Annotated in this window: 48 protein-coding genes and 2 pseudogenes (2 of these 50 running past the window's edge); 22 read left to right on the top strand and 28 right to left on the bottom strand. The window is 71.7% G+C overall.

Features of this window, described 5'->3' with window-relative positions:
* Positions 1–371, bottom strand: the 5' portion of a protein-coding gene (locus ABZ192_RS07065; protein WP_356923495.1) for a DUF3093 domain-containing protein. The gene continues 88 nt to the left of window position 1, outside the view; the window shows 371 of its 459 coding nt (coding positions 1–371); it begins with the start codon at positions 369–371; its stop codon lies beyond the left edge, outside the window.
* A gap of 58 nt (positions 372–429) precedes the next feature.
* Here ABZ192_RS07065 and ABZ192_RS07060 point away from each other — a divergent pair, with 58 nt between their 5' ends.
* From ABZ192_RS07060 to ABZ192_RS07025, 8 genes and pseudogenes are all read left to right on the top strand, one after another.
* Positions 430–1014, top strand: coding sequence for a PaaI family thioesterase (locus ABZ192_RS07060; RefSeq protein WP_356923494.1), 585 nt, complete (start codon positions 430–432; stop codon positions 1012–1014).
* A gap of 41 nt (positions 1015–1055) precedes the next feature.
* A pseudogene (gene dut, locus ABZ192_RS07055) lies at positions 1056–1607 on the top strand (dUTP diphosphatase).
* A gap of 1 nt (position 1608) precedes the next feature.
* Entirely contained in the window at positions 1609–2364 is a 756-nt protein-coding gene (locus tag ABZ192_RS07050) for a DUF3710 domain-containing protein (protein ID WP_356923493.1), read from the top strand.
* A gap of 164 nt (positions 2365–2528) precedes the next feature.
* Positions 2529–3695 carry an alginate lyase family protein gene (locus ABZ192_RS07045; RefSeq protein WP_356923492.1) on the top strand — a complete coding sequence of 389 codons (1167 nt, stop codon included), beginning with the start codon at positions 2529–2531 and terminating at the stop codon, positions 3693–3695.
* 131 nt (positions 3696–3826) lie between these two features.
* Positions 3827–4030, top strand: a pseudogene (locus tag ABZ192_RS07040) (sensor histidine kinase KdpD); the annotation flags it as partial.
* 203 nt (positions 4031–4233) lie between these two features.
* Positions 4234–4917: a response regulator gene (locus tag ABZ192_RS07035; RefSeq protein ID WP_356923491.1), complete on the top strand. Its 684-nt coding sequence runs from the start codon at positions 4234–4236 to the stop codon at positions 4915–4917.
* A gap of 67 nt (positions 4918–4984) precedes the next feature.
* Positions 4985–5383, top strand: coding sequence for an OB-fold nucleic acid binding domain-containing protein (locus tag ABZ192_RS07030; protein ID WP_078602751.1), 399 nt, complete (start codon positions 4985–4987; stop codon positions 5381–5383).
* A gap of 3 nt (positions 5384–5386) precedes the next feature.
* Positions 5387–6118 carry a DUF3159 domain-containing protein gene (locus tag ABZ192_RS07025; RefSeq protein ID WP_356923490.1) on the top strand — a complete coding sequence of 244 codons (732 nt, stop codon included), beginning with the start codon at positions 5387–5389 and terminating at the stop codon, positions 6116–6118.
* A 155-nt stretch (positions 6119–6273) separates the two neighbouring features.
* Here ABZ192_RS07025 and ABZ192_RS07020 read toward each other — a convergent pair whose 3' ends face one another.
* A complete protein-coding gene (locus ABZ192_RS07020; RefSeq protein ID WP_010035052.1) occupies positions 6274–6951 on the bottom strand; it encodes a TrkA family potassium uptake protein in 678 nt (225 codons plus the stop codon).
* Positions 6951–7622, bottom strand: coding sequence for a TrkA family potassium uptake protein (locus ABZ192_RS07015; protein ID WP_356923489.1), 672 nt, complete (start codon positions 7620–7622; stop codon positions 6951–6953). The genes ABZ192_RS07020 and ABZ192_RS07015 overlap by 1 nt, the downstream gene beginning before the upstream one ends.
* 247 nt (positions 7623–7869) lie before the next feature.
* Between ABZ192_RS07015 and ABZ192_RS07010 the strand changes: the two genes are divergently transcribed.
* Positions 7870–8790: a PfkB family carbohydrate kinase gene (locus ABZ192_RS07010; protein WP_356923488.1), complete on the top strand. Its 921-nt coding sequence runs from the start codon at positions 7870–7872 to the stop codon at positions 8788–8790.
* Positions 8791–8792: 2 nt separating this feature from the next.
* Here ABZ192_RS07010 and ABZ192_RS07005 read toward each other — a convergent pair whose 3' ends face one another.
* Positions 8793–8930 carry a hypothetical protein gene (locus ABZ192_RS07005; RefSeq protein WP_356923487.1) on the bottom strand — a complete coding sequence of 46 codons (138 nt, stop codon included), beginning with the start codon at positions 8928–8930 and terminating at the stop codon, positions 8793–8795.
* Between the two features lie 183 nt (positions 8931–9113).
* Between ABZ192_RS07005 and ABZ192_RS07000 the strand changes: the two genes are divergently transcribed.
* On the top strand, positions 9114–11165 hold the full coding sequence (locus tag ABZ192_RS07000) for an APC family permease (protein WP_356923486.1): 2052 nt from the start codon (positions 9114–9116) through the stop codon (positions 11163–11165).
* 122 nt (positions 11166–11287) lie between these two features.
* On the top strand, positions 11288–12616 hold the full coding sequence (locus ABZ192_RS06995; RefSeq protein WP_356923485.1) for a class I SAM-dependent RNA methyltransferase: 1329 nt from the start codon (positions 11288–11290) through the stop codon (positions 12614–12616).
* A gap of 116 nt (positions 12617–12732) precedes the next feature.
* Here the strand turns inward: ABZ192_RS06995 and ABZ192_RS06990 are convergent, their stop codons facing one another.
* Positions 12733–15291 carry a GH32 C-terminal domain-containing protein gene (locus ABZ192_RS06990; protein ID WP_356923484.1) on the bottom strand — a complete coding sequence of 853 codons (2559 nt, stop codon included), beginning with the start codon at positions 15289–15291 and terminating at the stop codon, positions 12733–12735.
* Between the two features lie 571 nt (positions 15292–15862).
* The gene (locus ABZ192_RS06985) at positions 15863–18538 is read right to left on the bottom strand and encodes an AMP-binding protein (protein ID WP_356923483.1); all 2676 of its coding nucleotides are present in this window, start codon (positions 18536–18538) and stop codon (positions 15863–15865) included.
* Positions 18539–18719: 181 nt separating this feature from the next.
* Between ABZ192_RS06985 and ABZ192_RS06980 the strand changes: the two genes are divergently transcribed.
* The 4 genes from ABZ192_RS06980 (at position 18720) to ABZ192_RS06965 (ending at position 23197) form a co-directional block, all read left to right on the top strand.
* Positions 18720–19766, top strand: coding sequence for an iron ABC transporter substrate-binding protein (locus tag ABZ192_RS06980; RefSeq protein ID WP_356923482.1), 1047 nt, complete (start codon positions 18720–18722; stop codon positions 19764–19766).
* Positions 19767–19939: 173 nt separating this feature from the next.
* Positions 19940–21406, top strand: a complete 1467-nt coding sequence (locus ABZ192_RS06975) for an iron ABC transporter permease (RefSeq protein WP_356923481.1) — start codon at positions 19940–19942, stop codon at positions 21404–21406.
* Positions 21403–22476, top strand: coding sequence for an ABC transporter ATP-binding protein (locus ABZ192_RS06970; RefSeq protein ID WP_356923480.1), 1074 nt, complete (start codon positions 21403–21405; stop codon positions 22474–22476). The genes ABZ192_RS06975 and ABZ192_RS06970 overlap by 4 nt, the downstream gene beginning before the upstream one ends.
* 52 nt (positions 22477–22528) lie before the next feature.
* A complete protein-coding gene (locus ABZ192_RS06965; protein ID WP_356923479.1) occupies positions 22529–23197 on the top strand; it encodes a phosphatase PAP2 family protein in 669 nt (222 codons plus the stop codon).
* 7 nt (positions 23198–23204) lie between these two features.
* Here the strand turns inward: ABZ192_RS06965 and ABZ192_RS06960 are convergent, their stop codons facing one another.
* The 22 genes from ABZ192_RS06960 to ABZ192_RS06855 all read right to left on the bottom strand — a co-directional run bounded on the left by ABZ192_RS06960 (position 23205) and on the right by ABZ192_RS06855 (position 51990).
* On the bottom strand, positions 23205–24548 hold the full coding sequence (locus ABZ192_RS06960) for a glutamate-1-semialdehyde 2,1-aminomutase (RefSeq protein ID WP_356923478.1): 1344 nt from the start codon (positions 24546–24548) through the stop codon (positions 23205–23207).
* Positions 24549–24555: 7 nt separating this feature from the next.
* Entirely contained in the window at positions 24556–25107 is a 552-nt protein-coding gene (gene rfbC / locus ABZ192_RS06955) for a dTDP-4-dehydrorhamnose 3,5-epimerase (protein WP_356923477.1), read from the bottom strand.
* Positions 25104–26321, bottom strand: a complete 1218-nt coding sequence (locus tag ABZ192_RS06950; protein WP_356923603.1) for a polysaccharide pyruvyl transferase family protein — start codon at positions 26319–26321, stop codon at positions 25104–25106. Before ABZ192_RS06950 ends, rfbC begins: the two co-directional genes overlap by 4 nt.
* 11 nt (positions 26322–26332) lie before the next feature.
* Complete coding sequence (locus ABZ192_RS06945; RefSeq protein WP_356923476.1) at positions 26333–27280, bottom strand: glycosyltransferase family 2 protein; 948 nt, start codon at positions 27278–27280, stop codon at positions 26333–26335.
* Entirely contained in the window at positions 27277–28563 is a 1287-nt protein-coding gene (locus tag ABZ192_RS06940) for a hypothetical protein (RefSeq protein WP_356923602.1), read from the bottom strand. Before ABZ192_RS06940 ends, ABZ192_RS06945 begins: the two co-directional genes overlap by 4 nt.
* A 5-nt stretch (positions 28564–28568) precedes the next feature.
* Positions 28569–29843: a DUF4910 domain-containing protein gene (locus ABZ192_RS06935; protein ID WP_356923601.1), complete on the bottom strand. Its 1275-nt coding sequence runs from the start codon at positions 29841–29843 to the stop codon at positions 28569–28571.
* Between the two features lie 20 nt (positions 29844–29863).
* Positions 29864–30889, bottom strand: coding sequence for an SDR family oxidoreductase (locus ABZ192_RS06930; RefSeq protein WP_356923475.1), 1026 nt, complete (start codon positions 30887–30889; stop codon positions 29864–29866).
* A 3-nt stretch (positions 30890–30892) separates the two neighbouring features.
* The gene (locus tag ABZ192_RS06925) at positions 30893–31540 is read right to left on the bottom strand and encodes a PIG-L deacetylase family protein (protein ID WP_356923474.1); all 648 of its coding nucleotides are present in this window, start codon (positions 31538–31540) and stop codon (positions 30893–30895) included.
* Positions 31537–32331, bottom strand: a complete 795-nt coding sequence (locus ABZ192_RS06920; RefSeq protein ID WP_356923473.1) for a sugar phosphate nucleotidyltransferase — start codon at positions 32329–32331, stop codon at positions 31537–31539. The genes ABZ192_RS06925 and ABZ192_RS06920 overlap by 4 nt, the downstream gene beginning before the upstream one ends.
* Complete coding sequence (locus ABZ192_RS06915) at positions 32328–33590, bottom strand: class I SAM-dependent methyltransferase (protein WP_356923472.1); 1263 nt, start codon at positions 33588–33590, stop codon at positions 32328–32330. Before ABZ192_RS06915 ends, ABZ192_RS06920 begins: the two co-directional genes overlap by 4 nt.
* Positions 33591–34811: a glycosyltransferase gene (locus ABZ192_RS06910; protein ID WP_356923471.1), complete on the bottom strand. Its 1221-nt coding sequence runs from the start codon at positions 34809–34811 to the stop codon at positions 33591–33593.
* A 2-nt stretch (positions 34812–34813) separates the two neighbouring features.
* Positions 34814–36043, bottom strand: a complete 1230-nt coding sequence (locus tag ABZ192_RS06905) for an O-antigen ligase domain-containing protein (RefSeq protein ID WP_356923470.1) — start codon at positions 36041–36043, stop codon at positions 34814–34816.
* A gap of 1 nt (position 36044) precedes the next feature.
* Entirely contained in the window at positions 36045–37577 is a 1533-nt protein-coding gene (locus ABZ192_RS06900; protein WP_356923469.1) for a right-handed parallel beta-helix repeat-containing protein, read from the bottom strand.
* An 11-nt stretch (positions 37578–37588) separates the two neighbouring features.
* Positions 37589–39541 (bottom strand): alginate lyase family protein, encoded by a 1953-nt coding sequence (locus ABZ192_RS06895; RefSeq protein ID WP_356923468.1) that lies wholly within the window; start codon positions 39539–39541, stop codon positions 37589–37591.
* A complete protein-coding gene (locus ABZ192_RS06890; protein ID WP_356923467.1) occupies positions 39538–41721 on the bottom strand; it encodes a bi-domain-containing oxidoreductase in 2184 nt (727 codons plus the stop codon). The genes ABZ192_RS06895 and ABZ192_RS06890 overlap by 4 nt, the downstream gene beginning before the upstream one ends.
* Entirely contained in the window at positions 41718–43634 is a 1917-nt protein-coding gene (gene asnB, locus ABZ192_RS06885) for an asparagine synthase (glutamine-hydrolyzing) (RefSeq protein WP_356923466.1), read from the bottom strand. The genes ABZ192_RS06890 and asnB overlap by 4 nt, the downstream gene beginning before the upstream one ends.
* A gap of 3 nt (positions 43635–43637) precedes the next feature.
* Positions 43638–45200: a Wzz/FepE/Etk N-terminal domain-containing protein gene (locus tag ABZ192_RS06880; protein WP_356923465.1), complete on the bottom strand. Its 1563-nt coding sequence runs from the start codon at positions 45198–45200 to the stop codon at positions 43638–43640.
* On the bottom strand, positions 45197–46594 hold the full coding sequence (locus ABZ192_RS06875) for a Wzz/FepE/Etk N-terminal domain-containing protein (RefSeq protein WP_356923464.1): 1398 nt from the start codon (positions 46592–46594) through the stop codon (positions 45197–45199). Before ABZ192_RS06875 ends, ABZ192_RS06880 begins: the two co-directional genes overlap by 4 nt.
* Positions 46591–47871, bottom strand: a complete 1281-nt coding sequence (locus tag ABZ192_RS06870; RefSeq protein WP_356923463.1) for a glycosyltransferase family 4 protein — start codon at positions 47869–47871, stop codon at positions 46591–46593. Before ABZ192_RS06870 ends, ABZ192_RS06875 begins: the two co-directional genes overlap by 4 nt.
* A complete protein-coding gene (locus ABZ192_RS06865) occupies positions 47861–49177 on the bottom strand; it encodes a nucleotide sugar dehydrogenase (RefSeq protein ID WP_356923462.1) in 1317 nt (438 codons plus the stop codon). The genes ABZ192_RS06870 and ABZ192_RS06865 overlap by 11 nt, the downstream gene beginning before the upstream one ends.
* A gap of 105 nt (positions 49178–49282) precedes the next feature.
* On the bottom strand, positions 49283–50758 hold the full coding sequence (locus ABZ192_RS06860) for a sugar transferase (protein WP_356923461.1): 1476 nt from the start codon (positions 50756–50758) through the stop codon (positions 49283–49285).
* Positions 50759–51108: 350 nt separating this feature from the next.
* Positions 51109–51990 carry a helix-turn-helix transcriptional regulator gene (locus tag ABZ192_RS06855; RefSeq protein ID WP_356923460.1) on the bottom strand — a complete coding sequence of 294 codons (882 nt, stop codon included), beginning with the start codon at positions 51988–51990 and terminating at the stop codon, positions 51109–51111.
* Between the two features lie 169 nt (positions 51991–52159).
* On the opposite strand from ABZ192_RS06855, the gene ABZ192_RS06850 reads away from it, so the two are divergent.
* The 7 genes from ABZ192_RS06850 to ABZ192_RS06820 form a co-directional block, all read left to right on the top strand.
* Positions 52160–53176 (top strand): zinc-dependent alcohol dehydrogenase family protein, encoded by a 1017-nt coding sequence (locus ABZ192_RS06850; RefSeq protein WP_356923459.1) that lies wholly within the window; start codon positions 52160–52162, stop codon positions 53174–53176.
* 98 nt (positions 53177–53274) lie between these two features.
* Positions 53275–53940, top strand: a complete 666-nt coding sequence (locus ABZ192_RS06845) for an SDR family NAD(P)-dependent oxidoreductase (RefSeq protein ID WP_356923458.1) — start codon at positions 53275–53277, stop codon at positions 53938–53940.
* A 57-nt stretch (positions 53941–53997) separates the two neighbouring features.
* A complete protein-coding gene (locus tag ABZ192_RS06840) occupies positions 53998–54486 on the top strand; it encodes a cyclophilin-like fold protein (RefSeq protein WP_356923457.1) in 489 nt (162 codons plus the stop codon).
* 72 nt (positions 54487–54558) lie between these two features.
* The gene (locus tag ABZ192_RS06835) at positions 54559–55815 is read left to right on the top strand and encodes an MFS transporter (RefSeq protein ID WP_356923456.1); all 1257 of its coding nucleotides are present in this window, start codon (positions 54559–54561) and stop codon (positions 55813–55815) included.
* Between the two features lie 46 nt (positions 55816–55861).
* Entirely contained in the window at positions 55862–56629 is a 768-nt protein-coding gene (locus ABZ192_RS06830; RefSeq protein WP_356923455.1) for a glucose 1-dehydrogenase, read from the top strand.
* Between the two features lie 192 nt (positions 56630–56821).
* Positions 56822–57460: a (2Fe-2S)-binding protein gene (locus ABZ192_RS06825; protein WP_356923454.1), complete on the top strand. Its 639-nt coding sequence runs from the start codon at positions 56822–56824 to the stop codon at positions 57458–57460.
* A gap of 7 nt (positions 57461–57467) precedes the next feature.
* Positions 57468–57671: the 5' portion of a xanthine dehydrogenase family protein subunit M gene (locus ABZ192_RS06820; RefSeq protein WP_356923453.1), read on the top strand. The gene runs 777 nt beyond the window's last position; only the first 204 of its 981 coding nucleotides appear in the window; the start codon lies at positions 57468–57470; its stop codon lies beyond the right edge, outside the window.

The following is a 57671-nucleotide window of genomic DNA, read 5'->3' as shown; positions in this document are numbered from 1 at the left end:
TCCGTGACCTCCACGCGCAGGGCCCTGGGGATGTAGGCGCGCAGCAGCATGAAGGCGCGCGGGTCGGCCTTGTGGGTGCGCCAGGCGCGGGTCTCCTCCGGGTCCAGGACCTCCGCCTCGCCCAGCGCCGCCACCGGGATCTTCGCCTCGCCCGCGATCAGGGAATCGCCCACCACCCGGATGCGGACCGAGCCGTACGAACTGGCGGCGACGGCCGCGACCGCCGTGCCGCCGGCCAGGCCGCCGAGCATCGGCAGCGTGCCGAACGGGAACAGGACCAGGGCCATGGAGACCCCGACCAGGAACGAGATCAGCCACCAGGACCGGGGAGCGGTCAGGCGTTCTTCGTACGGGGCGGCGGAGAGCTGCATGGAGCCAAGCTTGACACGGTGTCGGGAAGGGGCCGACGCGCGGGTAAGGTCTCCGGCTGTGAGTCGTACTTCCACTGCTCTTCAGCCTCCGGCCGACGCCGTGCGACCGGTGCGGCATCCGGATGCCCCGGCGCCCGGTGAGCCCCTCGGCGCGCACTACGGCCAGTGTTTCGGCTGTGGCGGCGAGCAGCCGCACGGGCTGCACCTGGAGGCCACGGCCGGCGAGGGTGTGTCGCTCACGGCCGAGTTCACCGTGCAGCCCGCCCACCAGGGCGCCCCGGGCCTCGCCCACGGCGGTGTGCTCACCTCCGCCCTGGACGAGGCGCTCGGCTCGCTGAACTGGCTGTTGCGCACGATCGCCGTGACCGGACGGCTGGAGACCGACTTCGTGATGCCCGTGCCCGTCGGCACCACGCTGTATCTGGAGGCCGAGGTGACGGCGGTGGCCGGGCGGAAGATCTACTCGACCGCCACCGGACGCGTCGGCGGACCCGACGGGCCCGTCGCCGTGCGGGCCGACGCGCTCTTCATCGAGGTCAAGGTCGACCACTTCGTCGACCACGGCCGCCAGGAGGAGATCCAGGCGGCCATGAACGACCCGGACCAGATCCGGCGCGCCCGCGCCTTCGAGGTGAACCCGTGAGCCCGGAAAGCCCCCTCGTTCCCGTGAACCCCACGAGCTCCGTGAGTCGTGCGCCCGTGGACGTGCTGATCCGGCGCGTCGATCCGGACGTACCACTTCCGGCGTATGCGCATCCCGGGGACGCGGGAGCCGATCTGCGCACCACCGAGGCGTGCCGGCTGGCTCCGGGCGAGAGGGCCGTGCTGCCCACGGGAGTGTCTGTGGCGCTGCCGGAGGGGTACGCGGCCTTCGTGCACCCCCGGTCCGGCCTGGCGGCCCGCTGTGGCGTCGCCCTGGTGAATGCCCCGGGGACGGTTGATGCCGGGTACCGTGGGGAGATCAAGGTGATCGTGGTGAATCTCGACCCGCGCGAGGACGTGCGGTTCGAGCGCTTCGACCGGATTGCCCAACTGGTCGTCCAGCAGGTCGAGAGGGTCCGCTTCCATGAGGTGGCGTAGCTTCCCGGCTCCGCGCGGGCCGAGGGGGGCTTCGGGTCCACCGGAGGACACGCCGCGGTGGACGGGACGAGCGGCACAAGCGGTCAGGCCGCCCTGGGCGGTCGGGCGGGTGGGAATCGATACGCTTCGGTCGTATCCGACCGGGAAGGACAGTGACGTGTTCGGACGTCGCAAGAAGAGGGATGCCGCCGAGGACGCGGCCGGCGAGGCCGAGCAGGTCGTCGACGGTGTCGACAGTGAGGCGGGCGGCGAGGACGAGCGCCTGAGGCTCGAGCCGGCGCCGCGGCCAGACGGGCCCTGGGACAGCTCCGAGGTGCGTGACCCGGGCGAGGGCCGGGTCGACCTGGGCGGTCTGTTCGTGCCGGGCGTCGACGGCATGGAGCTGCGGGTCGAGGTCGCGGGTGACGCGATCGTGGCGGCGACGGTCGTGCTGCGGGACAGCGCCATCCAGTTGCAGGCCTTCGCCGCGCCCAAGCGCGAGGGCATCTGGGGCGAGGTGCGCGAGGAGATCGGCTCGGGCATCACCCAGCAGGGCGGCATCGTCGACGAGGTCGAGGGTCCGCTGGGCTGGGAGCTGCGGGCCCAGGTGCCGGTGCAGCTGCCGGACGGCACCGGCGGCTTCCAGGTCGTGCGGTTCGTCGGTGTGGACGGCCCCCGCTGGTTCCTGCGCGGGGTCATCTCGGGCCAGGGCGCGGTGCAGCCGCAGGCCGCCGGGCTGCTGGAGCAGATCTTCCGGGACACCGTCGTGGTCCGTGGCGAGGGCCCGATGGCGCCCCGCGACCCGATCGTCCTGAAGCTGCCCAACGACGCCCAGATGGTCCCCGAGGGCATCCAGCAGGAGGAGGAGGGCTCCCGTTTCGCCGGCGGAATGGGCCAGCTCCAGCGCGGACCAGAGATCACCGAGGTTCGCTGAGCACCACAGAGTCAACAGGGCCGCACCCCCAGGGGTGCGGCCCTTTCGCATGCTTCGTGCGGGGAGCCTTGACGGGGTATTGGTCTGTACCTACCGTCTCCGTCCAACGCGTCTGTTCATAAAGGCGCTTCACGTTCACATACGAGAACGGAAGGCCCCCGCGTATGCGCAGAACCGGACTCTTAGCGGCCGCGGCCGCCCTCGTCGCCGGCGTGCTCGCCTGGCCCGCCGACGCCGCTCCCAGTACCTTCGTCCACCCCGGAGTTACCGTCTCCAAGGGCCAGTTGGACTTCACCCGCTCCAAGGTCAACGCGGGCGCCCAGCCCTGGAAGGGCGCCTTCGACCGGATGATGGCGAGCAAGTACGCCGACCTGAACCGCACGCCCAAGCCCCGGGCGGTCGTCGAGTGCGGTTCGTACTCCAACCCCGACAACGGCTGCACCGACGAGCGCGAGGACGCGATCGCCGCCTACACCCAGGCCCTCGCCTGGTACGTCACCCGCGACGAACGGCACGCGCGCAAGGCGATCGAGCTGATGGACGCCTGGTCGGCCGTGATCCGGGACCACACCAACAGCAACGCGCCGCTCCAGACGGGCTGGGCCGGCTCCTCCTGGCCCAAGGCCGCCGAGATCATCAAGTACACGTACACCGGCACCTGGGCCGACTCCGGCCGCTTCGCCACCATGCTCCGGAACGTCTACCTCCCCGAGGTGATCAACGGCTCGAACTCCAACGGCAACTGGGAGCTGTCGATGATGGAGGCCGCCGTCGGCATCTCCGTCTTCCTGGAGGACAAGGCGTCGTACGACAAGGCCATGGCGAAGTTCCGCACGCGCACGGCCGCCTACGTCTACCTGGCCTCCGACGGCGACCTGCCGAAGACCGTGCCGAGCCAGAACCTGAACACCCGGGACAAGATCGTCAAGTACTGGCAGGGCCAGTCGACCTTCGTCGACGGTCTCAGCCAGGAGACCTGCCGGGACTTCACGCACGCCGGGTACGGCCTCTCGGCCATCTCGCACGTCGCCGAGACCAGCCGGATCCAGGGGCAGGACCTCTACGGCACCGACGTCGGCGAGCGGCTGCGGCACGGGCTGGGCTTCCACGCCAAGTACCAGCTCGGCGCCGCCGCCCCGGGCTGGCTGTGCGGCGGCTCCCTGAAGCTCGGGCTCGGGCCGGTTCCCGAGGTGGGCCACAACGCCCTGGCCAACCGGCTCGGACACGCCATGACCAACACCGAGACGCTGACCCTGCGCGGCCGCCCGGCAGGCAGCAACAACCTCTTCGTCGCCTGGGAGACCCTCACCCACGGCGACAACCCCGCGTGACCCGCTGAACGGCCGGGCGCGTCAGGGTTTCGTCAAAGACGGCCCCGTCGACGCGCCCGGCGCCGATGTGCCGCTCTTCCCGGTCGTAAGGTCGAGGCCGCGCAGGCAGCGGACCGGAAGACAATGGGGCCATGGCACGGGGCAAGCTTCGGATCCACCTCGGTGCGGCACCGGGCGTCGGCGAGACGTGCGCGATGCCCTCCGAGGGGCACCGCCGTATCGAGCGGGGCACCGACCGCGTGGCCGCCTTCGTCGAGCACCACGACAGGCCACGCACCGAGGTGCTGCTGCACGGCCTGGAGCAGGTGCCGCGCCGACGGCTGGAGTACCGCGGTGTGGACCCCGGGCCGCTGGAGCGGGCCATGGCCGACCTCGTCGAGAACGCCGTCGAGTACAGTCCGTCCGACCGGGGGCCGGGCGTCCCCGACGAGGCCCAGGAGCGCATCTTCGAGCCCTTGCAGCGCTACGGCGACGCCCCGCGCCCGGAGGGTGACGACGCGGCGGAACACCAGGCAGAACCGGAAAGGCAGGCCTCCTCATGACCCGTGTGCTGGTGGTCGACGACGAGCCGCAGATGGTGCGCGCCCTCGTGATCAACCTCAGGGCACGCACGTACGAGGTCGACGCCGCCCACGACGGCGCCACCGCCCTCCGGATCGCCGCCGCCCGCCACCCCGACGTGGTCGTCCTCGACCTCGGCCTGCCCGACATGGACGGCGTCGAGGTGATCAGGGGCCTGCGCGGCTGGACCCGCGTGCCGATCCTGGTGCTGTCCGCCCGGCACTCCTCCGACGAGAAGGTCCAGGCACTGGACGCGGGCGCCGACGACTACGTCACCAAGCCCTTCGGCATGGACGAACTGCTGGCCCGGCTGCGGGCCGCCGTGCGCCGGGCCGAACCGGCCGAGGACGGTGCGGACGACGTGATCGTGGAGACCGGCGGGTTCACCGTCGACCTGGCCGCGAAGAAGGTCGGCCGCGCCGGGAAGGACGTCCGGCTGACCCCCACGGAGTGGCACCTGCTGGAGGTCCTCGTCCGCAACAGGGGCCGCCTGGTCGGGCAGAAGGCGCTGCTCCAGGAGGTGTGGGGGCCGTCGTACGGGACGGAGACCAACTATCTGCGCGTGTACATGGCGCAGCTGCGGCGGAAGCTGGAGGCGGACCCCTCCCGTCCGAAGCACTTCATCACCGAGCCCGGGATGGGGTACCGGTTCGAGAAGTGAGGCCTCCGGGGGGTCCGCAGAGCCCCGGGACTACGTGGCTGTCAGCAGCCCCCGGTACGCTCTAGACATGAGTGCTGTTCCTCGTTCGCAGAAGCCTGCGGGCCGGTTCCGGCGCATGCTCGACCGGCTCTCCTCGTCGCAGGAGGACCTGGAGTCCGAGGAGCTGCGCGAGGACACCGAGACCACGGGCTGTATCAGGATCGGAGACTGCCAGGACCGGCAGATAGTGACGGTTACTGGTACCTTGCGCACGGTCACCCTGCGGCCGCGCGCCGGTGTCCCGGCCCTGGAGGCCGAGCTGTTCGACGGCTCCGCCGCGCTGGACGTGGTGTGGCTCGGCAGGCGCTCCATCGTGGGCATAGAACCGGGGCGCAAGCTGATCGCATCGGGCCGGATCTCGATGAGCCGGGGCCGCCGGGTGCTGTTCAATCCCAAGTACGAACTGAGACCCCTCGGACGGGAGTAGCCGGTGACGTCGCTCGACAAGCCGACCGAAGAGACATCTGCGGACGACGCCCGGGCGGTGACCGAGGCCGCCCTGTTCGAAGCGTTCGGCGGCGTGCGGGGCATGGTCGAGACGGTGGTGCCCGGCCTGCTGTTCGTCACCATCTACACGATCAACAAGGACCTGCACCTGTCGGCGATCGCGGCGCTGGCCGTGTCGCTGGTGCTGGTCGTCGTCCGGCTGGTGATGAAGGACACCGTCAAGCACGCCTTCAGCGGTGTCTTCGGCGTGGCCTTCGGTGTCGTCTTCGCGATGATGACCGGCAACGCCAAGGACTTCTACCTGCCCGGCATGCTCTACACGCTGGGCCTGGGACTCGCCTACATCATCACCACGCTGTGCGGCGTTCCGCTGATCGGGCTGATCCTCGGCCCGGTCTTCAAGGAGAACCTCTCCTGGCGCACGCGGAACCCCGGCCGCAAGAAGGCGTACGCGAAGGCCAGTTACGCGTGGGGCGCGATCCTGCTCGCCAAGTGCGCGATCCTCTTCCCGCTGTACTGGTGGGCCGACACCACACAGCTGGGCTGGGTGCTGGTCGCCCTGAAGATCCCGCCGTTCCTGCTCGCCGTGTGGCTGACGTGGGTCTTCCTGGCGAAGGCGCCCGCGCCGATCGACGTGTTCGCGGAGATGGAGGCGGAGGAGAAGGCCGCCGAGGAGAGGGAGCAGGAGGCTGCTGCTCGGTCCGTCGAGCAGTGACCGGCGTGTGTGCTGGACTCACTGGGGGCTCCGCCCCCAGACCCCCAGGGCCTATGCCCACCCGCCGCCCGACGCGGTCGGTCGAGAGGTGAAGCAAGCAGGAGGGGGCTCCCGGAGTTCCGGGAGCCCCCTCCTGCTTGTCCCCGCAGGGCCCCTCAGCTCGCCGCGCTGTCCCGGCGTACCGACAGCAGGTCCTCCAACTGCTCCTCACGGGCCTGCGCGGCCACGAAGAGGAGTTCGTCGCCCGCCTCCAGGGAGTCCTCCCGGGAGGGCGTCAGGACGCGCGTGCCGCGGATGATCGTGACCAGGGACGTGTCCTCGGGCCACTCGACGTCCCCGACCTGCGTGCCGGCCAGGGCCGACTCCTCCGGCAGGGTCAGCTCGACCAGGTTGGCGTCGCCGTGGCTGAAGCGGAGCAGGCGGACCAGGTCGCCCACGCTCACCGCCTCCTCGACCAGGGCCGACATCAGACGCGGTGTGGAGACGGCGACGTCCACGCCCCAGGACTCGTTGAACAGCCACTCGTTCTTCGGGTTGTTCACCCGGGCGACCACCCGCGGAACGCCGTACTCCGTCTTGGCGAGGAGCGAGACGACCAGGTTCACCTTGTCGTCGCCGGTCGCGGCGATGACGACGTTGCAGCGCTGGAGCGCCGCCTCGTCCAGGGACGTGATCTCGCAGGCGTCGGCCAGCAGCCACTCGGCCTGCGGGACGCGTTCGACCGAGATGGCGGTCGGCGCCTTGTCGATCAGCAGGACCTCGTGGCCGTTCTCCAGCAGCTCGCCCGCGATCGAGCGGCCGACCGCGCCGGCACCGGCAATGGCGACCCTCATCAGTGACCGCCCTCCTCTTCGGGACCCTTGGCGAACACAGCCTCGACCTTGTCGATCTCGTCGGTACGCATCATCACGTGCACCAGGTCGCCCTCCTGCAACACCGTCTGCGAGGTGGGCAGGACCGCCTCGCCGAGCCGGGTCAGGAACGCCACGCGCACGCCCGTCTCCTCCTGGATCCGGCTGATCTTGTGGCCGACCCAGGCGGGGGAGGTGTGCACCTCGGCCAGCTGGACGCCCCCGGTGGGGTCGCGCCACAGCGGCTCGGCGCCCGAGGGGAGCAGGCGGCGCAGCATCTGGTCGGCCGTCCAGCGGACGGTCGCGACGGTGGGGATGCCCAGGCGCTGGTAGACCTCGGCGCGGCGGGGGTCGTAGATGCGGGCGGCGACGTTCTCGATGCCGAACATCTCGCGGGCCACGCGCGCGGCGATGATGTTGGAGTTGTCGCCGCTGGAGACGGCGGCGAAGGCTCCGGCCTCCTCGATGCCCGCCTCGCGCAGGGTGTCCTGGTCGAAGCCGACCCCGGTGACCCGGCGGCCGCCGAAGGAGGACCCCAGGCGGCGGAAGGCGGTGGGGTCCTGGTCGACCACGGCGACCGTGTGGCCCTGTTGCTCCAGGTTCTGGGCCAAGGCGGAGCCCACCCTTCCGCAACCCATGATCACAATATGCATCGCGTCACACCGTGCTTCCTACGGGCCCTCTGACCGTCAACAATGTCCTGCTCATGTCTCTCTTTCGGCTCGCCAGGCACCAGTCGCGGCCTGAGTGCGGGCCGCCAGGCAACATCATGCCGGTGGAATCACGCCATGATGCCTTCCGGGGGCGGTGCCGCGTTCGACTGCCCGAGTCCAACGTATCGGCAAAGTCGAGGGGGTTGCCGAGGGCCCTGCCGGGCCCCGGCGGGGAGGGAACCGACATATGAGTACCGAGATCGACGTCCTCGTCCTGGGAGGGGCGGGCGTGGACACGATCGTGCACGTGCCCGAGCTGCCCGTGCCGTTCGCCGACAGCCACATGATCCGGCCCGGCATCGTGACGCGCGCGGGCCAGAGCGGGGACTTCGTGGCGCTGGCCGCGAGCGCGCTGGGGCTGCGCACGCACCACATCGACATGCTGGGCGACGACCCCGAGGGCGACCTGGTCCGAGCCCTGCACCGGGACCGTGGCATCGCGCTCACCGCCGTCCCCCAGCCGCTCGGCACCAAGCGCGCCGTCAACCTCGTCGGCCCCGACGGCAGACGGCTGTCGCTGTACGACGCCACGCGCTCGGCGGAGACGGACCGGCTGCCCGAGGCCGTGCTGCGGGAGCTGGCCGCGGCCAGCCGGCACGCCCATGTCGTCATCACCCAGCCGTGCGCCCACGCGCTGCCGGTCCTGCGCGAGGCCGGCATCACGATCTCGACCGACCTGCACGACTGGGACGGCTCCGACCCCTACCACGAGCCCTTCGCCCACCAGGCCGACCTGGTCTTCCTCTCCTGCACGGCACTGGCCGACCCGGAGCGGACCATGCGGCGGATCACCGAGCGGGGCCGGGCCCGGACCGTCGTCGCCACCGCCGGCTCGGAGGGCGCGTACCTGCTGGCCGACGGCGAGCTGACCCACGTACCCGCCGCCCCGCCCCCGGCACCGGTCGTCGACTCCAACGGCGCGGGCGACGCCTTCGCCGCCGCGTTTCTCCACGCCTGGCTGCAGGGTGCCCCGCCCCACCACTGCGCCCTGCACGGCACGGTGGCCGGGGCATACGCCTGCACGGTCCCGTCGACCCGGGCGGACAGCATCGGGCGGGAGGAACTGCTGGCCGGGGTGGCTGAACTGGAGCGGGCGCCGGGCTCGTAGCTCTAGGGGGTGTCCGGTCTCCAGGCCGTGTCCGGCGCCACGTTCTTGCGGCGGCTGATGCTCCGCACGCTCGCCGCGGTGAGGATTACGAGGACGAAGAGTGTGGCCGCTGCGCCGATCAGTTCTGCGGTGGGGTGCATGGGACCTCCAGGGGCGGCGACGGCCGGGCGTCGGACGGGGCTTAGTCATATAGGCATGGGAGCCGGGTGACCTGCCGAATCCGCAGCCGCAGCAGCCTCTGAATTCACTCGGAGAGCAGACGGAACGCCGATGAGGGGTGGCGGGTGGGCGAGCCCGCAATCGAACGCTTACGATCCACTGTTGTGTCCAAACTGACCGACGTGCCCAAACGGATCCTGATCGGGCGCGCACTGCGCAGTGACCGGCTGGGGGAAACACTCCTGCCGAAGCGCATCGCACTACCCGTCTTCGCCTCCGACCCGCTGTCCTCCGTCGCGTACGCGCCGGGGGAGGTGCTGCTGGTCCTGTCGATCGCGGGTGTGACGGCGTACCACTTCAGTCCGTGGATCGCGGTCGCGGTCGTGGTGCTGATGTTCACCGTGGTCGCGTCGTACCGGCAGAACGTGCACGCCTACCCCAGCGGTGGCGGCGACTACGAGGTGGCGAACACCAACCTCGGCCCCCGGGCCGGACTGACGGTCGCGAGCGCGCTGCTCGTCGACTACGTCCTCACCGTCGCCGTGTCGATCTCCTCCGGCATCGAGAACCTGGGCTCCGCGATCCCGTTCGTGGTCGAGCACAAGGTGCTCTGCGCGATCGGCGTGATCGTGCTGCTGACGCTGATGAACCTGCGCGGCGTGAAGGAGTCGGGCTCGCTGTTCGCCATCCCGACGTACGTCTTCGTCGCGGGCGTCTTCACGATGATCGCCTGGGGCGCCTTCCGCGGACTGGTCCTGGACGACACCATGCGGGCACCCACCGCGGACTACGTCATCAAGCCCGAGCACCAGGGCCTGGCCGGCTTCGCCCTGGTATTCCTGCTGCTGCGCGCCTTCTCCTCCGGCTGCGCCGCGCTCACCGGCGTCGAGGCGATCTCCAACGGCGTCCCGGCCTTCCGCAAGCCCAAGTCCAAGAACGCCGCGACCACCCTCGCAATGATGGGCCTGCTGGCCGTCACCATGTTCTGCGGCATCATCGCGCTGGCCGCCGCGACCAAGGTCCGCATGGCCGAGAACCCGGCCCGCGACCTCTTCCACAACGGCGTCCCGCTCGGCGGGGACTACGTGCAGAACCCGGTGATCTCCCAGGTCGCCGAGGCCGTCTTCGGCAAGGGCAGCTTCCTGTTCATCGTGCTGGCCGCGGCCACCGCGCTGGTGCTGTTCCTCGCCGCCAACACGGCCTACAACGGCTTCCCGCTGCTCGGCTCGATCCTCGCCCAGGACCGCTACCTGCCGCGCCAGCTGCACACCCGCGGCGACCGGCTGGCCTTCTCCAACGGCATCGTGCTCCTCGCGGGCGCCGCCGGACTGCTGGTGTGGATCTACGGCGCCGACTCCACCCGCCTGATCCAGCTGTACATCGTCGGTGTGTTCGTGTCGTTCACGCTCAGCCAGACCGGCATGGTCCGGCACTGGAACCGCCACCTGGCCACCGAGCAGGACCAGGCCAAGCGCCGCCGCATGATCCGCTCGCGCGCCATCAACGCCTTCGGCGCCTTCTTCACCGGCCTCGTGCTGGTCGTCGTCCTCGTCACCAAGTTCACGCACGGCGCGTGGGTCGCCCTGCTCGGCATGGTGATCTTCTACGCGACGATGACGGCGATCCGTAAGCACTACGACCGCGTCGCCGAGGAGATCGCCGCCCCCGAGGGCCCGAGCGACGACAGCGTACGGCCCTCCCGCGTCCACTCCGTCGTCCTGATCTCCAAGATCCACCGCCCCACGCTGCGCGCCCTGGCCTACGCCAAGCTGATGCGCTCGGACACGCTGGAGGCGGTCAGCGTCAACGTCGACCCGGCCGAGACCAAGGCGCTGCGCGAGGAGTGGGAGCGGCGCGGCATCGACGTACCCCTGAAGGTCCTGGACTCGCCCTACCGCGAGATCACGCGGCCGATCATCGAGTACGTCAAGGGACTGCGCAAGGAGTCGCCGCGGGACGCCGTGTCCGTGATCATCCCCGAGTACGTCGTCGGCCACTGGTACGAGCACCTGCTGCACAACCAGAGCGCCCTGCGGCTGAAGGGCCGGCTGCTGTTCACGCCGGGGATCATGGTGACCTCGGTGCCGTACCAGCTCCAGTCCTCGGAAGTGGCCAAGCGGCGGGCCCGCAGGCAGGCGGAGTGGAACGCGCCGGGTTCGGTGCGGCGGGGGCCCGCACAGGTACGGTCGAAGGAATCCAACGAGCACAAGTCGTGAGACGACGGCTCGTGTGACGGTTCGTGTGAAGCGGCCGGGCGGCACCCACGTAGACTGGTGGGCTGTTGTCCGGCCGTTTCCGTTCGGCCCTTGCCCCTCACGTGTTTTGGAGTCACCCCACCATGCAGGCAGAACCGAGGAAGTCGCTGGTGGGGGAGGAGTACGAGGTCGAGATCGGCCCCGTCGCCCACGGCGGCCACTGCATCGCCCGTACGTCCGAGGGCCAGGTGCTGTTCGTCCGGCACACCCTGCCCGGTGAACGGGTCGTGGCGCGGGTGACGGAGGGCGAGCAGGGCGCACGGTTCCTGCGTGCGGACGCGGTGAAGATCCTGGACGCCTCCAAGGACCGGATCGACGTCCCCTGCCCGTTCGCCGGCCCCGGCCGCTGCGGCGGCTGCGACTGGCAGCACGCCAAGCCGGGCGCGCAGCGGCGCCTGAAGGCCGACGTCATCGCCGAGCAGCTCCAGCACCTCGCCGGGCTCACCCCGGAGGAGGCCGGCTGGGACGGCACGGTGATGCCCGCCGAGGGTGACAAGGTGCCCGCGGGCCAGGTCCCGTCCTGGCGTACCCGCGTCCAGTACGCGGTCACGGCCGACGGCCGCGCGGGCCTGCGCCGGCACCGCTCCCACGAGGTGGAGCCGATCGACCACTGCATGATCGCCGCGGAGGGGGTCAGCGAGCTGGGCATCGAGAAGCGGGTGTGGACCGGCATGGACTCCGTCGAGGCGATCGCGGCGACGGGTTCGCAGGACCGCCAGGTGATCCTCACGCCGAAGCCGGGCGCGCGCCTCCCGCTGGTCGAGCTCGACCGCCCGGTGTCGGTGCTGCGCGTGGACGAGCGCTCCGGCGGTGTCCACCGCGTCCACGGCCGCCCCTTCGTCCGCGAGCGCGCGGACGGCCGGACCTACCGCGTCGGCAACGGCGGCTTCTGGCAGGTCCACCCGCAGGCGGCGGACACCCTGGTGACGGCCGTCATGCAGGGCCTCCTGCCGCGCAAGGGTGACATGGCCCTCGACCTGTACTGCGGCGTCGGCCTCTTCGCGGGTGCCCTCGCCGACCGGGTCGGCGAGCAGGGCGCGGTCCTCGGCATCGAGTCCGGCAAGCGGGCGGTGGAGGACGCGCGGCACAACCTCGCCGACTTCGACCGCGTCCGCATCGAGCAGGGCAAGGTCGAGAGCGTCCTGCCGCGCACGGGGATCACGGAGGTCGACCTGATCGTCCTGGATCCGCCGCGGGCCGGGGCGGGGCGGAAGACGGTGGAGCATCTGGCGTCGCTGGGGGCGCGGCGGATCGCGTATGTGGCTTGTGACCCGGCTGCGTTGGCTCGGGATCTGGGGTACTTCCGGGATGGGGGGTATCGGGTGCGGACGTTGCGGGCGTTCGATCTGTTTCCGATGACGCATCATGTGGAGTGCGTTGCGATCCTTGAGCCTGCGGCAAAGGGCTCCTGACCTGCAGGTTCGGGTGATGTGCGTTCTGTGCGTCGAGTAGCTGGGGAGCCCTGCTCATTTCTGAGCCCGTGCGCCGGAAGCCGCTCCTGGCCGGCCAGCGCACGGACCCGGGCTCGTCACCGCCAGATGGACTTCAGCTGCCACGCCCGCATGTCGTCGAGCGTGGCGGTGCCTCCCTCGGCGAAGACCTCGACGCCGGTGCTGGAGGGGTCGGGGAAGATCTGGTCGGTGATCACGGCCTCGCCGTTGCCGCCGAAGACCTCGACGGAGGACCAGTCGGCCAGGATCCGCAACTTGACCTTGCCGTTCTTGGGCTTCAGCGGTGCGGTCTGGATACCTGGGAAGGTGCTGTTGAAGTCCCCGGCTCCGGAGCGGGTGCGGTCGACGTACAACTCCTGAGTCGTGGTGTCGTAACCGATGACGGTCTCCTCGCCGCCCGCGCCGGTGCGCACCTTCAGGCCGAAGCGGTCGGCGTCCTTGAGGGAGAAGGTCGCCTCGATGTCGAGTGCCTTGCCCTTGGCCGTGGGGCGGATCAGGGGCTTGGAGGTGCTCTTGACGGTGATGTCGGACGCCGTCGCCGGGCGCTTCCCCCGGAGGGACTCCAGGCTGCCCACCGGCTTGCTGGTCAGCCGGATTCGGCCGTCCACGGTACGCAGGGCCATCTCCCTCGGAACGCTCTGCGCGCTGCGCCATGGGGAGGTGGGGATGGACTGGCCGTAGTCCCAGTTGTTCATCCAGCCGATCATGTAGCGCTTGCCGCCCGGCGCGTTCTCCCAGGAGACCGCCGCGTAGTAGTCCTTGCCGTAGTCGGCCCAGTCGGCGCGCTGTACGACGGACTTGGCGGGCTTTTCGGCCGTGGTGAACTGGTCGGCCAGGACGTGGCCCCAGCCGCCGGTGTTCATGTCGACGATCTGGATCCGCGCCTTCTTGCCGGCGTACGGGCGCATGTCGAAGGAGGCCCAGTCCAGGGTCTCGCTGTCGGCGCCGGTCGCGCTGCGGACGACTCGGCCGTCGACGATCAGGTTGACGGAGGTCTCCTGGGAGACGCGCTGGGCCGGGGCGTCGGACAGCATGATGTGGTCGACGTTGATATGGCCCCAGCCACCGGTGTTGTCGTCGACGATCCTGATCCGCGCCTGCTTGCCGGCGAGGTCGCTGACGTCCCAGGAGGCCCAGTTGAGTGCCTCGGCGTCCTTTCCGGTGGCGCTGCGGACGACCTGGCCGTCCACGAGGAGCTCGACGGCGGTCGGGTTGTCGGAACCTGCGGCGTGATTGCCCCCGCCGATGAGGAAGTTGATGTGTTTCTTGTCGATGGTGAACTCGGGTGACGTGAGGGTGCCGGTGGTGGAGTCGCCGTTCAGGAAGGTGTTGGCCAGACCGTCTCCCAGGAAACCGGAGAGCTGCTGCTGGCCGGGGAGGGTGCCGGTGGCCGGTGCGGTGCCGAAGGCGTCACCGGTCGCCGTCCAGTCGCCGTAGGTTCCGCCTTCGAAGTCGGCGAGGACCGTGCCCTCGGGCGGAGTGCTGTCCATGACGGTTCCGGCCTCGTGCGGATGCCGCCCGCCGCCGATCTTGAAGTTCAGGTAAGGGCTGTCGACGGTGAAGGAGGGGGAGCTGAGGATGCCGGTGGTGCCGTCACCTCCGTGGAAACTGTTGACGAGGCCCTTGCCGTCGAAGCCGTCGACGGTCCCCTGCCCGTCCACCGCCCCGGCTGCCGGTCCCTGGCCGAACGCGGTGCCCGTGTTCGTCCACGTACCGAAGCCGGTGCCCTCGAAGTCCTGTACCACCTTGCCCGTGGGCGGTGTGTAGGTGCCCTTGTCGTCCGCGGTGAACTTCTTGCCGTCGAAGTCTCCGACGAAGTACTGGGCGGCCGAACCGCCCGCGATACCCCCGGGGTTGATGTTGACGACCAGGACCCACTTGATCTTCTTCTTGTCCCCGTCGACCGCGAGGGGGAACAGGTCGGGGCACTCCCACACGCCGCCCGTCGCGCCGGCCGGGCCGAACTCGCTCTGCAGCTTCCAGTCCTTGAGGTTCTTGGACGAGTAGAACTGCACCTTGTGCTCGGCGGACAGTGACACCGTCATCAACCAGCTCTTGGACGGTGCGTACCACTGGACCTTGGGATCGCGGAAGTTGGTGGAACCGATGTCGATCACGGGATTGCCCTGGTACTTGGTCCAGGTGCGGCCGCGGTCCGTGCTGTAGGCGAGCGACTGGGCCTGCTTGCCCCCGTTCTTGTAGGCGCTGGTGTAGATGGCCACCATGGGAGGGTTCTTGTTCGTGCCGAATCCGGTGGTGTTGTTCCAGTCGACGACCGCGCTGCCGGAGAACACCATCTCCTCGTCGTCGTGCGACAGGGCGAGCGGCAACTCCTCCCAGTGCACGAGGTCCTTGCTCACCGCGTGCCCCCAGGACATGTCGCCCCAGGTGTTGCCGTTCGGGTTGTACTGGTAGAAGAGGTGATACTCGCCCTTGTAGTAGACCAGGCCGTTGGGGTCGTTCATCCAGTTCTTCTGCGGTGTGAAGTGGAACTGGGGTCTGTAGATCTCCGTGTACGGCGGGGCGTCGGCGGCGACGGCCTGCGGGGCGAGCGGTGCGGCGGACAGGGCGCAGACGGTCGCCACCGCCGCCATCATCCGTATGCGGGCATTTCGGGATACGCGTACAGAGCTCATGGTGTCTCCTTGTCCCGCGGCCGTCGGCGCAGCGGGGACTGCGGCTTCTGCGCGACGGACCGAAAAGTGCACCCGGGCCGGGGCCGACCATCCGGGTCGTCGGTTCGGGGTGTCATCGTTGACTTGTGTCATCGATGACAGCGAGTGCCCGATTATGAAGCCCAATACGGTCTCCGCGTCAACGGTCCGGGCGCGATTGCTCCGGTACGACCGGCAGTTCATCGGCTGTCGCCGGGCGCCGCGAACCGCGCCGACCCGTCGGCTGTGGCGGGCTCTTGGCGTAGGCGCTCATCCCGGGCCCTTCGGTGACGCCGAGCACGTCCGTGCCGGACAGTTCCGAAGTCGCCGCCCCCGGCGGAGACTCAGTCGACGCTCCAGTCCATCCGCTCCCGGTAGGTGAGGAGCTTGTCGATCGGCGCCCGCGAGGAGCAGATCAGCGTGACGCCGCGGGCCTTGAGCTGGGCCACATTGATTGACGCCGGAGGCGAGCGCGGCCAGCAGCTCGGCCGTGGTGCCGGCGGGCGCGGTCAGTCAGTGCCCGAGAGGTGAAGTGCGTGGCGGAGGGGCGTGATCACAGCCACCGGATCGTCCGCGCAGTCCGGTTCACGACCGTCGCGTAGCCCACGCCGATCACCAGAGAGGCGAACAGGGCGGTGATCGGGAAGTTCTCCTGGAGGTAGGGGTAGACCTGGTAGTGCGTCAGGTAGATGTACAGGGAACTGCTGGCCAGGACGCCCGCGAGTGTGCTGAGGGGGCCGAGGCTGGGCAGGGTCGGTACCCAGATCAGCAGCCCCAGACCGGCGATCACGAGGGCCGTGCGCAGGGGCTGGTCCTCGAACAGGCCGGGCACGGTGAGCAGCAGTGCCGCGGTCAGCAGGGCACGTTGCCGCACGGTGTCCGCCCGGGCGGCCGCCCACCCCAGTGCGAAGAGCCAGAAGACCACTGAGGGGCTCAGCTGGGGTCGGACGGACGCCAGGCCGAGCAGGTCGTAGCGGCCGGCCAGGCCGATGGCCATGAGGGCCAGCGGCACGCCGAACGCGTACCGTCGCTCCAGCCGGTCCAGCAGCGGTACGGCCATGAGGAGAGTCAGGGCGATCAGGAAGTAGACGAGGGCCTCCACGAACCAGTAGGCCCAGTCGAAGCGATCGTTCCCCTGGTCGATGAGGGTGTTGAGCAGCAGGGCGTTGGCGGGATCGTAGAAGTCGGTCAGGAGCACGGCGCCGGTGATCCACACCATGCTCGGCACGGCTATGCGGGCGATGCTGCGCCACAGGCGCCGTATGCGCTCGCGGCGTGTGGCGTCTGTCAGGAGGAAGCGGGCGAAGTTGTAGCCCGCCACGCCGAGGAGGATGTGGGCGAAGCCCTTGATGTCGAAGATCCGGACGTGTGAGCCGACGATGAGGACGATTCCGGCGGCGCGCAGGACGACGCCGGTCTCCAGGGTGCGGCGGGTGCGCCAGGAGTCCGGGCTGGTCCAGGTGCGCAGTGCGCTTCCGATTCCCCGCTCCCGCCGCGGCACCGATCCGTCCCGATCGTCCGGTGTCCGGGCCACGTGTGCGGTCTGGGGACGCAGCTCGCGGATGGTTCTCGTGTGCCAGTCGGCCGGCAGGTGGCCGAGCGACTCCTCCAGGCGCAGCGACATCTCGACGTAGGACAGGGAGTCGCCGCCCAGGCTGACGAAGCTGCTGTCCTCGGTGACGTCGACGCGGTCGAGGATCTCCGCGTAGAGGCGGACCAGATCCTCGGCGGGGTCGGGCGCTGTCTCCGCGGAGGGGCGCGTCAGTTGTCGTACGGCCTCGTAATCGGGCTTGCCCGACGCCAGGCGGGGGAGTTCGGCCAGGGCGCGGACCCGTAGGGCGTGCGGCGGGAGCCCGCACTCCTGCGCTATCAGCCGCCGGATGCGGCCTTCCGCGCTCGCGTCCCCGAGCGCGGTCACGGCCAGGGTCTCACCGTCCCCCGCGCAGTACGCGGCGACGCCGTGTGCCTCCAGCAGGGTCTCGATGCGCTGCGGGTCGATCCGCAGACCGAGGATCTTCACGAAGCGGCTGCGGCGGCCGATGATCTCATACAGCCCATCGGAAGCGCGGCGGGCGAGGTCCCCGGTGCGCAGGTCCTCGACGGTGCGGCCGAGGGAGAGGTCGGCCGGCCTCTCGGCGTAACCGAGCATCACGTTCGGCCCCGAGTAGACCAGTTCCCCGGCATCCGGACCGTGTCCGTCGACGGGGTCCAGCCGGAACGAGCCGCCGGGTATCGGCACACCGATGGCCTCCGGGCGCTCGGCGGCGAGCCGGGGCGGGAGGTAGGCCATGCGGGCCGTTGCCTCGGTCTGGCCGTACATCACGAACAGCTGCCAGCCCGCACGGCGGCCCGACTCGGCGTACCGGGCGACGCGTTCCGGCGCGAGGCGCCCCCCGGCCTGGGTGACGCGGCGCAGGTGCGGCAGGTGCATCCGTGCGAACCCGACCCGGTCGAGCAGGTCGAAGGTGTACGGCACTCCTGCCAGCGAGGTGCCGCGGGCGGTGCGGAACTCGTCCCAGAAGGCGGGGTCGGACACCGACCGTTCGGTGAGGACGAGCCCGGCGCCGCGCAGCAGGTGGCTGTGGATGACGGACAGGCCGTAGCAGTAGTGCATGGGCAGCGTGGTGGCGGCCCGGTCGGTGTCGTCGATGCCGAGGTAGGTGGCGATGGATTCGGCGTTGGCCTGGAGGTTGTCGTGGGAGAGCCGGACCAGCTTGGGTGAGCCGGTGGAGCCGGAGGTGCTCAGCAGCAGGGCCAGGTCCGGGTGGAGGGTGTGGGCGCTCGTGGGGTGCCGTTCGTCGAGGGTCCAGGTCCCGTCGGTGTGCGGGTGGGCCACGACGTCGGGGGCGTACGCCTCGGTCAAGGAGCGGATCGTGCTCTCGCTGTCGCCCGGGACGAGCAGGACGGGGTGGCCGGCGGACAGGGCGGCCAGGTGTGTGACGAGCGCGTCGGTGCGGTTGGCACCGGCCAGCAGTACCAGCCGCCGTACGGGCCCGAGGCGGTCGGCGGTGAGGGCCACCCGCTCGGCCAACTCGCGATACGACAACGTCCCCTCTGGTGTGATGAGCGCGATGCGGTCACCGTGTGCCGCGAGTTCGCATGCGAACGGCACCGCATTCGGCCGCGGGAGCGGCAGGGCGGGCGTGGCCGGGTGGACGGCGGCACCGGAGGGGCCGGTCGGACGGGGAACCGGGAGCGGCGCCGGGACGGGCACGGAGGAGTGGATCACGGGGCGCGCCCTTTCCGCGGCAACGTCCGCTTTAGCAACCCTTGACTGTTAGGCAAGCTTTACCTTATTCATAACGTGGTCGAAAACAAGCCACAGAAAAGTCACAGGATCGCTTCGCCCCTCGCTCTCCACCGACAGCACCGGCGGCGTGTCAGGCGAGCCCCGCAGGAAGGCACCCACCATGCGACGCCCCACGGCTCGTCAGATCACCGCGCTGGTCACGGCCGGTCTACTGCTTCCCGCCCTCGCCGCATGCGGCTCCGAGGACAAGGACACCGAAAGGAAGAACGGGGACTCCTCCCTCGTCATCTACTCCGGCCGCAACGAGAAGCTGGTCAAGCCACTTCTGGACAAGTTGGAGGAGGCTGTCGGTGCCAAGGTCGAGGTGCGCTACGGCGACAGCGCGGAACTCGCCGCCCAGATCCTGGAGGAGGGCGACCGCACCAAGGCCGGGCTGTTCTTCTCCCAGGACGCCGGCGCGCTGGGCGCCCTGTCCAAGGAAGGCATGCTGCAGAAGCTCCCGCAGGCGACTCTCGACGAGGTGGACGACGCCTACCGCGGCTCCGGCGGCGACTGGGTCGGCCTCTCTGGGCGTGTCCGCGTCATCGCGTACAATCCGGACAAGGTGACCGAGGGCGAGGTCCCGGACAGCGTCTTCGACGTCGTCAAGCCGGAGTGGAAGGGCAAGGTCGGCTTCGCGCCCACCAATGCCTCCTTCCAGGCGTTCGTCACCGGCATGCGGGTCCTGAAGGGCGACGACGTCACCCGCGAGTGGCTCGAGGACCTGAAGGCGAACGGTGCCAGGACGTACGCCCACAACCTGGCGACCCTGGACGCGGTCGAGGCCGGCGAGGTCGAACTCGGCCTGGTCAACCACTACTACTGGTACGAGCGGGTCGCCGAGAAGGGCGAGGACGAGGTCGACGCCGAGCTCAAGTTCCTGCCCGGCAAGGACCCCGGCGCGCTGATCAACGTCGCCGGCGCCGGCATCCTCAAGGACAGCGGGCAGAGCGCGACCGCCCAGAAGGCGGTGGACTACCTGCTGTCGAAGGAGGCACAGACCTACTTCGCCGACGAGACCAAGGAGTATCCGCTGGCCGCGGGGGTCACCAGCAAGGTCGAGGGCCTGCCGCCGTTCGATTCCCTGGAATCCCCCGACATCGACCTCGGCAAGCTGCAGTCCCTGCAGGAGACGCTGGCCATGCTCCAGGAAGTCGGACTGGTCTAGCTGTCGTGCCCACATCGCCGTCTTCCGCGCGCCCGACCGGAGCCCTCGCCGCCCCGGTCGGGCGCGAGTCCCAACACGGGCCGGGCAGGGGTCGCGGACGAGGGACGCGCCTGGCGGGACGATGGGTCACGGCCGGTCGCAGACCGCCCCTGATCCTGCTCGTCCCCGCCTGCGTGGCCGCCTTGTTCGCCCTGCTGCCACTCGGCTACCTCGCCGTCCGCGCCCTGGAACGCGGCCCCGCCTTCGCCTGGAACGTCGTCGCCGACCGACGCACCCTGGACCTCCTCGGACGCAGCCTCGGCCTGACCGCCGTGGTGGTGACCGCCTGTCTGGTCCTGGGTGTCTCACTGGCCTGGCTCACCGTCCGCACGCGACTGCCCGGCGGCCGCGCATGGTCGGTGCTGGCCACGCTGCCGCTCGCCGTGCCCAGTTATGTCGCCGCCTTCGCCTGGCTGTCGGCCGAACCGGACCTCGCCGGTTTCGGCGGCGCCGCCCTCGCGCTCACGCTGGTCAGCTTCCCGTACGTGTATCTGCCGGCAGCCGCGGCCCTGCGCGGCATCGACCCGGCGCAGGAGGAGGCCGCGCGCTCCCTCGGCCACGGCCCCCTCGGAACCTTCCTCCGCGTCACCCTGCCGCAGCTGCGACCGGCCGCGGCGGGCGGCGCCCTCCTCGTCGCGCTGTACGTGCTCTCCGACTTCGGCGCGGTCTCCCTGATGCGGTACGACACCTTCACCCGGGCCATCCACACCTCCTACCGCGCCTCCTTCGACCGCACTCCGGCCGCCGCGCTCAGCGTCGTCCTCGTGGCGATGACGATCGCGCTGGTCGCTGCCGAAGCCCGTACCCGCGGCCGGGCCGGCCACGCCAGGACCGGAACGGGCACCGCCCGCCCGGCCGTTCCGGTCGCCCTCGGCCGGTGGCGGCCCTTCGCCCTGCTGTGGTGCGGCACGGTGACGGCCGTCGCCGTCGCCTTCCCGCTGGGCACCCTCGGGTACTGGCTGGCCGTCGGCAGCTCGGCCACCTGGGACCTGGGCGGGCTCGCTCAGACCACGTGGGCCACGTTCGGGGTCGCGGCGGCGGGCGCGGGTCTCACCACGCTCCTCGCCCTGCCGGTCGGGGTGATCGCCGCCCGGCACCGGGGGCGCGGCGCAGGCCTGCTGGAACAGGCGGCCTACGCCGGCCATGCGCTGCCCGGCATCACGGTCGCCCTCGCGCTGGTCTTCTTCGCCGTGCGCTACGCCTACCCGCTCTACCAGCAACTCCCGCTGCTGGTCAGCGCGTATGCGGTCCTCTTCCTGCCGGTCGCGGTGGCTGCCACCCGGGCCGCCGTTCTCCAGGCGCCGCCCGTCCTGGAGGACGTGGCCCGCTCGCTCGGCCGGCGACCGTGGCAGGTGCTGCGCGAGGTCACCGTGCCGCTGGCCGCGCCCGGCGTGGCCGCCGGCGCCGCGCTCACCTTCGTGGTCTGCATGAAGGAACTCCCCGCGACCCTCCTGCTGCGCCCCACCGGCATGGACACCCTCGCCACCAGGCTGTGGACCGAGACCGGCGCGGGATCCTTCGCGGCCGCCGCCCCCTACGCCGCCGCGCTGATCCTGCTGGCCGCCGTCCCCTCGTACCTCCTAGGCAGGCACCGGACATGAACGAACTGCACGTCGAAGGGCTCACCAAGTCCTACGGAGCCGGGGAGCCGGTCCTGCGCGGGCTCGAACTCACCGTCCCCGCAGGCGCGTTGGCCGCCGTCCTCGGCCCCTCCGGCTGCGGCAAGACCACCCTGCTGCGGATCGTCGCCGGATTCCTGCACGCCGACGCGGGCACCGTCCGCCTCGGCGACCGCACCCTCGTCGGCCGCGGCGTCCACATGCCGCCGGAGCGCCGCCGCATCGGCATCGTGCCCCAGGAGGGCGCCCTCTTCCCGCACCTGAACGTCGCCCGCAACGTCGCCTTCGGGCTGGCCGGCACCGACCGGACCGAACGGCGACGACGCACCGAGGAGATGCTGGACCTGGTCGGCCTCGCCGGACACGGCGACCGCATGCCGCACGAACTCTCCGGCGGCCAGCAACAACGCGTCGCCCTCGCCCGCGCGCTCGCCCCTCGCCCCCGACTCGTGCTCCTGGACGAGCCGTTCAACGCCCTGGACAGCGCGCTGCGGACGGGAGTGCGGTCGGACGTACGGGCCGCGTTGCGGGCGACCGGCGCCACAGCGGTCCTCGTCACCCACGACCAGCAGGAGGCCCTGTCCACCGCTGACCTCGTCGCCGTCGTACGGGACGGCCGGGTCGTCCAGTGCGACACCCCGCAGAACCTCTACGGCCGCCCCGCGGACCCCTGGATCGCCGACTTCGTCGGCGACGCCGTCCTGCTGCCCGCCACGGTCGACACCGACGGCACAGCGAGGACCGCCCTGGGCCCCGTACCCCTCGCCGCCCCCCCTGCCGGTCTGCGCGCCGGCACGGTCCTGCTCCGGCCGGAACAACTCCTCCTGACCGACGCGGACTCCGAGGGCTCGGTCAGGGGCACGGTGACCGACGTCTCGTACCACGGCCACGACGCCATGGTCACCGTGACCGTCGAAGGCCACGACACCCCGGTCGGCATCCGGGTCGCGGGCCCCCTGACCGTTCGCCTGGGGGAGAGGACGGGTGTGCGCGTCGTGGGCGAAGGCGGCCTTCACCGTAACGACGGTTCACCGGAGCCCATTGCTGGTTAGGGTGACAAGCAGGGACTGGCGGGGGCGCGGCAGCGCGGTGGCGGCGGGGGACATGGGACTGCGACACGAACCACTGCCGCGGAAGACCGCGTTGCTGCCCCCGGCGCTGCGCATGCCGCTCGGGATCGTCGCGGCCCTCGCCGCGCTGGTGGTCCTCGTGCTCGGGGTCCTGGTCGCCGGAGACAGCGAGCCCGGCAGGGTGGACAGGTGGGTCGTCCGGCCGACGGCGGACAGTGTGGGACCGCCCTGGCGGCACGTCGCTCTGGGCACGGACTTCCTGGGGGAGCCCGTGGGAGCGGCGGCGCTGGTCCTGGCCGTCGTGGCAGGCTGTCTGCTGGTTCGGTGGCCCCGCGCGGCGGTGCTCGTCGTGGGCGGCGCCGGCATGAGCGTCGGGACGACTACGCTGCTCAAGCCTCTGGTGGGACGCACCATCCACGGCGACGGCAACCTGTCCTACCCGAGCGGGCACACCGCCTTCCTCACCGCGCTCGCCGTCACGGTGGCGCTGTGCGCGGCCGGCCGGCTCGGCCTCGGCAGGACGGCCGGCACGCTGCTCGTGCTCGCCGCGGCGCTGGTCGCCGGGGCCGCCATGGGCTGGGCGCAGGTCGCCCTGGGCGCGCACTACCCGACCGATGTCCTCGGCGGCTGGTGCACCGCGCTTGCGGTGGTACAGGCGACCGCGTGGCTGGTCGATCGGCCGGCCGACGCCCGGCGACGCTGACCTCACGTCACGCCAAGCGGCGGAACACGGGCTTCACCGGTCGTCTCCCCAGCCAGGGTGTGGGGTCGGCGGCGTCCAGTGCCTTGCGGTACACCGCGCATGCCTGGGCCACCACGTCGACGGTGTGGTCGATGTCGGCCTCGCTGAGCGCGCTGCTCACCACGAACGACGGGGCGAGCACCCCGCCCGCGAGGAGCCGGCGCAGGAACAGGGTGCGGTACTGCTGCGACGGCTGCCCGTTCTCGTCGAGGGTGGCGAAGACCAGGTTGCTGGCCCGGCCCCGGACCACGATCTGGTCGCCGACGCCCATGCCGGCCGCGGCGGCGCGGACCCCGGCGGCCAGCCGCTCGCCGAGGGCGTGCAGTCGAGCGGTGACGCCTTCCTCGGAGTAGGTGGTCTGCACGGCCATCGCGGCGGCCAGGGAGTGCGTTTCCGCGCCGTGCGTGGTGGACAGCAGGAACACCCGCTCGCCGGAGTGCCGCAGGCCGCCGCGTTCCATCAGGTCGCGGCGCCCGGCCAGCGCGGAGACGGCGAAGCCGTTGCCCAGCGCCTTGCCGAACGTGGACAGGTCGGGGACGACGCCGTACAGGCCCTGGGCGCCCGCCTCGGACCAGCGGAAGCCGGTGATCATCTCGTCGAAGATCAGTACGCAGCCGTGCCGGTCGGCCAGCTCGCGCAGGCCGGCGAGGTACCCGGGCGGCGGCTCGGTGTGGGTGGCGGGTTCGAGGATCAGGCAGGCGATCTCGTCCCGGTGGCGGGTGAGCAGCTCCTCCGTGGCGGCCAGGTCTCCGTACGGGAACGACACGGTGAGGTCGGTGGTCGACGCCGGGATGCCGGCGGACATCGGCGTGGTGCCGATGAACCAGTCGTCGACGGAGAAGAACGGATGGTCGGCGCAGAGGGCCACGCGCGGGCGGCCGGTCGCGGCGCGGGCGAGGCGTACGGCAGCGGTGGTGGCGTCGGAGCCGTTCTTCGCGAACTTCACCATCTCGGCGGTCGGCACCGTGGCCAGGAAGCGTTCCGCGGCCTCGACCTCGACGATGGACGGGCGGACGAAGTTGGAGCCGCGTTCGAGTTCCCGCCGCACCGCCTCGATCACGCGGGGGTGGGCGTGGCCGAGGCTGACCGAGCGCAGGCCGGAGCCGTACTCGATGTAGCGGTTGCCGTCGATGTCCCACACGTGGGCGCCGTGGCCGTGGCTGATGACCGGGGCCAGGTGCTCCGGGTACTGGTCGTCGCCCTTGGCGTAGGTGTGCGCGCCCCCGGGGATCATGGCGTGCAGGCGCTCGTTCGCCCTCCGCGACCGCGGCAGGACGAACTCCTCCGTCTCTACGGTGTGTTCGGTGTCCACGTGGACCTCAGCTTTCCAAGTGCTTCAGGACCTCGGCGAGGCTCGGCGCCTCCCGGTCCCGCTGGGACATCGAGGTGACCGGCAGCGGCCAGGGGATGGCGAGCTCCGGGTCGTCGTAGGCGATCGTCACGTCCTCGGCCGGATCGTGCGGGCGGTCGATCCGGTACGAGGTGTCGGCGGTTTCGGTCAGCGCCTGGAAGCCGTGCGCGCACCCCGCCGGGATGTAGAGCGTCGTCTGGGTGTCGCCGGACAGCTCGAAGAAGGCCCGGCCCAGGTAGGTCGGCGAGTCCGTCCGCAGGTCCACGACGACGTCGAAGACCTTGCCGTACGAGCACCGCACCAGCTTGGCCTCGCCGGCGCCGGAGCGCAGGTGCAGACCGCGCAGCACGCCCCGGACCGAGCGGGACAGGCTGTCCTGGACGAAGGCGCCCGGGTCGAGGCCGACGGAGCGGACCACGTCGGCGTCGAAGGTGCGGCAGAAGAAGCCGCGTTCGTCGGCGTACGGCGTCGGCTCGAACAGGTACGCGCCGGCGATCTGCGGGACTTCGGTCGCCTTCATCGAGCCTCCCGATACGTGGGGGTCTGGGTGGGGTCCGCCGCCGGGAACAGGGCCGTGGTCAGGGCGGTGAACTGGTCCTCGAGTTGCCGGGCGGTGACCCGGTTCCGCTCGGTGAGGGTCCGTCGCAGTTCCGCCGAACGCTTCTCCAGCGCCCGGAACTGTTCGAGCAGCCGGTCGGCGTCGACCTCGCGCGCCGGGTGGCAGAACGCGTCCAGCCCCATCCGGGCCATGAGCGCGTCGCTCTTCGCCGCGTAGCTGAGGGCGAGCGTCGGTGTGCCGGCCTTCAGGGCGCAGACCAGGTTGTGGTAGCGGGTCGCCACCACGGCCTCGGCAGCCGCCGTCTCCGTCATCAGGCCGGCCAGCGAGGCCGCCTCGGCAGCGGTGACCAGCGGCGAGTCCACCGCGTCGAGGATCGCCGCGACCACCGGCGCGTCGCACGCGTCGCCGGTGAGCAGCCGGACCGGCCTGCCGTCCTCGACCAGCGCGCGGACGAAGCGCGTCACCCCGTCGAGGTAGCGCCGGTGGATCTCCTCGGCCCGGGCGCGGTCGTCGTTGCCGCCGTGGAACGCCATGACGCCGACGCAGACCGGGCCCGGTGAGTCCGGGGGCCCCGGGGGCGCGCTCGTCCGCGGTGCCGGCAGGGCGAAGGCGAGGTCCGGGTAGACCTCGTCGCGCGACGTGTCCACGCCCATCGCCCGCATCGCGTCGCGGGACTGGTCGTCCCGGTACGAGCGGTACGCGGCCAGCCGCGCCGACCAGCGCACCAGGGCCCGGGTCGGCCGGTCGCGGATCGGGGCGGCGCCGACGCCGACCAGCGCGACCCGGGTGCGCAGCAGCCGGCCGGACGCGCAGAGCAGGAACAGCGAGTACGGGAAGCCCCACGGCCGCAGCGGCAGCGTGGCCTCCAGGACGCCCATGCCCGGCACGATCACCGCGTCGTGCCGCCGCACCCAGGCGGCGGTGCGGAACACGTCGACGAGTTTCCCCAGGCCCTTCGCCGCGATCGCGCCCGCACGCGAGGCGGTCCGGTACTCCCCGCGGTACCAGTGCAGCCGCGTCGCGGGGATGCCGTACCGGGCCGTGACGACCTCCGGGCCGCCGCAGAGGGCGTCCACGACCGCCTTCGGGTGCTCGGCGCGCAGGTATCCGAGCACGGCTTCGAGCGACCCGTCGTTGCCGAGGTTGCCGGAGCCCAGCAGGCCGAACACGCCGATGCGGGCAGGGGTCACGCCCGCCTCCCCTCTCGGCCGGCGACGAGGGCGTCGACGGAGACCGTGAGCCGGTCGGGGGCGACCGGGGCGCGGTCCTCGACCCGCTCGCCGGCGCCCGGCCGGACCCGGCTGGTCAGCCACGCGGCCAGGTGGCGGTAGCAGGTGCGCCGGTCCGCCGGGGACAACGGCGCCCGCCGGATCGCGGAGGCGAAGCCCCAGACGTACTCGGCGAGCAGCCGGGGCGTCGGGTGCAGCGGCCCGGCCCGGCGCGGGTCCAGGTTGACGCACCGGGAGCGCTTGGACGGGTTCGCCCGCTCGGCGCGGGTGGGGTGGTCGCGGCGGAAGTACAGCAGGTCCGGCACCTGGTGGAAGGGGCCGTGCAGGGTGATCTCGGCGACGAACGTCCGGTCCGCGTGGTGGTAGCTGTCGTGCGGTTTCACGCGGCGCAGCACGTCGGCCCGCATCACCCCGTAGAAGTCGTCGCCGCCGGGCTCGAACAGCAGGCTGCGGAAGCGCTCCGGCGCGTGCGGCGAGTCGGTGGCGAGCCCGTACGCGTAGGGGACCTTCACCTGGCCGTCACCGTCGATGACCGCCTGGCCGGAGTGCGCGAGGATCACGTCCGGCCGCTCGTCCAGCGCCTCCACACAGCGCCGCAGCAGGTCCCGGGCGTACAGGTCGTCGTGCGAGGCCCACTTGAACAGCTCGCCGCGGCACTCGGTGAACACGTAGTTGTGGTTCGGCGCGGCGCCGATGTTGCGCGAGAGGCGGATGTACCGGATGCGGGAGTCCTGCGCGGCGTACGTGCGGCAGATGTCCTGGGTGCCGTCGGTCGAGGCGTTGTCGGAGATGACCAGTTCGAAGTCCTCGTAGGTCTGGCCGAGCAGGGCGTCGAGCGCCTCGGCGAGGTACTCCTCGCCGTTGTAGACGGGCAGGCCGATACTCAGCCGGGGATGGGCGGTCATGGCGTCCTCACTTCACGGAAAAGGTCTTGGTGGCGCTCACGCAGGGCGGAGCGCAGGTGCAGCCACCACACGGCCGAGCTGCAGACGGTCGCGGCGGCGACGCCCCAGGCCGAGCCGACCGTGCCGGCCACGGCCGCCCCGCCGAGCCCGCCGATGACGTAACAGGCGGAGGCGAACAGCTGGCTGCGCAGGCTGCGCCGGGCCGCGCCGAGCGCGCGCAGTCCGGCCGCCGCGCCGGTGCCGAGGCCGGCGCCCGCGACGCCGAGCGTGGCCGGCACGATGAGCTCCGCGGCAGAGCTCCAGACGTCGCCTAGCACGAGTTCGCCGAGCCGGTCCGGCATCAGCAGCAGGGCCGTGCCCCACAGCAGTGCGGCGGCGGCCTGCCCGCCGCCGAGCAGGAGGCAGAACCCGGCCAGCCGGTGCGGGGCTCGCCGCAGCACCCGTGCCGCCTCCGCGACGGTGACCAGCGAAAGCCCCATCAGCACGGCGAGGAACGGGCCGAGCAGCAGCTCCGCGCCCCGGACCGCACCCACCGCGCCGACGCCGACGATCGCGCCGAGCCCATACGCCCGCAGCTGGCTCGCGCCGCTGACGCCGACGTTCTCGACCAGGTACCGGTAGCTGAGATCGCGCTGCTCGCGCAGCCACGCGCGCGCTCCGGTCAGCCGCGGCCGGATGCCGGCCTGGAAGCAGCCGTACACCGCGGCCACCGCGGCGGAGGCGCCCCAGGCGAGCACGAAGGCGGCCACGCTGCCGACGCGGGCGGCCACCACCATGGCCGGGACGAGCGCGACGCCCCACACGACGTCGTTGACGAACGCCTTCCGCCCCTTGCCGGCGGCGAAGAACGCGTACCGCCAGGCGTCCTGCAGCAGCAGCCCCGGCAGCATGACGCCGAGGCAGGCGAACGCGGAGCCCACGCTGCCGCCGAGCGCCGGCCCGGCCACCACACACGCCGCGCCGATGGCGGCACCGACACCGACGGCGGTTCCCGACGACCGGGCCACCGCCCCACGCCAGGAGGCGTCCGACACGCCGCTGAAGCGCACCACGAGCGGGTCGGTGGCCAGCCCGCGGGAGACGCTGAGCACCACGCCGTAGGTCACCCAGGCCAGGCCGAACACGCCGAACGCGGCCAGCCCGAGCGAGCGCGCCACGTAGATGCCCACCGCGAAGTTGGTCACGCTGGAGGCCGCCTGGTCGGCCAGTCCCCAGGACAGCCGGCCGACGAGGGCCCGCCGGGCGGACCCGGCCGGTGTCGTCGTCTCCCCGTCGGTGGTCATCGGCGTCATGCCTTGATCAGTCCGGCGCCGCGCAGGGCGTCGGCCGCGGCGGCGACGGTGCCGAACGGCAGCCCGGACCGCTCGGCGACGTCCAGCAGACTGTGCTCGCCGTCGGAGAGGTTGAGCACCCAGAGCATGGCCATCTGGGCCTGCTTGGTGTCACTGCGGCCGCCGAGCGCGTCGTACAGCCCACGGCGGCCCAGCTGCGGTTCGCCATAGGGGCTGAGGTTCAGGTACCTCCGGTTGCGGTCCAGGACGGCGAACGCCTCGCGGCAGACCGCCAGGGTGTCCGCCATCGCCTTGGGGGAGACGAAGTCCAGGTTGTCCGCCGAGGTGTGGTACTCGGGGTAGCCGGCGTACGGGGTCCGGGTGAGCGAGCCCACGCCCAGATCGAACCCTGGCGAGCAGAACTGCCGCTCGTCATAGCCGTACGGAGTGAACTCGGTGACGCGGTGCGGGCGTTCGGACGCGGCCAGCACGTGCCGCAGCACGCGGTCGATCTCGGCGTCGCCGCGCCTGCTCTGCTTGTACGTCAGGTCGCCCGGGTCGCCGGCGCAGGCCAGCACCAGCCCGTGCTTGACCCGCTCCACCCGCTCCGCGTTGCGGGCGAGCCAGGTGATCGCCCCGATGGTGCCGGGCGCGAAGAGGAACCGGTAGGTGTAGTACGGCGTCCGCTCCGCCAATTCCCGGGCCAGGAACGTCGCCACCGCGATGCCGGCCAGGTTGTCGTTGGCCAGCGACGGGTGGCAGACGTGGCAGGAGACGATCACCTCGTCGGGGACCTGTCCCGGGACCACGTGCTCGGCGTAGGTGAGGTGGCCGTCGGCGAGGGTGGAGTCGATGCACACCTCGTACTCGCCGTCCGGCATCGCGTCCAGGGTCTCCTGGGCCAGGCAGAACCCCCACTCCGGCTTGTAGTAGCTGGTGCGGTACGGCACCCAGCTCGGGTGCTCCGGCAGGGTGTGCAGGTGTTCCCGCAGCTCGGCCAGCGGCAGGGTCGCCGACACCGGCACGCTGTAGCCGAGGACGTGGAGGCTGGACGCGGCGAAGTCGACGACCCGGCGGCCGGTGGTGTCGGCGATGTACGCGTCGCGGATGTTCCACTCCTGCGGCACGGTCCAGTCGAGCACCTGGGTCCCGGTCGGCACCTCGTGCACCCGCAGCGGGATGTGCTCCCCGACGATGTCCAGGGTGGCGCGCACGCCGTCGCCGGTGATGCTCCGGCACAGCGGGTACAGCCGCTCCACCAGCGCGTACATCTCCTCGCCGGTCGCGGTCATCGGCTGTTCGCCGGCCGCGGTCACCGGCGCCACCGCAGGGTGTCGTCGACGGTGCCGGCGTCGGACGCGGCGCGCAGCACGGCGAGGCGGGTGAAGCGCCGGTCGAAGTCCCCCCGGGTCAGCCCGTGTTTCCGGTAGGCGTCGGCGAGTTCGAGCGCGCCCCGCTTCACCGTCCACTCGCAGTCGAAGCCGGGTATCGCCGCGCGGAACCGGGAGAAGTCCACCCGGTACGACCGCGGATCGGCCCCGGTCTCCCCGGTGATCACGACCTTCGAGCCGGGTACCGCCTCGGCGACCTGCCCGGCGATCTCGGCGACCGTGACGTTGTTGGTCTCGCTGCCGATGTTGAACGCCCGGTCGTGCACGGCTTCCCGCGGTGCCGTCAGCGCGGCCGTGAAGGCCCGGGCGATGTCGGCGGCGTGCACCAGCGGGCGCCACGGGGTGCCGTCGGAGAGCACCAGCACCTCGCCGGACAGGAGCGCGTGGCCCACCAGATTGTTGAGCACGATGTCGGCGCGCAGCCGGGGCGAGTAGCCGAAGGCGGTGGCGTTGCGCATGAACACGGGGGTGAAGTCGCCGTCGGCCAGCGCGTGCAGGTCGTCCTCCACCCGCACCTTGGACTCCGCGTACGGCGTCACCGGGCGCAGCGGGGCGTCCTCGCCCACCAGGTCGTCGCCGCCGGCGGCGCCGTAGACCGAGCAGGTGGACGCGTACAGGAAGCGCCGCACTCCGGCGTCGCGGGCCAGCCGGGCCAGCCGCACGGACGCGTGGTGGTTGATGTCGTAGGTGAGCTCGGGCGCCAGCGATCCCAGCGGGTCGTTGGAGAGGGCGGCCAGGTGGATCACGGCGTCGACGCCGGCCACGTGTTCCGCCGTGACGTCCCGCAGGTCGACCCGGTGCCCCTGCGGGTCGGCGGGCGTCGGGCCGAGGACGCAGTCGGCGAACAGGCCGGCGTCGAGGCCGACGACTTCGTGTCCGGCGGCCGCGAGGACCGGGGCCATCACGGTGCCCAGGTAGCCCTGGTGTCCGGTGAGCAGTACGCGCAAGGTTCAATCCCCCAGGTCGAGAACGAGTTTGGTGACGGCGAACGCCTCGGCGTAGCGCTCATGGCATTCGATGCCGCGGATCCGGGCGAGGCCCAGGAAGGCCTCCCGGTCGTACCAGGGCCGGTGGCGCTGCGAGGGGTAGTGCTCCTGCAGCAGCCGCACCTTCTCCTCGGCGATCTCCGGCGACAGCGGCTGGTACGCCGCCGGTCGGCCGAGATCGCCGTCCCACTTGACGATCTCGTAGCCGAGCACGAGGTGGTCGCGGAACGCGGTCGGTATCAGCTGCGCCAGGCCGCGGTGGTCCTGGTGGGCGTCATCGGTCCGCGGGGCCAGCACGAGGTCCGGCTCCGTCCGCGCGCGCAGTTCCTCGACCGCTGCCTTGGCCTCCTCCCAGTGCGCCGGCAGTCGGCCGTCCGGCAGCTTGTGCACCGTCAGCCGCAGGTCGGCGCCCGGGCAGAAGGCGGCGAGCGCGACCTGCTCCTCCTGCTCCCGCTCGCTGCCGCCGCCGGAGAGCACCAGCGCCTCGACGCGGACACCCGGCCGCGCCCGGCACAGCGTCAGCAGCGTGCCGCCGGCGCCGATGGCGATGTCGTCGCAGTGCGCGCCCACCGCGACGATCCGGTCCGGGCGCCCGGCCCCGAGCCGGATCACGCGCTCACCGCCGCGCTGTCCTTTTCCCACACGGCCCACGGGCGGTCCCCCCGGGCGTAGGCCTCGTCGAGCGCGGCCCGCTCCTTCACGGTGTCGGTCGGCTTCCAGAAGCCGCGGTGCTGGTGCGCCACCAGCCGGCCGCGCTTGGCCAGTTGGGCGCATCCGTCCGCGACCAGGTCCCCACCCTCCGGGATGTGGTCGAAGACCTCCTGGCGGAGCACGAAGTAGCCGCCGTTCTCCCACAGCGGCAGTTCGCTCACCGCGGTGATGCCCCCCACCAGGCCGTCCTCGCCCAGCTCCACGCAGTGGAACGACGACTGCGGCGGCACCACCATCATCGACGCACCGGCGTCCCGCTGCGCGAACCGGTCGATCATCTCCGGCAGCGGGGCGTCGGTGAGCACGTCGGCGTAGTTGGCGAGGAACATCTCGTCGCCGTCCAGGTGGTGCCGCACCCGGCGCAGCCGCTCGCCGATCGGCGACTCGATGCCGGTCTGCGCGAACGTGATCGTCCAGTCCGAGATGTCGGTGGACAGCAGCTCGGTCCGCCCGCCGCGCAGCACGAAGTCGTTGGACGTCGTCTCCTCGTAGTTGAGGAAGAAGTCCTTGATGTGGTGCGCCCCGTATCCGAGGCACAGGATGAACTCCGTGTGCCCGAAGTGCGCGTAGTAGCGCATGACATGCCAGATCAGCGGTCTGGGGCCGACCATCGCCATCGGCTTGGGCACGTCGTCGGAGGTTCCATTGCGCATCCGCATCCCGTAACCGCCGCAGAACAGAACGACCTTCATGCCTTGACCTCGACAATGCTCAGTTCCGGTATGGGAAAGACCAGCCGGCCGCCCCAGTCGTGCACGAAGGACAGCTGCTCGACCAGTTCGGCCCGCAGGTTCCACGGCAGGACGAGGACGTAGTCCGGCCTGTCGGCGGCGATCTGCTCGGGCGGCAGGACCGGGATGCGGGTGCCCGGGGTGAACCTGCCGTGCTTGTAGGGATTGCGGTCGACCGTGTACGGGAGCAGGTCGGGCCTGATGCCGCAGTGGTTGAGCAGGGTGTTGCCCTTGCCCGGGGCGCCGTAGCCGACGACCGTCTCGCCGCGCTCGGCCACCTCGATGAGGAAATTGAGCAGGTCCCGGCGCACCTTGGCCACCCGGGCGGAGAACTCGGTGTACCCGGACAGCTCCTGCAACCCGGCGGCCTTCTCCCGGTCCAGTACGTCGGCCACCCGCTGCGTCGGCTCGCCCGCCACCTCGGCCGGCCGGGCCCACAGCCGGATGGAGCCGCCGTGCGTGGGCAGCAACTCGACGTCCACGAGCGTGAGTCCGCCGCTCGCCAGGGCCCGGGTCGCGGACGCGACCGTGTAGTACTGGAAGTGCTCGTGGTAGATCGTGTCGTACTGGTTCTCCTCGATCAGGGTCAGCAGGTGCTGCACCTCGATGGAGACCCAGCCGTCGTCGGCGACCAGGGAGCGCAGGCCCTGGGTGAACCCGACCACGTCGGGGATGTGCGCGTACACGTTGTTGGCCACGACCAGGTCCGCCGGGCCGTGTTCGGCGCGGACGGCGGAGCCGGTGTCCGGGCTCAGGAACTCCGTGAGCGTGGGCACGCCCGCCTCGCGCGCCGCGGCCCCGACGTTGACCGACGGCTCGATGCCGAGACAGCGGATCCCCCGGTCCACCACGTGCTTCAGCAGGTACCCGTCGTTGCTCGCGACCTCGACCACGAAGGCGTCGGAACCGTCGGAGCCGTCGGAGCCGGCGGTGCCGAGTCCCACCCGCTGTACGGCGTCGGCGACGAACGTGCGCGCGTGCTCCACCCAGGAGGTCGAGTACGAGGAGAAGTACGCGTACTCCTTGAACGTCTCCTCCGGCGTGATCAGCGGCGGGATCTGCGCCAGCCAGCAGTCGGTGCACACCCGCAGGTGCAGCGGGTACGCGGGCTCCGGCCGGTCCAGTTGGTCCGCGGCGAGAAAGCTCTCGCACGGTGGTGTCGCGCCCAGGTCGACGACGCTCGCCAGCGCCGCCGAGCCGCAGAGTCGGCATCGTGTCATCTACTGCCCCCCATTGATTCCGTCCCCCATTGATTCCGACCGACCCGCGATCGCGGTGCGGTACTCCTCCACCAGGCGCTCCAGCCCGACGGCCGGGCTGAAGTCCTGCTCGTAACGGCGCCGGGCCGCCTCGCCCATCTCCCGGTTGCGGGCCGCCCCGGCCGTGATCCGGCGAATGCGGGACGCGAGCGAGGCGGACTCGCCCGGCCGGTGCAGCAGTCCGGTCACGCCGTCGTCGACGAGTTCGACGAAGGCGCCGTGACCGGCGGCGACGACCGGGACCCCGGCCGCCATCGCCTCCACGACCACCAGGCCGAACGCCTCCAGCCATGTGGAGGGAGCCACCACCGCGACCGACCGCGCGACGGCCTTCCGGCACTCCGCCGGGTCCAGCAGGCCGACGTAGCGCACGTCGTCCCGGCCCGCCGCCCAGGCGGTCACCTCCCGCTCCAGCGGCCCCGTGCCGGCGATCACCAGCGGCACCCCGACACCGCCGCCCGCGGCGATCTCGTCCCACGCGGCCATGAGCAGCCGCACACCTTTGGCCTGAGCGAGCCGGCCGAGGTAGAGCAGGTGCTCACCGGCGTCCGCCCGACGGACGTCCGGCTCGGGCACGAAGTTGTGCTTCACCGCCAGCCGCTCGGCCGGCATGCCGGCCCGCACCAGGACGTCGCGCTGCGCCGCGGAGATGCAGAAGAACCGCTCCACGCCGGACCACCACCGCCGCCGGTTGACCGACAGGCTGACCGCGAGCGGCACCGTCGCCAGCCGCGAGTTCCGGTAGCAGCCGTGCCGGACGGCGGGCAGCGGCGTCGCACCGACGCACTCGGCGCACGGCCGGCCGTCCCGCTGGAGCGTGCCGGGCGGGCAGACCTGGGTGTAGTTGTGCAGCGTCGCGACGGCGGGCACGCCGGCGTCGGCACAGGCGGCCAGCACCGCGGGCGACAGGAGCGGGAAGACGTTGTGGACGTGCACCACGTCCGGCCGCTCCGAGCGCAGCCGGGCGGCGAGTTCCGCGCGGACCGCCGGGTTCCACGGCACCAGCAGCGGCAGCGCGGCCTTGCCCAGCAGGGACCGGGCGGCGATGTCGTCGCTGCGCCGCTCGAACACCTCGACCCGGTGGCCGGCTCCGCGGAGCAGCGCCACCTCCTGGTCGACGACCTTGTTCTCCCCGCTCGGCTGCGCCGAGGCGTAGCGGTTGTGCACCACGAGAACGTGCATGCTCAGGTCACCTCCGTTCTCCGGGATCGCAGCGGGACGCGCCGTCGAGGGACTTCGGGCGCCGACGGGGGAGGGGCCGCGGACGCCGCCAGCAGTGAGGCGGCCACGGCCAGGTGCAGCAGGTACGGCGAGGCGTCGCCGAGCCCGGCCTCGGTGTACGACGCGATCGCGCAGTAGCTGATCAGGAAGATCGCACACGCCCTCGACAGCGACGGCGGCCGCAGCAACGCGACACCGCCCAGCACGACGACGACCGCCGCCACGAGCGCGACGCCGGTCATCCCCTGCTCCTGGTAGACGGCCAGCCAGCTGTTGTCGATCGGCAGCCCGCCGAACGACTTGTCGCCCAGGCCCGCGCCGAACAGGTGCTCCGAGGTCGTCCGGGGCGCTGCCAGCAGCGCGTCCCAGACCTTGGCCCGGCCGGTGAGGTTGGAGAAGTTCTCCTGGCTCTGCCCGCGCAGGAACCACGCCCGCAGCGCGGAGCTGAACGCCACCGCGGCCACCGTGGCGCACAGCACCGACCAGGCGAAGAACCGGCGGGCGGCGGCGCTGGTCAGGACGAGCGAGCCGATCGCCAGCGCCAGCCCGATGAGCAGGCCGAGCGTGGCCGTGCGGGTGTGGGTCAACGCCAGCAGGACGAGGGACGGCACGATGACCACGGCCGCGCTGCCCCGGTCGGTCCGGCGGCCCAGGACGAGCAGCACGGTGAGCCCGATGATCACCGCCGCGTACTGTCCGATCTGCGGCGGAGTGAGCGGCCACAACGCGCCGACCAGCCGCCCGCCATAGAGCTCGGGCAGGGCCGCGCCCGGTGAGATGGCCAGGCCGGCGGCCACCGACCCGAGCACCGCGAAGTACATCCGGATGTGGTGCCGGACGAAGGTCAGGCCACCGTCCCACCAGCGGCTGAGCAGCCACAGCGTGCCGACGAAGAGAGCCAGCCGGGCGCAGCGGAACAGCGCACCGAACCCGGACTCCAGGTCCGCGCTGGAGATCACACTCGGCACCAGCAGCAGGGTGAGCAGCAGCAGGAAGGCACTGGGCCGGATGCGCAGCCGGAGATTGAGTGCGAGCGCCAGCGCGAACGCGGCGACCAGCGCGCCCATGGTGACCATCTGGATGAGGGAGCGGGGCAGCGGGACGATGGTCTTCGCCCCGGCGGAGCCGAGCGTGTTGAGGACCAGCAGTCCCCAGACTGTCCCGACGATCTTCGGCGTGCGGTCCGCGGCCATCTCAACCACCGTCCCGTGCGCGGAAGGTGCTGCCCGCGTCCTGCCGGTACGGCATGCCCTGCCACTGCCCGGAGTCCAGCTCCCGGCTCGGGTCGTGGGCGACGAAGGTCCAGGGTCCGACGTAGACGTTGTCGTGCCAGCGGTTGTGCTGCTTGCGGGTGATCGCCTCGGCCACCCGTTCGCCCTGGTACGGCGACCAGTCCGGATAGGTGCCGTAGTTGGCCAGCACCGCCATGCGGCCGCACTTCACCGCGCACTTGACGACGGACGGGTCCAGTACGAAGCGGTTGTGGTGGATGTCCACCCGCTGGGTCTTCCAGCGGCAGTCGGCGTAGAGCGGCGCGGTGGCGATCGCGGGCCGCGCACAGCGGTCGGTGTCCCGCACCAGCAACGTGCAGTCGCCGGAGGAGGTGTTGGCCGGGCTGTTGCAGAACCGGTCGGCGTTCTCCCACAGGGTGATCCCGGACCAGTTGTCCTCCAGCAGGTTCTGCGCGATCTCGATCCTGTCCGTGCGGGCCCGGACCCGTGGTTCGCCGCCGGACTCGGACAGGTAGACCGTCGCGAACGGGAAGCTGTCGCCGCGGTCGGCCGCCTTGCGGCCCTCGACCCAGTTGTTCCGCCGGATCGTGTTCTTCCGGATGACCGCGTTGTAGCTGGTCTCGTAGATCAGCGCGGCGCCGTCGTTGGCCTCCAGCACGTTGTTCTCGATACGGAAGTCGTTGTTGTTGGTGTCCGCCCACAACCCGGCGCCGCGGTTGCCGTGCACCCGGTTGCCGCGTACGTCGGCACCGTCGACGGCCCAGAACTTGATGCCCCCGGTGCAGCCGCAGCCCGGCCGCCGCCGCTCCCAGTCGCCGGTGTTGTTGCCCGTGATCTCGTTGCCCTCGACCACCAGGCCGCTGATCCGGCCGTTGCCCTTGTACGCGTTCATGCCGTACTGGCCGTTGCCGCGCAGGCAGCTGGCGCGGACCCGCTGGCGGGCACCGGCCATCAGCCCGGCGCCGGAGTTGTGCTGGATCGTCGCGTGCTCGATCACCCACCCGTCGGCCGAGTCGTGGTTGACCACGCCCTCGTCATGCGGCGCGACGAAACGCTGCACGGTCAGGTGGCGGATGGTGACGTCGCGGGCGCTGCCGCCGAACGCGTACTGGTTCGTCTTCCCGCCGTCGAGTACCGCGCCCGGCGCGCCGAGGTAGCGGTTGCCCTCCTTGGGGATGACCTGGGCGTAGCGGTCCGGGTCGAGCCGGTGCGTGCCCGGCCGGAGCCAGAACGTGGTGTGCGGGGGACTGCTCTTGGTCTTCGCGGCCAGGTCACCGGCCTTCGCGGGGTCGACCGTCACCGCGCCCGCCGGCGCCTTCGCCGGCCCGGCCGCGGGCCTGGCGCACACCCGGGCCACGGCGACGGACCCGGACGCGGACGGCGCGACGGTCGGCTCCGCCCCGGCGCTCGGCGCGCTCGTACAGCCGGTCGCGGACAGCAGAGCCAGCGCCAGCGGCCCCGCCACCAACGCCCCGTGCCGTCTCCTGATCCCCACGCGCCGCCCCCCTAGCCGCAGAACCTGAGCAGGGTGGTGAAGTCCTCCGCGCCGTCGGCGAAACCCGTGCCGACCAGCGTGATGGCGGGTTCCTTGCGTCCGAAGCCGGGGGAGTACCAGCCCAGCGGCGGGCCCGTCTCGCCGCGATGCGCCCGCCAGGTCAGCTGCCCGGGCAGGTCGAGCACCGCGGAGCGGTCCTCGCCGTCCCGGCTCCAGGTGAGCTGTGCCCGGTTCCCCACCAGGTCCGCGGCGATCGCCGGGCCGAGGTGGAACGCCAGGCGTAGCTCCCGGCGCGGGCCGTGTGGGCCGCGGACCTCGTCGACCACCCGCAACTCCCGGCTCGCGGCCGTCAGCTCCACCCGGCGGCGGTGCACGGACGGCCGGTAACCGTCGTGCTCGGCGCACCAGCGGGCCACGCCCTCACCCGAGGGGTCCGCGACCAGGACGCGGGTCTTCGCATGCCGGGTCCACAGGAACGGACCGCCGGAGACGGACTGGTCACCGCCGTCCAGTTGCAGGGTGTTGTGGCCGAGGGTGGACCGGAAGTACTGCCGCCACTCGGGCTGCCCGTGGTAGCAGTACGTCCCCGGGTCGGCGAGCACGTCGACCCCGTCGTGCCGGACCTCCACGGACAGCGCGTCCGCGTGGGCGTGCGCGGCGATGGACAGGAACCCGTGCGGACCACCGTCGCAGCGGCACCAGATCTCTCCCGGACCGCGCAGGATGGTCATGCCGGCGTCCGCGAAGTGGGCCGGCCGGCTCGCCGGGCGGGTCACGGACGGTTCGGTGGGCTTGATGAGCGCGGCCAGCAGCGGGGTGCGCACATCGGTGCCGGTCACCTCCGGCCACCAGGCGAGCCGGCCGAACACCGCCTCCCCGGTGGCCAGCAGCGAGGCCCAGCGGTCGGTGCCCGCGCCGTCCACGACCAGGCCGTGCCCGTCGTCCGCGTCCCCCTGGCGCGGCGGCCGCAGCCGGCTGTCCACGACGGCGGCGAGCGCGTCGGTCATCCGCAGCAGCACCAGCCGGACCGACGCGGGGATCGGCACGCCCCGGGCATCCGCCTCGGCCACCGCGGCCAGGCCGAGCTCCAGCACCAGTCCGTGGTACTCGCTGGCCAGCTCGCGGTTGAGGCCGGAGCCGAAGGTGTTGGCGCGCAGGTGCCGCTCCAGCGTCCGCAGCGCGTCGGCCCGCCAGCGCGCCGAGGCGGGGAACCACCCGAACGCGCAGGCCGCTGCGAACTGCCCGGCGGCCTCGGCGATGACGTGGTTGTTCGCCGACGAGCCCCGGCTGGGGAAGGCGGCCAGCCAGCGCTGGTGGTGCCAGATCTGGTTCAGCGCCACCGGGTTGTCCTCGAACAGCCCGGCCGCGCCCGGCCAGCCGTCGAGCAGCCGGCGGATCCACACCCACGACAGCAGCCGGATCCCCAGCTCGATGCCGCTGGTCCAGTGCACTCCGCGCAGCGGCGCGTTGGCCGCCCACCACGACCGCAGGTGCTCGGCCACGCGCTCGGCGTACCGCTCGTCGCCGGTGACCGCGTAGGCGGCGGCGAGCCGGGTGAGGTACTGGTGCCGGGACAGCTCCCAGATCTGCTTGATGTCCCCGACCGTGTCCTCGTCCCGGTACGGCACGTCGAAGGCGTAACCCCACGGGGGCCGGAGCCCGGTCTTCGGGTCGTACCACCAGTCCGGGTGGACCAGGTCGTCGCGGACCACCCCGAAGAACTCGGCGTGCCCGGCCATCAGCCGGTCCGCCTCGGCGACGAGCCGTTTCGCGGCGTCCGCAGGGATCGCGGCGATCGCCGCGGCGGGCAGCACCGCGGTGAACCGGGCGCCGGTCACGCTCGGGCACGTCGGCCGCGCCGACCGCCACCGCCGCCTGCGCACCGCGTCGCCCACCCGGCCGCCGACCTCCCGCGGCCCCATCCGGGACAGCCGCCGCAGGTACCAGCCCGCGCTCATGGTCATCGCGAGCTCTCCAGCGTCACCGGCGCGCCGCCGGACAGGCCGGCCTGCACGGCGAGGGTGGCCGCCGTGGTGGCGACCAGCGACTGAAGCGGCACCGGCATCGGCCCGCCGGTCCGCACGGCCTTGACGAACGCGGCCAGTTCGGCGTTCTGGCCCTTGTCCCGGGCCTTGGGAAGGCGTGAACTGACCCACTTCTTGCGGCCCCCGTGGACCGAGGCCCGGACGAAGTCGTCGAGCCGCAGCACCTTGCCGTCCGCGACCAGGTCCAGCGTCTCCTTGGGGAAGCCGGGCGCGCCGGTGGTGACGTAGCTGATGGTGGCGGTGGACCCGCCCGGGTAGCGCAGCACGACCTGCAGATCCTCGTTGCCGGGCGTGCCGGTCGCGTACACGGAGACGGGGTCGGCATCGAGCAGCCAGCTCGCCGTGTCGATGAAGTGCCCGCCCTCACCGGCGAACCGCGAGCCCTCGGTGCCCTGCTGGAGGTACCAGCTGCCCTGGTCCAGCCGGCCCGCGTTGACCAGGTAGCGCAGGCTCGCCGGACCGGCCAGAGGACCGAACCGCTTCCTGGCCTCCTGCAGCAGCGGCGCGAACCGGCGGTTGAAGCCCACCTGCAGCCGGTCGTTGCCGGACTCCTCCACCGCCGCGAGCACGCCGGCCAGCTCGTCCTCGGTGAGGGCCAGGGGCTTCTCCACGAACACCGCCTTGCCGGCCAGCAGCGCTCTGCGGGTCAGTTCGGCGTGCGAGCTGTGCCGGGTGACGACGAACACCGCGTCGACGGACGTGTCGCCGAGCACGGCGTCGAGGTCGGTGGTCGCCCCCGCGAAGCCGAACTTCCGCTGCGCGTTGGCCCCGGACAGCGCCGTCGTGGTGACGACGGTCGACAACTCGACGCCGTCGCGCTGCGCCAGGTGCGGCAGCAGCATCGACGTCGCGTAGTTTCCCGCGCCGACGAACGCGAGGCGCACCGGCGTCCTGGTGGCCCGGGCCGGACTCGGCTTCACGCCTTCAGTGGACACCGCGGGCACGGTCACCGCGGGGGCCGGCGCCTCCGGCGCCTGGTCGGGGTACCGGAACAGGACCGCGACGGCCTTCAGTTCACCGTCCTTCAGGCTCCGGTACGTCTCGACGGCGTCGTCGAAGTCGGCGATGTGGGAGATCAGGGGCTCCACGTCGACGCGGCCGCGGGCGAGGAGATCGAGGAAGCACGCCAGGTTGCGGCGCTCGGTCCAGCGCACGTAGCCGATCGGGTAGTCGCGCCCCTCCAGCTCGTACGCCGGGTCGTAGCGCCCGGGGCCGTAAGAGCGGGAGAAGCGGACGTCGAGCTCCTTCTCGTAGTACGCGTTCCACGGCAGGTCCAGGCGGCACTTGCCGATGTCGACGACCCGGCCGCGGTCCCGGCTCAGCCGGGCGGCCAGCTCGACGGGCTGGTTGCTGCCGCCGCCGGCGGCCAGATACACCTGGTCCACGCCGTGACCACCGGTCAGTTCGGCGACGGCCGTCTGCACGGCCGCGGAGGCGGGATCGCCGCAGGCCGCCGCCCCGAGGCGCTCGGCGAGCTCGCAGCGCACCGGGTCGGGGTCGGCCCCGATGACGCGGACACCCGAGGCGGCCAGCAGCTGCACCACCAGCTGCCCGATCAGCCCGAGGCCGATGACGAGTGCCACTTCGCCGAGCTGCGGCTCGCCCTGGCGGACGCCCTGCAGCGCGATCGACCCGACGGTGCCGAAGGCCGCGTGCCGCGGCGCGAGACCGTCCGGCACCGGGGCGTAGAGGTTCTTCGGCACCCAGTTCAGTTCGGCGTGCAGCGCGTGCTCGTTGCCGGCGCAGGCCACGAGGTCGCCGACCTTCACGTCGTCGATCCCGGCGCCGACCTGCTCGACCACCCCGCACAGCGAATAGCCCAGCGGCGTGTAGGAGTCCAGCTTGCCCATCACCTTGCGGTAGGTGGCGGGCACTCCGTTGGTGGCCACGCTCTGCACGACCTTGGCCACCTGGTCCGGCCGGGAGCGGGCCTTGCCCAGCATCGACATGCCGGCCTCGGACACCTTCATGAGCTCGGTCCCGGTGGATATCAGCGAGTAGGCGCTGCGGACCAGCACGCCGTCCGGCTTGCACCCCGGCACCGGCACGTCGAGCAGCGCCAGTTCGCCGCTCTTGTAGTTCTGCACAACCTGCTTCACTCAAACTCCCCAGAAGTCGCGCCTCGGTACCAGTACTCGAGCGTCAGCACATGCCACAGATGCTTGGAGAAGTCCCGCTGTCCGGCCGCGTCCTCGGCGACCATCCGCGCCAGCGCGTCGCGGCGCAGGAACCCGGAACGGACGAGCAGGCCGTCGTTCACCACCTCGCGCACCAGCGGCGCCAGGTCCCGGCTCATCCAGGCGCGCAGCGGGGCACTGAACAGCCCCTTGGGCCGGTACACGATCTCCCGGGGCAGGACCGAGACGGCCGCCTCCTTGAGGACGGCCTTGCCCTGCCGTCCGACGATCTTGCGATCACCGGGCACGGCGAACGCCGCCCTGACCACCTCGACGTCCACGTACGGCACCCGCACCTCGGTCGACGCGGCCATGCTGGAGCGGTCCGTGTAGGCGAGGTTCAGGCCCGGCAGGAACATCCGGGCGTCGGTCAGGCACATGCGGTTGACGAAGTCGTCGAGGTCGTTGTCCTGGTACGTGTCCGCATGCTCGGTCAGCACGTCCCCGACCGTCCCGGCCAGGTCCGGATCGAGCAGGGCGAGCAACTCGGCCTGGTCGTACATGGTGTAGCTGCGCCGGAACGCGGTCTCCTCCGGGAGATCGGCGAAGGACAGGAACCGCTTCGCGAAGCGCACCGAGCGGTATCCCCGGCGGGACGTGGCGACCGGCAGCCGGTCCACGGCCGCGGACACCCCGCGCCGCAGAGGCCGCGGCACACGCTGGTAGCGCAGCGCCAGCAGATTGGCCAGGTGCTTGCGGTACCCGGCGAACAACTCGTCGGCGCCCATCCCCGAGAGCATCACCTTGACCCCGGCCTCCCGGGCGGCCGAGCAGATCAGGTACGTGTTGATCGCGGCGGGGTCGCCGATCGGCTCGTCCAGGTGGTACGTCATCCGCGGCAGCAGGTCGAGCACGTCCGGAGCGATCTCGATCTCCCGCAGGTCGACGCCGAATTGCTCGGCCACCTGCCGGGCGTAGCGCAGGTCGTCCGGCATCGCCTCGAACCTGGCGTCCTCGGCGCGGAACCCGATCGTGTAAGCGGCGATGCCGGGCCGGTCGCGGGCCGCCAGCGCGGTCAGATAGCTGGAGTCGAGGCCACCGGACAGGAAGGTTGCCACGGGGACGTCCGAGAGCAGGTGACGCCGGGTCGACTCCTCGACGACGGCCGCGATGTCCGGCAGTTCGCCGGCCAGCGCCCGCTCCCGGCCCTCGGCGGCGACGTCCTTCAGGTTCCAGTACCGGCCCCGCTCCACCCGGCCGTCCGGCCGGCACCGCAGCCAGCTGCCCGGCGGCAGCTTCTCCGCCTCGCGGAACGCGCAGCGCGAGTCGGGCACCCAGTAGTACAGCAGCGAGGCCACCAGCGCCGCGTGGTCCACCTGGAGCGACCCGCCGGTGACGGCCGCGAGCGCCTTGAGCTCCGAGGCGAACACCAGACCCTCGCCGCGCCGGAGCAGGAACAGCGGCTTGATGCCCAACTGGTCACGGGCCAGCACCAGTTCCCCGGTGCGCTCGTCGAAGACGCCGAACGCGAACATGCCGCGCAGCCGCGGCAGGCAGTCCGTGCCCCAGCGCCGCCAGGCCTCCAGCAGCACCTCGGTGTCGGAGGTGCCGCGGAAGCGCACCCCGGCGGCGGCCAGCTCGGCCCGCAGCTCGGGCGCGTTGTACAGCTCGCCGTTGTACGTCAGGGCGAGGCCGTCCGAGACCATCGGCTGGGCGCCGGTCTCGGACAGGTCGATGATGGCCAGCCGGCGGTGCCCGAGCTGCACGTCGCCGTCACCGGCGGGGTGGCCGTAGCGGCCCGCCCCGTCCGGACCGCGGTGGGCGAGGGCATGGGTGAGCCGGTCGGTCACGGCCTTCCCGTCCGGCCACCGGTACGTGCCTGCGATGCCACACATGTGCTACCGCGCCTCCTGGTTGCTGTCCGGGACCCCTGCCGCCCACATCGGCAGCCGCTCCGTCCGCCGCCGGCCCTCCCCCACCGCCTGAACGGCGTGGGAGGTACCCCCACCGTTGTGTCGGGCCGGCCGCTCGCCACGGCCGCGCGGCGCGGTGTGCAGCCCGTCCCACAGCGTGCCGTCGGTCCGGTCCCGCGGATCGGGGTCGATCAGCACCACGCCGATCACCGCGATGCGCTGGTCCGCGAGCTGCCGCGCCACGGTGTGCAGCCAGGCGGCGCTGCCGTGCCCGGCACGCACGACGAGGACGGTCCGGGTGCCGAGGTACTGCAGGTCGGTCCACGCCGTGCCGGGCGCCACCGAGCCGACGCCGAGGCCCAGCTCCTGGTCCGGCACGGCCTCGGCGCGCTCGCCCCCGACCACGGCGGGGTCTCCCGGCTTGGGGCGGCGGCCGGCGAGCTGCGGGCCGGGCAGGCCGTCGATGACGACCACCGGCCCCTTCGCCGCCAATGCCCTGGCGAGGTCCACGGCGATGGCGCTGGTGGTGCGGGCACAGCCCAGTTCCAGCAGCGACACCGGTTCCGCGGAGCCGCGCACGGTGCGGGCCAGGAAGGCGGTGAGCCGTTCGCGTGCCGCCCGGGTCCTCCGGCGCTGCCACAGCCTCGCCGGCAGGCGGGGGGCGCGGGGCAGCTCCGCGATGACCGAGGCGCCCAGGTTCGCCGCGATGTCCCGGCGCAGTACGGGGCGGTCCGCCACCACCGAGCCGACCGCGGCCACCGCGAGCCCGAGGACGAGCCCGAGGACCAGTCCGATCGCCGCGTCGGTGACAGCGGCTCTGGGCAGGGAGTGCCGGACCGCGCGCGGGGCGTCCACGATCTGCGTGCCGGCGACGAGTTGGGGCGTGCCGATGCGCGCCTCCTCGGCCCGCTGGTCGAAGTCGGCGATCCGCGAGGTGAGTTCGGCTCGGCGGGCGAAGAGCGACTCCATGCTCGCCGACGCCTCCGGGCTGCTCTCCGGCGGTCCGTCCTCGATCGCCTTGTTGACCCCGGCGAGTTCCTTCCGCATGCGGTCACGCTGGTCGAGCAGGGCCTTGGACTCGGCCTTCGCGGCCTCCCGCATCCGCCGCACGTGGTCCGCGACGAACGCCTCGGCCAGCGCCTTGGCCCGGGCGACCGCTTCCGCGTCGCTGTCACCCGTCACGTCGATCTGCAGCACGTTGTTGGACAGGCCGGTGCCCCGGTAGTCCCGCATGAAGTCCTCTGGACGCTCCGGGGACTCGAGGGCCCGCAGGGCCTGGCCCGCGATCCGCGTGGTGTGCAGCAGCTCCACGTCGGTGCGGATCAGCGTTCCGGTGTCGTTCGGCTGGTCCTCCTTGTGCGCGACCAGCACCTTGGCCACCGCGCTGGGCGGCGGCGGCAGCAGGACCGCCACGGCCGCGCCGATCAGCAGCCCCAGCAGCGCCAAGGAGCACCACAGGCGGCGGCGCCTGCGCACCGCCACCACCAGCGCCTGCAGATCCAGCAGCGGAGCGGCGGCCGCCGGTTCCGGCGTCTCTCTCGTGGTCACCGTGCACCTCCCGTGACGTGGCCGCGAACCGCGAGCTCCGGAGCGGCCTCGTCCGCAGGACGGCCGGCGGACCGCGTCGGGCGGTCCCGGGTCGTGCCGGCGACGACGACGCCGACGACCTCGTGCCCCGCGTCCGCACACGCCTCGGCGATGCCGGCGAGGTCCCCCGCGGTCCAGCTGCCCGCGCTGAGCACCACCAGGGCACCGGACTCTGTGCCGCGGTCCGGCACCAGCGGCCCGGGCACCGAAACCCCCACCACCCGCGGCACGGCGTATCCCCTGTCCGAGGAGCCGGGGGAAGGTTCGCTCCCGGCCTCGGCGACGAGCTGCTCGGCGGCCCGGACGGCGACCTCGTCGCTGTCCGGTACGACCACCAGCAGCCGCCGCGCATCCGGCAGCCGGTCCCGGAGGCGGGCCCACACCCGCCGATAACGGATCCGCCGGCCGGCCTCACCGCCGGACGGCTGCGGGGGCGGTACGTCCCACCGGGTGTCGAGGCTCAGCAACCGGCGGATCCGGGCCTGCGGGCCACCGCCCTTGGGCCGGTGCGCGGGCTGTTCATCAGGGACGTCGACGGTACCGAGCAGCGCGGAGTCCAGCGCCGCGGCGATCTCCGGTGCCGTGCGCAGCCGGCGGCTCATCCGTGCGGCGGTGAGGTGGCCGACGACCGCGAGGAGGAAGAACAGCAGCGCCCCGGCGACGACGAGCTGCACCCTCGTCGGCGCCGCCTCGCCGGTCGGCCGGGCCGCCGGTCCCATGACGACCATGCCGGCCTTGTTGCTCGCCGGGTCGGCCTCGTCCAGCTTCTTCATGGCGTCCAGCAGCGCGGCACGCAGCTTCTCGAGCTCGGTGCGGGCCTGCACGCTCTCCACGGTCCGCCCCGGGTCGGCCGCCTCGGCCAGGTCGGTGATGCGGCGGTCGGTGCGCACCACCGTCTTGCGCAGTTCCTCGGGCGCGTCAGCCGCTTCGGGGTCGGGGTTGTCGCCCGCGAGTCGCGCGGCGAAGGTGACGAACTGCTCGGCCACCTGGTCGGAGAGCCGCTGCGCACGCTCCGGGGTGTCGGCCGTGCCCGAGATCTCGATGATGTTCCCGTCGGCGGTCTCGGCGCTGACCCGGTCCCGCAGTTCGCCGCCGCCGACCCCGGGCCAGCCGAGTGCGGCGGCAGCGCGGTCGACCACCACCGAACTGGTCGCGACCTCCGCCTGGGTCAGCAGCTCGCGCTCCTCCCACTGCCCCGGCAGCAGCACCGACGCCGACGTCGTGTACCGCGGCGGGAACACCACCGAGGCGCCGTAGCCGACGAGGGCGCCCACCACGGCGAGGACGGCGAGAAGCCGCCCGCGCCGACGGAGAATCCGCCCGATCGTGACCAGGCGTATCGTGTCATCGCTCAACGGCGCTGCCTCTTCCCAGTGCGGACCGGGCGGCCCGCCGACGCCGCGGTGCGGTCACGGCAGGCGGCGGCGTAGGCGGCGAGCAGCGACTCCTGCGAATTCCGCCAGGAGAGCGGTCCGCTGATCCGCTCCTGGCCGGTCTTGCCCATCCGGGCCCGCTTCTCCGGGTCGTCCAGCAGCATGGCGATGAGCCCGGCGAACTCCGCCTCGTCGTCGGCGGGTGCGTAGACGGCGGCGTCCCCGGCGGAGACCCGCGCCTCCTTCAGGTCGAAGGAGACGATCGGCCGGCCCATCGCCATGTACTCCAGGACCTTGTTCATGGTCGACACGTCGTTGAGCGGATTGCGCGGGTCGGGGGAGAGGCACACGTCCGCGGTGGACAGGTAACGCACCAGATCGGCGTCCGGAATGCGCCCGGTGAACTGCACCTGCTCGGAGAGTCCGAGCTGCCGGGACAGCTCCACCATCGCGTCGAAGGCGTCGCCGGAGCCGACGAACACGGCATGCCAGTCGGTCCGCCCGAGCTCGTCGCGCAGTTTCGCCAGGGCGCGCAGGGCGTAGTCGACACCGTCCTGCGGGCCCATCACGCCGAGGTAGCACAGCAGATGGGGCTTGCCGCGCTTCAGCTCCGGCTCGGGCGGCACCGGCTGGAACCGGTCGACAGCCGGTGCGCTGCGCACCACGAAGACGTCCTCACGCCGCCGGCCGCCACGGCTCAGCGCGACGTCCCGGTAGCTCTCGTTCGTGGCGAGGACGATGTCCGCGGCCCGGTAGGTCCGCCGTTCCAGCGCGCACACGGCGCGGTAGAGCAGATCCTCGCCACGGCCGAACCGGGAGAGGTACAACTCGGGTACCAGGTCGTGCTGGTCGAAGACGAACCGCGCCCCGCGCCGCTTCAGCCACAGCGCCGGCAGGAACAGCAGGTCGGGCGGGTTGCAGGCGTGGACCACGTCGACGGGGCCGACCTTGCGGGCCAGCCGGGCCGTGTGCCACAACGCCGATCCGTACTCCCGCAGGTAGCCGGCCGGCCCTCCGGTGGCCGCGCGCAACGGGTAGCGGTGGATCCGCACCCCGTCGATCACCGCCTCCGGCTCCGTGTCGCGCTTGCTCCCCTGCGGACAGATGACGTGCACCGTCCAGCCCGCGTCGCGCAGCGTCGCGCACTCCTGCCACACCCGCCGGTCGAACGGCACCGACAGGTTCTCCACCAGGATCAGCGCGCGCCGGCCGGGCCGGCCGCCCGCGGCTGTGTCGTCGAACGATCTGTCACCAAGCAAGGCCCACGTACCCCGGTTCGGTCCGGCGCACATCGGCGTCGGGAAGGTGGACGAGGTCGACGAGCACCGGGCCCTCACTGTGGGGCAGCGCCGCCAGCACGGCCGGGTCCCTGGTCCCGACCAGGCACACCTCGGCGTGGTCGAGCACCTCGTCCACGGACGCGGCGAGCAGCTGCGCGAGGTGCGGCAGCCGGTTCTCGATGTACTCCCGGTTCGCGCCGATCAGCCGGGAGAGGTTCACGTTGGCGTCGTAGATCCGCAGGTCGTACCCCTTGCCGAAGAGCCTCTCCGCCAGCTCGACGAGCGGGCTCTCGCGCAGGTCGTCGGTGCCGGGCTTGAAGGACAGCCCGAACATGCCGATACGGCGCTTGCCGGTGCGCTCGACCAGGTCCACCGCGCGTTGCAGATGGTCGGAGTTGGAAGGCAGCACGTGGGCGAGGATGGGCACCGAGACGTCGGCCCGCTGCGCCGCGTGGACGAGACTGCGCAGGTCCTTGGGCAGGCAGGAGCCGCCGAAGGCGAAGCCGGGCCGCAGATAGGCGGGGCTGATGTTCAGCTTGCGGTCGGCCAGGAACACGTCCATCACCTGGTGCGAGTCCACCCCGAGCGCCTGGCACACCGCGCCCAGCTCGTTCGCGAAGCCGATCTTGAGGCTGTGGAACGCGTTGTCCGCGTACTTGATCGCCTCGGCCGTCGGGACCGGCACCCGGAACACCTCGCCGGGCAAGCCCTCGTACAGCGCCGTCACCGCGTCGCCGCTGGCCGGGTCGAGTTCCCCGATGACCGTCTTGGGCGGGTCGAAGAAGTCCCGCACGCTCGTGCCCTCGCGCAGGAACTCCGGGTTGACCGCGACCCCGATGTCCACCCCGGCCGTGCCGCCGACGTACTTCTCCAGGATCGGCACCAGCAGGTTCAGGCAGGTGCCCGGGAGCATGGTGCTGCGGAACACCACCGTGTGCCGCCCGCCCCGCTCGGCCAGCGCGGCGCCGATCTGCTCGGTGACCCGCTCCAAGTACGTCGTGCACAGGCTGCCGTTGGGCTCCGACGGCGTGCCCACGCAGACCAGCGACACCTCGCTGCCCATGACCGCCTCACGGACGTCGCCGGTGGCGCGCAACGCTCCGCTGCGCACGACCTCGGCGATGAGCTCGCCGATCCGCTCCTCGACCACCGGGGCCTTGCCATCGTTGACCAGGTCGACCTTCACCTGGTTGACGTCCACCCCGATGACCTCGTGACCCATGCTGGCCAGGCACGCGGCCGACACGCAGCCCACGTAGCCGAGCCCGAAAACGCTGACTCTCATGACCCGTCCCTCCCCCCAGGCAGGCCCTTGTGGCCTGCGGTCCCCCCCCGAGCAGGCCCTCTCGGCCTGCGGTCCGCGCCCCCTCCGGGCGCCGACCTCCGCACATCAGTAGGCGCCCTGCCCGTGGAGCACCGCACGCAGCGTCTTCCACAAGATCACCGTGTCCAGGGCGAGCGACCAGTCCTCCACGTAGCGCAGGTCCAGCCGGACCGCCTCCTCCCACGACAGGTCACTGCGTCCGCTGATCTGCCACAGTCCGGTGAGTCCGGGCTTGACCAGCAACCGCCGCCGGATGTCCGGGGCGTACGCGGCGCACTCCTCCGGCAGCGGAGGCCGCGGACCGACGAGCGACATCGATCCCGTGAGTACGTTGAAGAGCTGCGGGAGCTCGTCGAGCGAGTACCGGCGCAGCACCGCTCCCACCCGGGTCACCCGCGGATCCCGGCGGAGCTTGAACAGCGGGCCGGCGCCCTCGTTGCGGTCGGCCAGCTCGGCACGTGCCCGGTCGGCCCCGGGGACCATCGTGCGGAACTTGAGCATGGTGAACTCGCGGCCGTCCTTGCCGACCCTGCGCTGGCGGTAGAACGCCCCACCCCGGCTGTCCAGCAGAACGAGCAGCCCGACGAGCGCCATCAGCGGCGCGAACAGCAGCAGCAGGATCGCCGCGCCCATCCGGTCGACGACCCCTTTGACCACCCGGCGGCCCCCAGTGAAGGTGGGCATGCTGACCCGCAGCAGCGGTATCCCGAGCACCGCGTCGACGTGCAGCCGCGGGCCGGCCACCTCCATCAGCACGGGGGCCACGACCATCTCGGCGTCACTGCCTTCGAGGTTCCACGCCAGCCGTTGCAGCCGGTCCGGTGACCAGTGCGGATCCGGTGTGACCGCGACGACGCGGTAGCCGTCGCGGCGGACGTGGCCCGCGACGTCCGCCAGCCGGCCGACGACCGGCACTCCGTCCAGGTGGTCACCGTCGAGCCCGAGACCGTCCGTCGTGCACACCGCGTCCACCCGCCACCCGAGGTGCGGGAACTTGCGGGTCCGGGCGATCAGGTCGCGCACGGTGGCCGGGCTCCCGGCGGCGAGCACCGGTCTCAGACACCGGCCTTCCTTGCGCTGCTTGTGCAGCGAGAGGCGCAGCAGATACCGCGCGGTCATGGTGACGAGCGCGATCGCGGGGATCGCGACGAAGATCCAGAGTTTGATGTTGCGCGAGGTGAGGGCGATCCCGCCGAGCGCCAGGACGACGGTCGCCGTGAACAGCGAGCGTCCGAGCCGGCGGAACTCCTCGGCGCCCTGGCCGAGTACGGCCGGTGCCCAGGCCCGGCTCACGGCGAGCGCCCCGAGCACCAGCAGTTCGGTGCCGAACGCGAGAATGCCCCACTTCTCATGCCAGTTGGCCGCGTCCCGGGCCCCGAAGAAGTTGCCGATCGCCGCCACCACGAAGGCGGTGGCCACGGTGTCGCTGATGATCACAGTACGGCGGTACCGCTGTTCCCAGTCGATCGCCTGCGGGCTGATCGCCCCGTTCGCCAGCCCCCGTGCCGACGGAAAAGGGTCGACAAGTTCCCCCTGTTGCACAGAACCCCCCAAGTCGCCAGTAACTCGACGTGTGCGCCTCGCACTGTTCCTCGCCTCGGGAGGCCCCCGCCTCCCGCGTCGCGCGCTACTTGAGCACCCCGAACCCCGGGTGCTCCCCGCACCCAAGGCACCCTCCCGGGCTCCAAGAAATTGATCACCACCACGTCTGGCGGTGAGGAGGCGACCGTCGGCTTTCCGCAGCTCCGGACCTATAGATCATTAACGGTCGCCTCGTGTTCGAACATCCGAAGCACGGTCAATCTAGACCATCGAGATCAGTATGTAGAGGGGATGTGTGCAAATTGTGCGCAAGCTTTGAGACTGATTTCGTCGGGGGTGGCCTGCGGCGGTCAGGTGAGGGGTGAGGAGGCAGGCAGGTCCTGGTCGGCGGCCCAGGAGGCCAGGATGCGCAGCCGTTCGTGGGTGGGGGAGCCGGGCATGGCCGTCCAGACCGTCAGGTTCTGGTCGGGGTCGGTGTTGGCGGTGAGGGTGTCCCAGTCCAGGACGAGTTCGCCGACGACCGGATGGTTGAGGGTCTTCGTGCCGACGGTGCGGGCGGCGACGTGGTGATCGCCCCACCAGCGGGCGAACTGCTTGTCCCGCAGGGACAGTTCACCGACCAGCTCGATCAGGCGCGGATCCTCGGGGTACTTCGCGGCCTCCATGCGCAGTTGGGCGACGGCGATGTGCGCGGAGGTCTCCCAGTCGGCGTACAGGGTGCGCATGGCCGGATCGGTGAAGATGATCCGCGGGTAGTTGCGGTGCTTTTCCGGGATGCGGGAGAAGTCGGTGACCAGGGCGGCCGCCAGCGCGTTCCAGGCCAGGATGTCCCCGCGCCGGCCCTGCACGATGGCGGGGGTGGCGGTGAGGTCGTCCAGGACCCGCTGAAGCTGCGGCTGGACCTTCTGCCGGCCGCGGCGCCGGGTGCGGGTGGTGGTCTTGCCCGCGAGCTGGAAGAGGTAGCCGCGCTCGTCGTCGTCCAGGTGCAGCACCCGGGCGAGGACGTCCAGCACGGGCGCCGACGCCCGCATGCGGCCCTGTTCCAGCCGGGTGTAATAGTCCGTGCTGATATTGGCCAGCTGGGCGACCTCCTCGCGGCGCAGCCCCTCCACCCGGCGGGGTTTGCCGGTCTCGGGCAGTCCGACCGTGCGCGGGCTCAGCTCCGAGCGGCGCTTCTTGAGGAATTCTCCCAGCTCATTGAGGGGGACGTTGGCGGTCATGCTTCCCAGCATGACACCGATTCCACCCGGGAAAGGGGGGAGAAATCCCTCCCAGGATGTTCCTTTCCCAGGATGAATTCCTCCGCTTTTCGCACCTGCTCTCGCGTGTGAGGCTCGATATCGATCCAGCCGATTCCGACCACGGCTGAGGCACACCCACCCTCGCACGAAGGAAACACCCATGCGCGGAGCAGTCATCTACGCCCCCGGCGACGTGCGCTTCGAGAACCTCGACGACCCGAAGATCCTCCACCCCACCGACGCGGTGATCCGCACGGTCGCCACCTGCGTGTGCGGCTCGGACCTGTGGCCCTACCGCGGGGCGGAACCCATCGGCGACCCGCACCCGATGGGGCACGAGTACGTCGGCATCGTCGAGGAGACGGGCAGCGAGGTCACCCACGTCAAGCCGGGCCAGTTCGTCGTCGGCTCCTTCGCCACCTCGGACAACACCTGCGTGAACTGCCTGAACGGCTGGCAGTCCTCCTGCCTGCACCGCGAGTTCATGAGCACCTGCCAGGCCGACTACGTGCGCATCCCCAACGCCCACGGCACCCTCGTCGCCACCGACGAGCACCCGGACGGCCGGTTCGTGCCGAGCCTGCTCGCCGTCTCCGACGTGATGGGCACCGGCTGGTACGCGGCCCTCGCCGCCGAAGTGAAGCCCGGCTCCACGGCCGTCGTGGTCGGAGACGGGGCGGTCGGCCTGTGCGGCGTCATAGCCGCCCGCGAGCTCGGCGCCGAGCGGATCATCGCGATGAGCCGGCACGAGTCGCGCCAGAAGCTCGCCCTCGAGTTCGGCGCCACCGACGTCGTCGGCGAACGCGGCGACGAAGGCATCGCCCGCGTCAAGGACCTCACCGGCGGCATCGGCGCGGACTCCGTGCTGGAGTGCGTCGGCACCGCCGAGTCCATGCGCCAGGCCCTGCACTCCGCCCGCCCCGGCGGCAACGTCGGCTTCGTCGGCGTCCCGCACGAGGTGGCCCTCGACGGCGAGGAGCTGTTCTTCTCCCACGTCGGCCTGCGCGGCGGCCCCGCCCCCGTACGCCGTTACCTGCCCGACCTGATCGACCGCGTTCTGTCCGGCCGGATCGACCCGGGCAAGGTCTTCGACCTCACCCTGCCCCTCGACCAAGTCGCCGAGGGCTACAAGGCGATGGACGAACGCCGCGCGATCAAGGCGCTCCTCAAGCCCTGACCGCAACGTGCCGACGCCCTGACCGCGGAGCTCCGGGGCCGCGCGCCAGGCCGCGCGGCCCCGGCCCCGGAACCACCCCCCTCACGCAAGGACCCACCATGACGACCTTCGCCCTCGTCGGAGCCGGGCCGGGCCTCGGGCTGTCCACCGCCCGCCGCTTCGGAGCGGCCGGCCACGCCGTGGCCCTCATCGCCCGCACCGCGCGGAAGCTGGACGAACTGACGGCCGATCTCGCCCGTGACGACATCCAGGCCCGCGGTTTCACCGCCGACGTCCTCGACACCGAGTCCCTGACCACGGCCCTGCACAGTGCCGCGGCCGACCTGGGGCCCATCGAGATCCTCCAGTACAGCCCGGTGCCGCGCGCCGACTTCATGAAACCGGTCCTCGACACGAGCGCCGACGACCTCGACGCCCCGCTCGCCTTCTCCGTCAAAGGCCCCGTCACCTGCGTGAACGCCGTCCTGCCCGGCATGCGCGCCCTCGGCCGCGGCACGCTGCTGTTCGTCAACGGCTCCAGTGCCGTACGCCCCAACCCGAAGGTCGCCGGCACCTCGATCGCCTTCGCCGCCGAGAGCGCCTACGCCCGCACGCTGCACGAAGTGCTCGCCGAGGAGAACATCCACGCGGCCCAGCTGATCATCCCCGGAGCCATCCGGCCCGACGCCGAGCACAGCAGCCCCGACGTGCTGGCGCAACGGCTGTACGACATCCACCAGCGGCGGGACGGCTTCCGGCACTACTCCGAGCCCCTGCCCGACTAGCCACAGGACGACCCCGTGAACCCCGCGCCGCCCCTTCGCGCTCTCGCCCGCGTGGCCATGACCATCACTGTTCTGCTGGCCGCGGCGGCCTGCAGCGACACCTCGCCCGCCTCCCCGCACAAGGCATCCTCCGCGTCCTCCGCCCGGCAGACACCGACGGCCGAGGCACGCACCACACCGTCCGACAGGAACACCGCCATGGACATCCGGGTCACCCTCGACGGCCGCCCCGTCGACGCCGCCTTGAACGACAGCCCTGCCGCCCGTGACTTCGCCGAGCTGCTCCCGCTCACCCTGGACTTGGAGGACTTCCACCAGACGGAGCGGATCGCCGACCTGCCGCGCAGGCTGACCACCTCGGGTGCTCCCGAGCCGCGCGCGCCGAAGGCCGGTGACCTGACCTACTACGCGCCTTGGGGCAACTTGGCCGTCTTCTACCGGGACGGCGACTCCGCCAACGCCGACCTGCTCATCCTCGGCCACATCGACGCCGACACCGACCGGCTTGCCAGGGCCGACCGGATCACCATCGAAGCCGCGCCCTGACCCAGCCCCACCGCCCGCCCCTAAAGGGGGCGCCATCGCACGACCACGTCCACGCAAGGAGACACCACACGTATGCCTTCCGCGTCCGGGACCACCCCCGGCAAGCTCCCCGTCGTCGTCTGGGTGCTCGCCGCCGGCACGTTCCTGATGGGGACCACCGAGTTCGTCGTCGCCGGTCTGCTGCCGGAACTGGCCGGTGACCTCGGAGTCAGCGTCTCTCACGCCGGCCTGCTGATCACCGCCTTCGCCATCGGCATGATCGTCGGCTCGCCGACCATGGCTCTGGCGACCCTGCGGCTGCCGCAGCGCCGGACGCTGATCCTGGCCCTGTCCGTGTTCTGCCTCGGACACCTGGTCGTCGCCCTCAGCACGTCCTTCACGGTCGTCCTCGCGGCCCGGGTCGTCACGGCCCTGGCCACCGGAGCGTTCTGGGCCGTCGGCTTCGTCGTCGCCACCACCGCCGCGGGCCCGCGCAACGCCACCCGCGCCACCGGCGTCATGATCGGCGGCCTGACCCTGGCCAACGTCGTCGGGGTGCCGATCGGCTCCTTCGCCGGCCAGCTCACCGGCTGGCGCGGTCCCTTCTGGGCCCTGGCCGTCCTCTCCGGGCTCGCCGCCGTGTTCATCGGCCGTTTCATCCCGGCCCGGGAGCAGCGCGTCGAGCTGTCCGTCCGGGCCGAGGTCCGGGCGCTGCGCCAGGGCCGGCTGTGGCTGGCACTGGCCGCCGCGATGCTGATCATGGGTGGTGTCCTGGCGACGTACACCTATGTCACGCCGCTGCTGACCGACCGCGCGGGCGTCCCCGCAGGCGCCGTACCGCTCGCCCTCATCGCCTTCGGCGTCGGCGCCCTGGGCGGCACCACCACGGGCGGCCGACTGGGCGACCGGCGTCCGATGGCCACCACCCTCACGGCCGCCGCGGCCACGGCCCTGGTCCTGTTCCTGATGATCCCGCTGTCCGGCAACCCGGTGACAGCGACCCTCCTGGTCTTCCTCATGGGCCTGACCGGCTTCACGGTCAACCCGGTCGTCACCGCCCTCGCCATGCGCTTCGCCGGCGACGCTCCCACCCTCACCTCGTCTCTGACCACCTCCGCCTTCAACACCGGCATCGCCGCCGGTTCGGTGATCGCGGGTCAGGCCCTCGACTCCTCCCTGGGCCTGACCGGCCCGCCCCTGGTCGGCACCGTCATCGCCGCCCTCACCCTGCTGCCCCTGATCGCCCTCGCCGTCCAGGGCCCTTCCGGCGAGGGCCGGATCGTGGCCCGGAGCAGCGCGTCCACGCGACGGCGCCGCGACGAACCCGCGCGGGCGTCCTCGCAGTACTGATCCGAGCCACCCCTCGCGGTGTCGGCACTCGAACGGAGACCACGACATGAATCCCACGTACGACTTCACCGGCCAGGTCGCCCTCGTCACCGGCGCCGGTGCCGGTATGGGCCTGGCGACCGCCCGCGCGTTCGCCGCGTCCGGAGCCGCCGTCGCCCTCACCGACATCGACGAAGCAGCCCTGAACGCGGCCGCGAAGGAACTCACCGACGCCGGCCACCGAGTCCTCGCCCTCACCTGTGACGTCAGCGACGAGGACCAGGTCGCCGCCGCCGTCGACCGCACGGTCGAGACCTTCGGCCGCCTCGACATGGCGTACAACAACGCGGGCATCCAGATCCCGCCCAGCGACGCCGCCGACGAACCCGCCGAACGCTTCGACCGGGTCAACGCCATCAACCTCCGCGGCGTATGGGCCTGTATGAAGCACGAGCTGCGGCACATGCGCGCCCAGGGCAGCGGCGCCATCGTCAACTGCTCCTCGCTCGGCGGTCTGGTCGGCCTGCCCGGCCGTGCCTCCTACCACGCCTCCAAGCACGGCGTCATCGGCCTGACCAGCAGCGCCGCCCTCGAATACGCCCCGCGCGGCATCCGCGTCAACGCCGTCTGCCCCGGCACCATCGACACCCCGATGGTCAGCGACATGATCGCCAAGGGAGAGCTCGACCGGGCGGAGGCCGAGGCCAACCAGCCGATCAACCGCCTCGGCACGGCCGAGGAAATCGCCCAGGCGGTCCTGTGGCTGTGCAGCCCCGGAGCGAGCTTCGTCCTCGGCGTCGCCCTCCCCGTCGACGGCGGCTACGTCGCCCGCTAGGCACGGACCCCAAGTAAAGGGGGAGAAAAGTCTCCCTGTCACGAGCGTTGCCGGTGGTGCCAGACTCCCCACGTGACCAGTCGCCGCCGCCAAGGCACGCGGTCGCTCCATCCCCTCTCGCGGTGACGACGATCCCGTCTGCCGTCCCGCTGTTGTGTACGGCCGATCCGTCCGCGATACGAAGGCGTACGTATGTCAACTGAACTCCCTGAGTCCGCCGTTCCACCCCCCACCGGAGCCGGCGAGTCCGCCCCGGCACCCACTCGGCGCACCTTCATCGCCACCAGTGCCGCGGTCGGCGGTGCCGTCGTGGCCGGGGGGACGTTCCTCACGGGCCCGGAAGAGGCCACCGCTGCCGAGGCACCGCCGTCCAGCCGGGTTTCCCTGACCGTCAACGGCACCCGCCGCACCATGACGGTCGACAACCGGACCTCGCTGCTGGACCTGCTGCGTGAGCACTTGGACCTGACCGGCTCCAAGAAGGGCTGCAACGCCGGGGCCTGCGGCGCGTGCACCGTGCTGGTCGACGGCCACCGCGTCAACTCCTGCCTGACGCTGGCCGTCCGGCTGGAGGGCGCCGAGGTCACCACGATCGAGGGCCTGGCCGAGGGGGAGCGGCTGCACCCGTTGCAGCAGGCCTTCATCGACGAGGACGCCTTCCAGTGCGGTTACTGCACCCCCGGCCAGATCGTCTCCGGCGTCGGCTGCATCCAGGAGGGCCACACCGGCTCGCCGGAGGAGATACGGGAGTGGATGAGCGGCAATATCTGCCGCTGCGGCTGTTACGTCAAGATCGTGCGCGCGGTCGAGCAGACCGTCGGCCGGAAGTGAGGGCCTGATGTATCCCTTTGCCTTCACCAAGGCGTCCGACACCCGTGAGGCTCTCAACGCGGGCCGCCGCGGCGGGCGCTACATCGCCGGGGGCACCACCCTGGTCGACCTCATGCGCGAGACCGTCGAACGCCCCGGGGCCCTCGTCGACATCAGCGGTCTTCCGCTGCACGACATCACCGTCACCGAGCGCGGGGGCCTGCGCATCGGC

The sequence above is a fragment of the Streptomyces sp. NPDC006235 genome (genome assembly GCF_040613735.1).
Lineage (GTDB): Bacteria > Actinomycetota > Actinomycetes > Streptomycetales > Streptomycetaceae > Streptomyces.
Note: the sequence above shows the minus strand (reverse complement) of the source record. Positions and strands in the feature narration are given on the sequence as shown.

What these genes read in the sequence shown, in the direction of transcription:
- ABZ192_RS06910 (WP_356923471.1), bottom strand. Translation starts at nt 34,811, where the DNA reads ATGCACGTTCTCGTGGTGCACAACCGCTACGCCTCGGCGCAGCCGAGC.
- ABZ192_RS06990 (WP_356923484.1), bottom strand. Translation starts at nt 15,291, where the DNA reads ATGAGCTCTGTACGCGTATCCCGAAATGCCCGCATACGGATGATGGCG.
- ABZ192_RS06825 (WP_356923454.1), top strand. Translation starts at nt 56,822, where the DNA reads ATGTCAACTGAACTCCCTGAGTCCGCCGTTCCACCCCCCACCGGAGCC.
- ABZ192_RS06905 (WP_356923470.1), bottom strand. Translation starts at nt 36,043, where the DNA reads ATGGCCGCGGACCGCACGCCGAAGATCGTCGGGACAGTCTGGGGACTG.
- ABZ192_RS06980 (WP_356923482.1), top strand. Translation starts at nt 18,720, where the DNA reads ATGCGACGCCCCACGGCTCGTCAGATCACCGCGCTGGTCACGGCCGGT.
- ABZ192_RS06865 (WP_356923462.1), bottom strand. Translation starts at nt 49,177, where the DNA reads ATGAGAGTCAGCGTTTTCGGGCTCGGCTACGTGGGCTGCGTGTCGGCC.
- ABZ192_RS06920 (WP_356923473.1), bottom strand. Translation starts at nt 32,331, where the DNA reads ATGAAGGTCGTTCTGTTCTGCGGCGGTTACGGGATGCGGATGCGCAAT.
- ABZ192_RS06835 (WP_356923456.1), top strand. Translation starts at nt 54,559, where the DNA reads ATGCCTTCCGCGTCCGGGACCACCCCCGGCAAGCTCCCCGTCGTCGTC.
- ABZ192_RS06915 (WP_356923472.1), bottom strand. Translation starts at nt 33,590, where the DNA reads ATGACACGATGCCGACTCTGCGGCTCGGCGGCGCTGGCGAGCGTCGTC.
- ABZ192_RS06840 (WP_356923457.1), top strand. Translation starts at nt 53,998, where the DNA reads ATGACCATCACTGTTCTGCTGGCCGCGGCGGCCTGCAGCGACACCTCG.
- ABZ192_RS06935 (WP_356923601.1), bottom strand. Translation starts at nt 29,843, where the DNA reads ATGACCGCGACCGGCGAGGAGATGTACGCGCTGGTGGAGCGGCTGTAC.
- ABZ192_RS06970 (WP_356923480.1), top strand. Translation starts at nt 21,403, where the DNA reads ATGAACGAACTGCACGTCGAAGGGCTCACCAAGTCCTACGGAGCCGGG.
- ABZ192_RS06845 (WP_356923458.1), top strand. Translation starts at nt 53,275, where the DNA reads ATGACGACCTTCGCCCTCGTCGGAGCCGGGCCGGGCCTCGGGCTGTCC.
- ABZ192_RS06850 (WP_356923459.1), top strand. Translation starts at nt 52,160, where the DNA reads ATGCGCGGAGCAGTCATCTACGCCCCCGGCGACGTGCGCTTCGAGAAC.
- ABZ192_RS07015 (WP_356923489.1), bottom strand. Translation starts at nt 7,622, where the DNA reads ATGCATATTGTGATCATGGGTTGCGGAAGGGTGGGCTCCGCCTTGGCC.
- ABZ192_RS07045 (WP_356923492.1), top strand. Translation starts at nt 2,529, where the DNA reads ATGCGCAGAACCGGACTCTTAGCGGCCGCGGCCGCCCTCGTCGCCGGC.
- ABZ192_RS06855 (WP_356923460.1), bottom strand. Translation starts at nt 51,990, where the DNA reads ATGCTGGGAAGCATGACCGCCAACGTCCCCCTCAATGAGCTGGGAGAA.
- ABZ192_RS06995 (WP_356923485.1), top strand. Translation starts at nt 11,288, where the DNA reads ATGCAGGCAGAACCGAGGAAGTCGCTGGTGGGGGAGGAGTACGAGGTC.
- ABZ192_RS06945 (WP_356923476.1), bottom strand. Translation starts at nt 27,280, where the DNA reads ATGACCGCCCATCCCCGGCTGAGTATCGGCCTGCCCGTCTACAACGGC.
- ABZ192_RS07005 (WP_356923487.1), bottom strand. Translation starts at nt 8,930, where the DNA reads ATGCACCCCACCGCAGAACTGATCGGCGCAGCGGCCACACTCTTCGTC.
- ABZ192_RS07010 (WP_356923488.1), top strand. Translation starts at nt 7,870, where the DNA reads ATGAGTACCGAGATCGACGTCCTCGTCCTGGGAGGGGCGGGCGTGGAC.
- asnB (WP_356923466.1), bottom strand. Translation starts at nt 43,634, where the DNA reads ATGTGTGGCATCGCAGGCACGTACCGGTGGCCGGACGGGAAGGCCGTG.
- ABZ192_RS06830 (WP_356923455.1), top strand. Translation starts at nt 55,862, where the DNA reads ATGAATCCCACGTACGACTTCACCGGCCAGGTCGCCCTCGTCACCGGC.
- ABZ192_RS07020 (WP_010035052.1), bottom strand. Translation starts at nt 6,951, where the DNA reads ATGAGGGTCGCCATTGCCGGTGCCGGCGCGGTCGGCCGCTCGATCGCG.
- ABZ192_RS07030 (WP_078602751.1), top strand. Translation starts at nt 4,985, where the DNA reads ATGAGTGCTGTTCCTCGTTCGCAGAAGCCTGCGGGCCGGTTCCGGCGC.
- ABZ192_RS06895 (WP_356923468.1), bottom strand. Translation starts at nt 39,541, where the DNA reads ATGACCATGAGCGCGGGCTGGTACCTGCGGCGGCTGTCCCGGATGGGG.
- ABZ192_RS06965 (WP_356923479.1), top strand. Translation starts at nt 22,529, where the DNA reads ATGGGACTGCGACACGAACCACTGCCGCGGAAGACCGCGTTGCTGCCC.
- ABZ192_RS07035 (WP_356923491.1), top strand. Translation starts at nt 4,234, where the DNA reads ATGACCCGTGTGCTGGTGGTCGACGACGAGCCGCAGATGGTGCGCGCC.
- rfbC (WP_356923477.1), bottom strand. Translation starts at nt 25,107, where the DNA reads ATGAAGGCGACCGAAGTCCCGCAGATCGCCGGCGCGTACCTGTTCGAG.
- ABZ192_RS06940 (WP_356923602.1), bottom strand. Translation starts at nt 28,563, where the DNA reads ATGACCACCGACGGGGAGACGACGACACCGGCCGGGTCCGCCCGGCGG.